Below are 56,616 nucleotides of genomic sequence, written 5' to 3' on the forward strand. Positions count from 1 at the left end.
ACAGTGGGAAAGCAAAGCGAATGATCTAGCCCAGCGCTTTATCAATAACTTTGATAAGTACACAGATAATAACGAAGGTCAGTCTCTGGTTGCCGCAGGTCCACAGCTCGACTAAAAGCAAACCAAGTGGATTAAAGCTGATAACTGTTACTAAAAAACTGACAACTTTGGCTCTTAATCTCACAACTTAGTACAAGCCCCTAACTTTAGGGGCTTTTTCTATTGATGCACACTTCATTTTGTACCAATCTATAGACTCTTATTGATACGATCTCACTCAAATTGGATTACATCTGAAATGAAAAAGCTGCTGGTCATTCCGCTAATCCTAATTGCTCTGCTCATTTCGCTCGTCGCATCGGCTTATGCTATTTCTCAAACTCGCTACGCTTCTGCCGCTGGGAATTATCTATTTGAGCTATTTCTAGACAGCCAAATTCAGGTTGAAAAAATCACCTACAACGCACCACTCCACTTCAGCTTTGAGGGTGTCACTTATCAACGCACACAAAAACAGAGTCAAAAGCTGAAAACGACGTACATTCCTAAAGTCGAACTGTGGATCAATCGAACCCCTTATCAACAAGGGAAATGGGTGCTCGATAGCCTGCTCATTGATGGTTTAAGCCTACAACAGTCGCAACTCTCTTTTGAATGGCAAAATAATCTCACACTGCATCAACTCGCTTTGAATAATTTCGATCTCTCCTATCAAGACAGCATCGCTCGTGGGATCAACATTCAGATTAAAAAACCACTCTGGCATGACGATAAGCAACGGATCCCCTTTGGAGAGATTCAACTCAGTGCCGAGCAGTTTTACTATCATGGCGAAGCACTCAATCAGCTATTGATCGACGCTGACTACAAGCCAAATAACAGCACCATTTTTGGTCTTTCATTTGAATGGCGCGACGCTGAAATATCTGGTCAAGCCGAGCAGTATGATCACGGTTGGTCACTGGTTAATATGACGCTTAATAAGCTCAATTTAACTGAACTTGAAAAACTAACCGCACTTTCATCAGGCCAAACTACGATATTCAATAACATCTCTCACATTAATAGCCTTGATGTACTTAACAGTCATTTCTCCTCCGGTGATGTTCAAATCGTAAATTTGGATGCATCGGTCGAAAATATAACGCTGCCTTCATTGTCCACACAATCTCTATTTCAATCCTTATCATGGTGGCAGCAAGAGAGTGCGTACCTTTCGTTTAATGCCGAGAGCATCGCCTACCAAGATCAGCTTTTAATCTCTCCGATGGCAAAATTAGAGCTATCACCGAATCAGGTTTCTATCGCTGAATTTGATAGTGACTATCTTCAAGGTCGGATTCAGCTTTCAGGAAAACTTACCCCAACAACAACAAAACTTGATTGGCTAAAAGCCACCGGCCTGAAGTTAGTTGAGGACACACAGCAGAGTTTATCGTTACTGACTGACTACTTAGATCAACAAGATGCAGTGGCCATTGATCAACTCGACATCCTACGTAGTCAGGTAATTCAGATTAAACACGCACCATTTTGGCAAGTGTCAGGGCTGAATGTCTCAGGAAGTAACCTAGAGCTGAAACGAAACCAAACGTTGGGCCTATGGAATGGAGAGATCGAACTCTCCGCAAATAGTCTAAGTTACGATGATGCAATAGCAACACAAGCGGTGATCAACAGTAATTCAAATGACGGGGCTTGGGAGCTAGAGCGGCTCTTCATTCCACTAGAAAAAGGCTATTTTGATGCATCGGGTTATTGGGAACTCAATAGCCTCAGCCGTCCATGGCAGCTGATCGCTCATGGTGATGGGCTACCACTAAAAATGATTCATACCGTGGCTAACCTACCTATTCAACTTGATGGTGAGCTGGAGTTTGAGCTAAACGCGCATGGATTATCAGGCAATAAAGAGATGCTAGATCATTCACTGACGGGCACTATTCTCGCCAGCGTACGTGATGCTGAGTTAACTTATACCAAAGCTCAAGGTTATGGCAGCGCGCAGCCACAAAGCTTACTGATACCCTTTTACATGCGAGATCTAGAGGTGAATTCCAATAGAGGTCGCGTATCAATGAGTGACAGTAAAGTGGAAGGTGAAAATCTAGTGGGTTCACTGCATGGCAACATCGATTTGGTGATGCCAAAAGTAGGCAATATTGAGCTGTTAATTGAACAAGAGTGCCAGCAACTGAGCTTTGATCTACTCAATAACAAAACGACTTCCCATCATAATTGCTCTTAACGCATTTGGGGCAATAACTTATTCGAGCTAAGTAATTCGGTGTAATCACGAAGACCTAATTACACCGATAGTATATTGAGGTTAAACAGAAAGGGTCGACTGGTAATTTGGTAGCAGCATATAAGTGCCAATAAACTCAACCGCTGCTTTGTCACCACTGTAAATAGTGACGTTAATGACAATACGCGCTTTTCGCCCAGACGCCAATCTATCTAAGTCACCACTGATACCATCCAAAGAGGTACTCGCCACAGGGTTATGCTCCACAGGGTGACGATATCGAATTCGGCTATCAGCCAAAACAATATCACCTTGTAAGCCGCGCTCTTTAAGCAATAACCACGTCATTCCCCAACCCGTTAAGGTTGCGAGTGTAAATGCAGAGCCTGCAAACATGGTGTTGTGTGGGTTAAGATTCGGATTTAACTGCGCGCTACACTCAAATTGATAACCGGTATATTGGTTAATTTTAATGCCCATCTTGTCACTGATTGGGATCTGATTTTCCCAACGCTCTTGTAACTCAGTACACCATTCCGGCTTTCGAAGTACATTGGCCATTGGATCCAGTGTCTTCACCATCTGTTGGTGACGCATAGGCCCACGCTGATCAGTTAGCTCACCACGACGCTCAAAATGGTTTTTTTCATAAAATGAGATGGCATCTTCACGAGCATTACATACTAACCGCTTTACACCTTCTTGGCGGGCTAACGACTCAAGAGCCACCAACAGCAGCGAACCCATGCCTTTGTTACGACGGTTACTTTTCACCGCCATATAACGTACTTGGCCTTCATCGTCAGGCGTAATATACAGACGCCCAATCGCCATTGGTCGCCCTCTTCCATCCACGATCATGCGGTGATGGCTAGTTGAATCATATTCATCACGCTCTGAACCTAGCGGCATTTGCCACGGCTCACGCAACATCTGCCAGCGAAAGTGATAATACTTATTCAGCTGGTTATCTGTTTTTGGTGTAATCAGTTTGAACATTGAACTCTTCCTAGCGTTTTACGTCTGTCTGTTAAAATTAGCCGCGGTCGATTTTTATTAATTATAGATCCGCTGACTGTCGTTCTCATTTTCTCGCTTTGTTTTTACTCGATTAATCTTTACTCAATACGTATTAACTACACTTGTAGCCAAAAAGTCACGGGGCCATCGTTCACAAGCGATACTTTCATATCAGCAGCGAATCGTCCTCGCTCCGTTGGTAGCACGGCTTCACACTGATCTGAAAAGTAGTCATACAAACGCTCTGCATCAGCTGGATGTGCACCACGTGAAAAGCCTGCTCTGGTTCCTTTTTTAGTGTCTGCCGGTAAGGTGAACTGAGAAACGACCAGCACTTTACCACTAACTTGTTTCACATTGAGGTTCATCTTGCCTTCATCATCACTGAAAACTCGATATGTGGTAACGCGCTCCATTAAGCGTTTTGCTTTGGCTTCATCGTCATCTTTCTCAACACCGAGCAGTACCAGTAGACCTTGCTCGATTTCTCCAACCACTTCACCATCAACCTTTACCGCAGCTTCACTTACTCTCTGAATCAGCGCAATCACACTCTTTTCCTTTCTCTTGCTCAATACTTTGAACATTCTGACTATCTTGAACGCTCGATTGTAGCATCTCTGAATCTTGTGACCACTGAGTCTCTTCGCCCAATGCTGCGGTGACTTCCGCGCCAATCAAAACAATTAACCAACACAAGTAGACCCAAACAAACAAAATAGGGATCGCCGCCAGTGCGCCATAAATAAGCTGATAAGAAGGGAAATGAGTAATATAAGCCGCGAAGCCTTTTTTGCTCAGTTCAAACAAGATAGCAGCAACGATCGCACCAACCACTGCGTGCTTAAAAAGCACCTTTTTGTTGGGAACAAGCAGGTAAAGTACGATAAAAGCAAAGAAAGAGAGTAAAAACGGCAACCAGCGAAGCAGCAAATTATAGACACCCGTAATGGCTTCACTGTCGATGATCTTCAAAGAGGTGATATAAGAGGTGGCAGCAATACTTGCCCCAACAAGGATAGGTCCTAAAGTCAGTACCATCCAATACATTGAAAAGGAAAAAACGGGGCGGCGCTTCTCTGTGACTCGCCAAATAAAGTTAAGATTCTTATCAATATTGGAAATCAGCATCAGTGCGGCAACAAACAAAAACAAGCCACCAACGGCGGTCATTTTTCCGGTATTCGCAATAAACTCAGCTAACGCGCCTTTAACAGCATCGCCCGCCGCCGGAACAAAGTGCGTAATAACAAAGTCTTGTATGACATCGCCAGCAGTAGCAAAGATTGAAAACGACGAGAGCACAGACAGCAATACCGTTAGCATCGGCACGATTGAGAGCAAAGTAATGTAGGTGAGATACCCAGCGTTTACATTGATTCTATCGTGCTTCATCCGAGTCAAAAGATAGCGACAATAGGCTAGCCCATGCTTTAACGCGGTATTTAGAGTAATCGCATCCAACTTCAACCTGTTTCTCCCTGATACAGTGTAATTAAATTAAGCTTATCAGTTAACAGGCTCTACTCGCTACCAATCTAGATTATTTTCTAACAGAGGCCAATATCTCATCAACTCTTTGTTCCACATTCCCCCAAGGCACATCAACAACTTCAAAACCTAATTCTCGATAGGTGCTCTCAAGCTGATCATGGATAGCGAGAGCCTCTTCAAATGGGTACGGCCTCACATCATCTTGAACATAAATCGATGCTTCAGGTCGACAAAAAAACACCTGAGGATGATAGCCCTTGCTGCCTTCTACATACTTGTTGTCAACCTCAATCGCACCCTGTTTTAGGTAGGCGCAAATATCAGGAATGGCGCGATCCATAAATGAGAGTCGTCGGCTCGCTATGGCCGCCTGTTTCTGCTCACCCATGACGTCCAAACAAAGCTCTGCAAAGCCCGTTAAGTTCGTCCACGGCAGTATTCCATGCTCTAGTTGGCTTTGCTGCTCAATCAATTGGCGAGAGCTTTCAGCAAAGGTTTGATGACCTCGTGCAGCCAGCGCATTAATCAAGGTTGTTTTTCCAGCCCCTGGTCCACCCGAAATAATAATTGGTTTCATTTCTGCTTTATTCATCATAAACCTTCTAACTTCATAACCTTCAGACACAAAAAAGGGCAAGAAGAAATCTTCTCACCCTTTTTATTGTTTGTCTGTTACAGCATTAAGCCGTTAAGCAAACAAGTAATTAAGCGTCTTTCGCTGGACGTGCAGCACGCTTACGCTCGTTTTCAGTAAGAAGTTTCTTACGAATACGAACGCTTTCTGGCGTTACTTCTACTAGCTCATCTTCGTCGATAAACTCAAGAGCTTGCTCAAGTGTGTGACGGATAGGCGGAGAAAGAACCTGCGCTTCATCAGTACCAGATGCACGAACGTTAGTTAGCTGCTTACCTTTCAAACAGTTAACTGTTAGGTCGTTAGAACGGTTGTGAATACCGATTACTTGGCCTTCATATACTTCGTCTGCGTGCTCTGCAAATAGGCGACCACGGTTTTGAAGGAAGAACAGTGCGTAAGTTAGTGCTTTACCTGTGCCGTTTGAAACAAGTACGCCGTTGTTACGTTGACCGATTACGCCGCCTTTGTGTGGCCCGTAGTGATCGTATGAGTGGTAAATAAGACCAGAACCAGACGTCATTGTTAAGAATTCAGTTTGGAAACCGATAAGACCACGAGAAGGCATCATGAAGTCCATGCGAACACGGCCTTTACCATCTGGAGCCATATCTGTTAGCTCACCTTTACGTAGACCGATGCTTTCCATGATTGCACCTTGGTGCTCTTCAACAACATCGATAGTTACCGTCTCAAACGGTTCCATTAGTTGACCATCTTCTTCTTTGATGATTACTTCTGGACGAGATACTGCTAGCTCGAAACCTTCACGACGCATGTTCTCGATAAGGATCGATAGGTGAAGTTCACCACGACCTGATACACGGAAACGGTCTGGGCTGTCAGTCTCTTCAACGCGTAGTGCAACGTTGTGTACTAGCTCTTTTTGTAGACGCTCAAGGATGTTACGTGACGTTACAAACTTACCTTCTTTACCCGCGAACGGAGAAGTGTTTACTTGGAATGTCATTGTTACCGTTGGTTCGTCAACAGAAAGTGGTTCCATTGCTTCAACGTTGTTTTGGTCACAGATAGTGTCTGAAATTTTCAGCTCACCAAGACCTGTGATTGCAATGATGTCACCAGCGTTAGCTTGTTCAACTTCGTGACGCTCAAGACCTAGGTAACCTAGAACTGTGCCCACTTTACCATTACGTTTCTTACCGTCTGCACCAACAATAGTTACTTGTTGGTTTGGCTTGATGCTACCGCGAGTTACACGACATACGCCGATAACGCCAACGTAAGAGCTGTAATCAAGCTGAGATACTTGCATTTGAAGTGAACCATCAAGATCAACTTGCGGCGCTTCTACTGTGTCTACAACGGCTTGGAACAGTGGTTCCATGTCTTCGCCAACAGTACCTTCTTCCATTGTTGCCCAGCCGTTTAGTGCTGAAGCGTAAACAACAGTGAAGTCTAGTTGCTCATCAGTTGCGCCTAGGTTGTCGAAAAGATCGAAAACTTGATCCATAACCCAATCAGGGCGAGCACCAGGACGGTCAATCTTGTTGATAACAACGATTGGCTTAAGGCCGTGTGCGAATGCTTTTTGAGTAACGAAACGAGTTTGAGGCATTGGGCCATCAACAGCGTCAACGATAAGTAGAACTGAATCTACCATTGACATGATACGCTCAACTTCACCACCGAAGTCCGCGTGTCCAGGAGTATCTACGATGTTGATGCGGTAGTCATTCCAGTTAATTGCTGTGTTCTTAGCAAGAATGGTAATGCCACGCTCTTTTTCGATGTCGTTCGAGTCCATGACTCGCTCTTCAGCTTCACCGCGAGACTCAAGCGTACCTGATTGCAGTAGCAGTTTATCAACCAGCGTTGTTTTGCCGTGGTCAACGTGCGCGATGATCGCGATATTTCTTAACTTATCAATCTGTGGAGTAGCCATGGATTTTGATTCACTTTTAAAGAAGCAACCCTCTTAAATAATCGATTATTTAATGAGCATTACTTTATTTGATTAAAAAAACGTCCGTAATGTACCAGATTCTGGGAAAAAACCCAGAAATATGTGATCCATCACAGCGATTTCCTTCCATATAAGACTAGATGATGAGTTGATTTGGGACAAATTAGAATCAGGTACGCATTATTGCCATTGACATTTTCGGCAAATATTGGCTGAATAACATCTGTTGTTTGTTTCATATTGGTGCAATTGCACCGCAATGCACCAATACAGTGCCATTGCGGATCATTTTGGTGCAATCGTATTGGTTGATTCCAACAGCTTTTATATAATGCATTGAAATTAATGGATTAATTTTTTTGGCACGATAATAGCTTTATTGTAATCAGCATCGATTAATACTAATGAAACGAAATTAATCAATGCTGGGTTTCTTACTTTTATTATAAGTTCATCACTTTTATAGAAGACTATTTTATCGAGCTAATACCGCTTTAATTACACTGGAGGTTATCCAAGATGTCAGTAGAAAATGTCCTATCGCTAATCCAAGAAAACGAAGTTAAGTTTATTGACCTGCGCTTTACAGATACAAAAGGTAAAGAGCAACATATCTCAATTCCGTCTCACCAAGTTGACGCAGACTTCTTCGAAGAAGGTAAGATGTTCGATGGTTCTTCAGTTGCTGGCTGGAAAGGTATCAACGAATCAGACATGGTAATGATGCCTGACGCATCTAGCGCTGTTCTTGACCCTTTCACAGAAGACTCAACGCTAAATATCCGTTGTGATATTTTAGAGCCTGCAACAATGCAAGGCTACGACCGTGACCCACGTTCAATCGCTAAGCGTTCTGAAGAGTACCTACGTTCAACAGGTATCGCAGACACAGTTCTGATCGGTCCTGAACCAGAATTCTTCCTATTTGATGATGTTAAGTTTAACACTGACATGTCAGGTTCTTTCTTCAAGATTGACGACGTAGAAGCAGCTTGGAACACAGGTTCTGATTACGAAGGCGGTAACAAAGGTCACCGTCCTGGCGTTAAAGGCGGTTACTTCCCAGTAGCTCCTGTTGATTCATCTCAAGATATCCGTTCTGCTATGTGTTTAATCATGGAAGAGATGGGTCTTGTTGTTGAAGCTCACCACCACGAAGTAGCAACTGCGGGTCAAAACGAAATCGCTACTCGCTTCAACACGCTAACAACAAAAGCTGATGAGACTCAAATCTACAAGTACGTTGTACACAACGTTGCTCACGCATTTGGTAAAACAGCGACATTCATGCCTAAGCCACTTGTTGGTGATAATGGTTCTGGTATGCACGTTCACCAATCTCTAGCGAAAGACGGTGTTAACCTATTCGCTGGTGATAAGTACGGCGGCCTATCTGAGCTAGCTATTCACTACATCGGTGGTGTAATCAAGCACGCTCGCGCTATTAACGCATTCGCTAACCCATCAACTAACTCGTACAAGCGTCTTGTACCAGGCTTCGAAGCACCAGTAATGCTTGCATACTCTGCACGTAACCGTTCTGCTTCTATCCGTATCCCAGTGGTACCAAGCCCTAAAGCACGTCGTATCGAGCTACGTTTTGGTGACCCAGCAGCTAACCCATACCTATGCTACTCAGCAATGCTTATGGCTGGCCTTGACGGAATCAAGAACAAGATTCACCCTGGCGAAGCGATGGACAAAGATCTATACGACCTACCAGCAGAAGAAGCAGCAGAAATCCCAACAGTTGCAGAATCTCTAGAAGTTGCTCTAAAAGCACTTGATGAAGACCGTGAGTTCCTAACTGCCGGCGGCGTATTCTCTGATGACTTTATCGATTCTTACATCGGTCTTAAGTCTCAAGACGTAGAGCGCGTAAACATGACAACTCACCCACTTGAGTTTGAACTTTACTACTCTGTATAACCTCAATTCGTAATTCACAAAGTATTGTGTAATTTATAGTTGAAGTTACTATTTTATTAGGCTCACCTCGCAGGTGGGCCTTTTTTGTATTTGGCCCATGAACATCGACCTTTAACATACTCAATTGATTGATTATTTGAAGGATACTTATGATGAAAAAGCGACTTCCTACCCGCTCTGTGCTGCTCACTCCTAACTTCGCTATTTCTTCTTTAGTCGCTCTCTTAATATTCACTCCCAGCTTACTCTTCGCTCAGACTATCTATACCTGGGAGGATGACCAAGGCGTTCTCCATTTTAGCGACTCTCCAGGTGGCAAGAGTACTAAGGCGCTAACCTTACCCGATCATCAAGCAAATGCCCCTGCACCCTCATTTGAGAACTTACCTAGCGATACCTCTAGCAATAAAACTGTGCCAAATAAAAAAACCAAGACTGCGCTTCAACCTGAGCCGCTGTCACTCTCTTTTCAATCTCCGCAGAGTGACCAAACCATTCGCAGTAACCAAGGCCATATCAACGTGACTTCAAAGCTAAATCGTAAATTGGTCGTGGGTGAGCACCTACAACTGATCTTCAATGACGCGTCATACGCAGCACCCAACACAAATGGAGAGTGGCAACTAAAAAGTATTAATCGCGGCACTCATACTATTTCAATTCAAGCGTTTAGAGACGGCAAGCTTATTGCATCATCCAACACTATAACGGTGCATTTACATCGTGCTTCTATAAAGTAACGCAAAACGGGTCTGAAACTTCATGACACAGCCCCTTTTTACTTTCTCTTGTAGCATCGATGCGCCATACTGGAATTCATATGCACCATAATGGTGCGATGGTGATTTTCCAGAGACATAAGGATGATGCAGTGAGCCGAGATCTGAGCGACTTAGAGTTAAGTAATGCGATACTAAATAATGTCGTCACCGCAACACTGATGTTGGATGAATCTCTGACCGTGAGATACGCCAACCCGGCGGCAGAGCAACTCTTTACTCAAAGCGCCAAACGCATCATCGACCAACCCCTTTCTAACCTCATTCAACATGCCTCTATGGACTTAGCACTGCTGTCTCAACCTCTTCAAAGTGGCCAAAGTATCACGGATAGCGACGTCACTTTCGTGGTGGATGGAAAACCATTGATGCTCGAAGTGACTGTCAGCCCACTATCGTGGAAAAAAGAGCTGATGCTGTTAGTTGAAATGAGAAAAATTGGCCAGCAGCGTCGTTTATCTCAAGAACTGAATCAACATGCACAGCAGCAAGCAGCTAAACTGCTGGTTCGTGGTTTAGCTCATGAGATAAAAAACCCGCTAGGTGGTCTTCGTGGTGCGGCTCAATTACTTGAACGGATGCTGCCCGATCCCAATCTGACGGAATATACGCAAATCATTATTGAACAAGCCGACAGATTAAGAGCTTTGGTAGATCGATTACTTGGCCCACAAAAGCCCGGTAAAAAGCAGCCTGAAAATCTTCACTCAATTATTGAAAAGGCACGTCAACTGGTTGAACTAGAGTCACAGCATACTATCGCTATTGAACGTGACTATGATCCAAGCTTGCCTGAAATTTTGGTCGACGCCGATCAAATAGAACAAGCGCTGCTTAATATCGTCAGTAACGCCGCGCAAATTCTTGCCGAACATAAAACCGAGCATCCAACAATTACCATTCGCACCAGAACAGTGCATCAAGCGAATATTCATGGTCAAAGGCACAAACTCAGTGCACGAATAGAGATCATCGATAATGGACCTGGTATCGCTTCAGAATTACTCGACACACTGTTCTACCCAATGATCACAGGGCGCGAGGGTGGAACAGGACTCGGACTTTCAATATCACAAAACTTAATCGATCAGCACAACGGAAAAATAGACGTTGAAAGCTGGCCCGGTAAAACAACATTTACCATCTATCTACCGATTTAATATTTATCACTTACAACTTTAAGCTTGCAACGTCGTTGCCGTAAGGATTACACACTATGAGTAAAGGATACGTTTGGGTTGTCGACGACGACAGCTCCATCCGCTGGGTAATGGAGAAGACACTCTCATCTGCCAACATTAAATGTGAAACATTTGCCGATGCAGAAAGTGTCTTACTTGCCCTAGAGCGAGAAACACCTGATGTATTGGTATCTGATATTCGCATGCCGGGCATTGATGGGATACAGCTGCTTGAGCAAATCCACGCGCGCTCTCCAGAGCTGCCAGTGATCATCATGACAGCGCACTCAGACCTTGATGCTGCGGTTAATGCATACCAAAAAGGCGCATTTGAATACCTACCCAAACCTTTTGATGTCGATGAAACGCTCACTTTAGTCGAGCGAGCAATCACGCATAATCAAGAGCAGCGCAAAGCACAAAACGTCGAAGAGGTCTCATCAGACGAAACGCCAGAAATTATAGGTGAAGCTCCCGCTATGCAAGAGGTCTTTCGTGCGATTGGCCGTTTGTCTCGCTCATCAATATCAGTACTGATTAACGGGGAATCAGGAACTGGTAAAGAGCTGGTCGCACACGCACTGCATCGCCATAGTCCGCGCGCCAAGAAACCTTTCATTGCACTCAATATGGCTGCAATTCCAAAAGATTTAATTGAATCAGAACTGTTTGGTCATGAAAAAGGCGCCTTTACTGGAGCCAATAGTGTTCGACAAGGTCGATTTGAACAAGCGAATGGCGGCACCCTGTTTCTAGATGAAATTGGTGATATGCCACTCGATATTCAAACTCGATTACTACGAGTGCTTTCGGATGGGCAGTTCTACCGTGTTGGCGGACACTCCGCGATTCAAGTTGATGTTCGTATTGTGGCTGCAACCCATCAAAATCTTGAAAACCTCGTTCATCAAGGCGATTTTCGTGAAGACTTGTTTCACCGACTTAATGTAATTCGAATTCATATTCCCGCGCTTCGCGAACGTAAGCAGGATATTGAAAAGCTCACGCTACATTTCTTATCACTGGCCGCAGAAGAGCTTAAAGTTGATATCAAGACATTAAACCCAGCAACCGTTGAAGTACTCAATAACCTCGAATGGCCGGGTAATGTTCGTCAGTTAGAAAACATTTGTCGCTGGTTAACCGTGATGGCGAGTGGTAATGAGATTCTACCTAGCGATCTTCCTACAGAACTTATCAATGAAAAACCTGCCGTAGCATTAAGTGAAGGAGAGAACTGGCAAGCACTGCTCGCCTATTGGGCTAAGCAAGCGCTTTCATCGGGAGAAACCGAGTTGCTTACCTTTGCTCAACCAGAGTTTGAACGCATTCTCCTTGAAGCAGCACTCAATCATACTAATGGTCATAAACAAGATGCTGCAAAGGTTCTAGGCTGGGGAAGAAATACACTGACGAGGAAACTAAAAGAGCTATACTGAGTGAAATAAGGAAATACGCCGCATGAATGAGACAGAGCACCTATATAATACTTATATGGTATACCATTCGGCCCACGTTTAGGGCATGCTTAAAAAGTAACCCCTCGATATAAATGCGCGTATATAACATATTCACGGAAGTAAATGACTCAGATAACATTAAGAACAGCGGTCGTCGTACCCTTCATCTTGATATTTTTGATCGCGATGAGCAGTATCATTTTCGTTCAGAAATACAGCTATGAAGAGATGGTTGAGCAGGTCAGTGATAAACATCTCACATCACTGACCACCAACGTTGTTCAAAAACTCAACTACTACCTTGAAGAACCGTTTCAGGCCACCCTATCCATCAGTCATAATATTGGCCAAAACCAGCTATACACTAAAGGCAGTTTAGAATCTATTGAGCGGTATATTCTAAGCAGCTTTGAGTCATTGTATAAGCCAGTTTCTCAACTTGGTGTCATCAGCTTTGGTAGCGAAGCCAGTGAATATATTGGCTTTAGAAAAGAAACCAATAATGACTTTAGCTTAATGTTAAAAGACAGTCGATCTAATGGAAAGTTGACCATTTATCAAGGCAGAGAAATCAGCGAGCAAACTCGAGCGGTGATCGATAACTATGACCCAAAGGTCCGCCCTTGGTACACGCCTGTTTCAAGCAGTAAAAAGCCAGCTTGGTCAACGATATACACCGATGCAGATGAAAGGCAAGCGATCACTATTTCTGCACTAGCTCCCGTATTTGAAGATGAAACGTTTATCGGTGTTGTTGCCAATGATATCAAACTGCACACTTTCAATGCCTTTCTAAACGAGCTTAAACAACAAACCAAAGCGACCATCTACATTTTTGATAATGACCACCAACTGGTCACACACTCTAGCAGCAAAAGTGTCGTCTCTTGGGGAACACCCATTACCGACAAAGGCGATCGCTTACTCGCAATAGAGAGTGCTAACCCGATAATTCAAGCGATGGCGGTGTACATCCAACCGCTTGCTTTTCCCATTCAGTCTCGCTTATACAAATTCGATTCCATCATTGGTGGCGAACGCTACTTTAGCCAAGTTACGCCTTACACAGATCAACATGGGCTTGAGTGGTATATCGGTGTTTCGATTTCAGAGCCAGACCTCCTTGGTGCACTGCCGAACAACCAACGTTTAAGTTGGAGTGTAGGGATTGTGGTCAGCATTATAGGTATTGCCATTGGTCTAGTGGCATTCAACCGAGTAACCAAGCCCATTTCAGCAACCGCTCAGTCCGCTCGAAATCTTGCCAAAGGTAACTGGAATAGCAGCATGCCAAACCTTGGGTACATTTATGAAATCAACATGTTAGTCAAAGCCTTTAATGAGATGACGAATAATCTAAAATCATCATTTGATGCACTACGTCACCAGTTAACTTATGACTCTTTGACACAGCTTTACAGCAGAGGGGGCTTGCTAGAGGCTAGTGAAAAATTAAATGCGAAGCAAACCGGAAGCCTTTACTTGGTTGGGATTGACCGGTTTAGAGAAATTAACGACAGCCTTGGTCATCAACAAGCAGATAAACTATTAGTCGTTGCAGCAACGCGATTACGGGACACATTACCAAACCATTATCTTATCGCTCGTGGTAGTGACGAGTTTGCAATTTACGCTCCTGGGGTCGCAGAGCACGAGGAGGTCTCCTTATTAACCAATCGCTTACTTCAAGCGTTCGCTTCTCCCTTTAGCATGAAATCAGACAAGCTCATCGTTAATGTTTCTATTGGCGTGGTCAACACATCTCCAGATAAAGAGATGACCGTATGGTTACGCAATAGCAGCATTGCGCTAAGTAAAGCGAAACAAGACAAAACTCGAACTAGTGTGTATAGCCCCGAAATGGCCGAAGTCTCACGCAATCGCACCAAGATGCTCGCGAACATTAGCGCTGCAATTGAAAAACAAGAGTTTGTACCTTTCTATCAGCCGATCATTGATTTAGAAACGGGCAAAATACTTGGGGCAGAAGCTTTGGCTCGCTGGGTGAACAAACACGGTCTCATCTCTCCCCTTGAGTTTATTCCATTAGCCGAAGATAACGGCTTCATTAGTGATATCGGTCATCAGATTTTATTGAAAGCGTGTACCGATACAGCATCTGCAATTCACTCTGGTCAGTGGGCAGAGGATTTTGTCCTTCACGTTAACTTATCCGTCGAGCAGTTGGCTAAAGATGAGTTTATCGATGATGTTAAAGATATCTTAGCAAGCACCCAACTCAACGCTAATAACCTGACGCTAGAAATCACCGAATCACGCATCGTCGACAATGATCCGATGATCATGAAAAATATGTTCGCCCTTAAAGATCTGGGTATTTCCATTGCTATTGATGACTTTGGGACGGGTTACTCTTCATTGGCCTATTTACACAAACTGCCTTTCGACTGCCTAAAAATCGACCGCAGTTTTGTCTGTGAGTTAGAACCAGAAAATCTCGATAATTCAATCGTGGCGGCTATTGTCAATATAACCAAAGGCTTCAAGGTGAATCTTGTGGCAGAAGGGGTCGAAACTCAACAGCAAGCAGAATTACTCCGCAAACTGCAATGCCCACAAGCCCAAGGATTCTTATACAGCCGCCCAGTTCCGTTTGAAGAGTGGCCAACACATTTAGTTAACATGAAATAACAAATAGGGGATTTAACCCGTTTTACGCACTTTCACTACTGACAGTGCAGTGAATGGTTTTTATACTTAGCATCTGTTGCCCTAATAAAACCCCACTATTAATTGGAATGAATACAATGATTAATAAAAATATCCCTTTGACTGACCTACATCGTCACCTTGACGGTAACATTCGTACTCAGACCATATTAGATCTAGGCAAAAAATTTGGCATTGCACTTCCAGCTTACGATATTGAAGGCCTAACGCCTCACGTGCAGATTGTTGAAGCCGAGCCATCATTAGTCGCCTTCTTATCAAAGTTAGATTGGGGGGTTGCGGTATTGGGCGATCTCGACGCATGTCGCCGAGTGGCCTATGAGAATGTTGAAGATGTTCTTAACGCACAAATTGACTATGCAGAACTGCGCTTTTCACCTTACTACATGGCAATGAAACACAAACTTCCGGTTGCAGGTGTGGTTGAAGCCGTGGTTGATGGAGTACAAGCCGGTGTACGTGATTTTGGCGTTAAAGCAAACCTGATTGGTATCATGAGCCGCACTTTTGGCATTGATGCTTGTCAGCAAGAACTTGATGCAATTTTGACCCAAAAGGATCACATTGTTGCTGTTGATTTAGCCGGTGATGAACTTGGTCAACCGGGCGATCGCTTTGTGACTCATTTTAATCAAGTTCGCGATGCGGGTTTGAATGTAACCGTTCACGCTGGAGAAGCGGCTGGTGCAGAGAGTATGTGGCAGGCCATTCAAGAGCTTGGCGCAACTCGTATTGGTCACGGTGTTAAAGCGATACACGATCCTAAACTGATGGATTACCTTGCAGAGCATCGAATTGGTATTGAATCATGCCTAACGTCGAACATTCAAACCAGTACCGTTGAATCGTTAGAAAATCACCCAATTAAACAGTTTTTAGATCATGGTGTACTCGCATGTCTTAATACTGATGACCCAGCGGTTGAAGGGATTGAGCTTCCTTATGAATATGAAGTCGCAGCACCTCAAGCAGGATTAAGCCAAGCGCAAATTAAACAAGCTCAGCTTAACGGCTTAGAACTTGCCTTCCTTTCTGCTCAAGAGAAACAAGAGCTGACGGATAAAGTAAGCCAACGCTAAGCAAACCACCACATAAAGTTAACACTAAAAAGCCTCTAGTCTGCGAAGATTAGAGGCCTTTATTTATATTCCAGAGAACTACATACACAACACTTAATCACTACCACTCAACAGGCTGATTATCTTGCGCTGTTTTATGCGCCTTTCCAAGAGCACTGCTGCTCTTACGACCGAACAGTTCATTAAGCATCTCTTCACTATCGGCTGTCAGTATTAAGATTTCAATTCTTCGGTTAACGGCACTATTAGGATTGTCCTCATCAAGCAGCATTTTGTCTGACATCGCTGTCACTTGAGAAACTCGATCCGCAGGCATACCGCCAAACTCAAGAACCTCTCGTGCACGCTGTGCTCGTTGCCCTGACAAGTTCCAGTTATTATTTCTAGAACGCTGATTAAACGCTGTTGCATCCGCATGACCTGAAATCATAATGGCATTTTCAACGGTAGTGAACACAGGAGCCAATGCGAGCAGCAAGTCTTCAAAATAGTCGGTTAAGCTTGAACCACCTAAGCGGAACATCGGTCGCTGCTTATCATCATTGACCAAGATTCGGAGGCCTTGTGGCACGATTTCAATCTGTACATGCTCACCTATTGATAAGTGATCACTATACGCATTCATAAACTCGCCCAATACCACCATCTGCTCTTGGCTATCATAACGACCAGCAACCAAAGACAGACTCTCGCTGCCTATACCACCGAAGTTATCACCGTCTCCATCCTTGACGTTAATGGTTAAGCTATTGCCCATATTTCGAGGATTACTTGGATTTACACTAAGTAAATCAGGTAATGCGCTACCACCAAAATCAATAGCAAATAAACTATTATCAACAAATTGCTCCTCTATCGGAATCATTTGCGGCTGGCCTGCTAACTTGCCAACGATTCGTTCTTTTTCATCCGATGTGGTCACTTGCAGTATCCACATCACCATAAAAAAGGCCATCATGGCTAAGGTAAAATCCGCAAACGCGACTTTCCATGCCCCGCCTTTAAATATAGGTGTATTTCTACGACGTGCGCGCCGAATAATGATCTGCTCTGATTGACTACGCATTATTGAAATACTCGCTGAGTTACCCAAGTCTCCATTTCAGAGAAGGTTGGTTTAACATCCAATAAGATTAACTTACGCCCTGCATCAACCGAAACTAATGACCCTTTACCTGAGGTATGAGAAACCAATATGGCACGTACACATTCAAACGCTGAAATCTCACGTCTTACACGCTTTTCCATCGCAGCACTGATTGGGTCAAAAACACAGTAACAAAAGAAAATACCTAGGAAAGTACCCACCAACGCTGCTGCAACACTAACGCCAATCTCAGCCATATCAGCATTAATATTGGTCATGGTAATCACGATACCCATAACCGCCGCTAAGATACCAAAACCCGGCATAGCCTCTGCTAAACGGTGCATACTCTTTGAAGGGGTTAGCATGTCATCTTCGATAGCAGCAATTTCTTGTTCAAGCAGGTTCTCTAATTCGTGGCCACTGATTTTACCCATCGCGAGTAAACGGAAGTTATCGCAAATGAAGGTAACCAGTTTCGGGTGCTCCATGATCTCAGGATAAGCCAAAAACATGCTGCTTTGGTACGGTTCTTCAATATGCTCGTCCAATGCACGCATGCCACCAACACGTACTTGTTCAAGCAAGTGGTGCATCATTGAAAGTAGCTCGCGGTAAAGCTTACGCTCATCTTTTTTGACCATGATGGCTTTGGTCTGCTGCCACATTTCAACAATCACATATTGTGGATTACCTAAAATGACAGCACCTGCGCCTGCACCCAAAATAATAATCAATTCAGCCGGTTGCCACATGGTTCCTAAATAGCCTCCAGCCATTAAGTAACCGCCAAACACACCAAATATGATGACGATAACGCCGATAAGTTTTTGCATGATTGTTCCTTTATAGTTGACTCTTAATCATCGTCTGAAGATTATTTAATGCTTGTTTATGCAGCTGACAAATTCTGGCTTCAGTGAGCCCAACTACCATTGCAATCTCTTTTAAGCTCAGCTCTTTTAAGTAGTACAAACTCAAAATTAACCGTTCACGTTCAGGTAACCGACCCAATGCGTACTTCAATAAATCTTGATCAATCAGGTTCTGAACCGCGCTATCATTTGGTTCTAAATGAAAGTGTTCACTGCCTTGTTCAAATAGTTGCTCAAGGCTTTGTAGCTCTTCAGCTTGGCTCACATAGAGCAAACGATGGTACTCATTCGATGTCAGCCCAAGCTCTTGTAAAATCTCTTGCTCAGAAGGCTGACGCGATAACTTTTTAGTTAGAAGTTTGATCTTATTGGTTAGGTCATGTGCTTGCTGACGGAGTTGTCTTGGTCGCCAATCTCGACGTCTTAACTCATCTAAAATCGCGCCACGAATACGTCTTGACGCAAAATACGGGAAGTTTTCATCCATATCCCCATAACGCCTAGCGGCTTCTAACAAGCCAAGCAAACCAAGCTGTTCCATATCATCCAGCCCAACCGTTGCCGAAGCATGTGGACGCAGTTGATTTACAATTCGCTTAACCAACTTCAGGTGTTGGCGCAGTATTGCACCTTCATCAACCGCGGAAGGTGCCGGCTGCATTTCCATATATTCATGTTGAGAACAATCTTGGGCTTCTAGCATGAGGTCACCTGTCTGTTATTGAAGAACCAGCTTGGTGAACAACACATCATCAATGTTGTACATAAAGCCATTTTCCAGAAGCGTTTTTGCAAGGTTCATCTGCACTTGCTTCTGCATGTAGTCAATGTCGTTAATTGAACGCATCTCTTCGTAGCTGTATTGACTAAACATTTTTAGCAGCACGTTATTCACGACCGGGCGAAAACGAATCAGTTCTTCATGCGCAGTGAGACTCGACGTTTTCAAGTCCAGCTCTAGCAACAAGTAATGAGTACGCTCTTCACCATTAAGGGAAATGACGAATTTATCCAAAGACATAAAGTGAGTTTGTTCATCTTTAGCGCTCGAGCCAAAGATAGAAGAGACATCTTTCGTATCATCATTGATAAAATGAAGCGTGCCAAAAGCAGTCCCTGCAATCAGAGCTGAGGCGGTAACACCTGCCAAGACTAACTTGACCAGAGGGTGACTGAAGTTAAACATAAAAATTCCTTAGACTAAGCGGGTGATGCGGTGGTCTTCGAGACCTGACGACTGAAAAGTTGAAGCGTGCCAGTCGGATTCCGCAACCATAATATTTTCGAGTGTTTCAGCTTGTGTATCTTGGTACTGGGATTCACCATGATCACCCACGTCAACGCTGACTTGGCTACCCATTAGCTCTTTAGATTCCAGTTCAAGACGCAATCGTTCGGCACTTTGTTGGATCGCTTCTCTTAATGCAGGGTCGTTAGCCAGTACTTGGATCTGCACTTTGCTGCCATCGACTCTGACACTTAATTCCAATGCACCTAAATGCGGCGGATCAAGACGGATTCGAGCGTGTGAAATATCCTGGCTCATCTGCATTTGCACGCGATCTTTTAGCACTGACATCATCTGCTGCCCCCACTGCTGCTTGTTCTCATCAACCTTAACCGCTGACCATTCAACAAGGTGGGAAGCATTCGCAGCAGCTTCCGTCGGAGCAATAGGTGCAATACCAGCTTGCAGGTTTTGCATCGTCATAAACGACTGAGGTGATTGCGCGCCACGCTGCATCTGCGCTAATAATTCAGGGTTGTGCATCTCTGGTCGAACGGGAACCATCGCATTAGAAATGATGCGTTCCATTGCCTGAGAAAAGTTAAGCGTATCCTGCGGGAGCTGTGATTGAGCTAATACTTGAGGGCGATGCTGTTGACCAAGCTGAACATCCACACTTTGAAGGCCATCAGCACGACGCATCATAGCCAATAACTGTTCACGAATTTCGCCACCAAAGTGATTAGTCAATTCCACAACACGGAACTGCCCATCAGGGGGAAGCTGAGACATCAGTGACTGGTCACTGTCAAACTGCCAATCTTCCATATCTGCGAGCTCTTTGAGTTGGTCATAGAGATCAAACCAATACTGACCAGACTGAGCACCTTCGGCTGTAGTGACATCAGATATTCCCAATAGCGCTGCAAAACCCGCTGACGAGCCGCTATTCTCCGATCGAATTGGCGTTGCAGTTACTTGAGATTGGCTAGACGCTGACGCGGCGTGAACAGCACTCATGCCATTGCCCTCTCTACTTGAGAATATTCCGACATACCTTCACGCTGACTTTGCAGACTCGCTAACATACGGCCAATGCGCTGCTTCTCTTCATCACACAAATTGATCGCCACAGTGTGCGACTCTTTAAGCGCGACAAGGTCATGCTTTAAACGTTGCGCGGCTGCCGGTTGCTCATTAATGGCCGTTAATATCTTGCGAATTTTCAGGTCTAGCTCACGCAGCTCTTTCCACTCTTTGTGCTTACAGTTGTGCTGTAATCTCTGATTAACCGTACGTAACAAAGCGCTATTAATTTCCATGTGCCGCTCCAAAGTTTTGCCATCCTTCCTGAATGTTGGTCATCACAGAGCGCACTTCATGAAGCTTCTCTACTTCATTTTGTGTACTCGCTTCAAACAAGCGCAGGCTACAAAAGTCATACAGATTATTCATCTGTTCGGCCATTTCGCCACCACGCTTCATGTCGAGCGCACTGTTCAAACCACCGATGATGTCGAGACAACGTGCAATCGCTTCGCCTTTCTCTTTAAAGCGCTTGGCCTCCATGTGAGCTTCCGCTCGGGTCAAGGTATCGAGAAATCCGCCAATCAGCATCAGCACCAGTTGATATGGGCTAGATGCGGCAGCTTGTGCTTCTACATCAACTTGTTGATAGGCATCGAAGCCCGACTCATCATTAAACATTTACTACTCCTTAAAACATGAACATGCCTGCGGTCGATTGCATCTGTGACATGGCTTGCGCCATTGCAGAGTATTCACGTAGGTAACGGTTATAGGTTTTTTCCATTCGGTAATCGAGGGTCTCTTTTTTATCGTCCACTCGATCGATATTGCCTTGTATAGTGCTTTGACGCGTCTTAAGCAGGTTGTCGCTGCTGTTGCTCCCTGTGTACGGACCGATCGCTTTTTCAAGCGAGGCTAGCGCGCCATTGTCACCCAAGAAGATCGCGTCAATTTTCTCTGGGTTTTCGCTCAGTGCTTTTTCAAAGCGAGCGTTATCAATTTTTAGTGTGCCGTCACGATTCGCTTCGATGCCGATGCTGTACAACGTGCCTTCATCAAACATGCCTCGAGTAGCGTTATTAAGCGCTCCCTTGATGCCACGAGCGGTTGAATCGCCCGCCAATGCGCCAGCAACGCTGATCGAGATACTATTATCATCATCGTCATCGTCGTCATCGCTATCTTTATCCAGCTGATAATCGGTTTTTGTGTGCTTTAAAATCGTTCGCATCAAATCGTTATATGCGTCAACGAACTCCGTCACCGCCTCTTTCGACGCTTCATTATCGGCGCCAACGGTTAACGTTAGCGGGGAGTCTCCTGCTTCATGAGCCTTGGTCACTTCAAAACTAACGTCATAGATAGCGTCATCGAAGGTATTGCTGCTGCTAGTCATTTCAAGGCCATCTTGGCCACCTAGCATCACGATGGCATCGGCCGCTGCATTGAGTTCACGATGGCTATGAGTGGCGCCAGTGACGCTTACATCAAACTTATTCTCGACACCGGTTTCGTCAGAGCCCAATACCAAGTGTTTCTCACCACCGGAGCTAACCACACTGGCATTGATGCCAACATCGAGTTCGTTGATGTGATCCGTTAACTCACCCAAGTCGGCAAAATCTGCAAAATTAAGCTCTATCGCTTCGCCATCCGCGGTGGTCAATGTCATCGAACCTTCATCAGGCAGTTCGCCACCATCAAAACTAAAAGAGTCTTGCTGCGCTTTCGCCAGTTGCTTCACAAACAAATCATAAGAACCCGCTCGGGCTTGGCTACCAGCCGACGCATTGATGTAACCATCTTGGCTCTGTGTTACTGAGTTTTTAATAAAGCTGTTATCAGCTTTATTCATGCCATCTAGCGCCGTCTTGAAGCTGCTGAACGCACTGTCGATATCTTTCCAAGCATCAAGTTGGTTTTTATACATCGCCTGCTGGTTTGCGTATTGAATATCAAACGGTTGACGCTGAATCATCACCATTTGCATTGCCATTTGAGCCGGATCAATCATGTCTCTCTTCCTATCGTCTATACCGCCACCACGGGCAGTTTTATCATTATTAGGGAGTGTTGCTTTGGTTGACTCTGCTCAAGTAGATTCACTCAGCCTACTGGCTTAGAGCAAAAAGCATTCCAACACCTAACTATTTGTTTAATGATGAATAAACAGCCAAAAACATCTATTTTTGTGGTTTTATTCATCACAGAAGTATTCAAAAAAACTTAAACGGAAATCGTAATTCCGATGACGGAAATGATGCGGAACCATTAATGTTATAAAGTTCCGACTCTCTCAAGTCCCAGTCGTATCTGCGTTTCTCATAGGTAACAAACGACAAATCGATGAAATCTCTTAACTGAAACGAAAGTTGAAAATGGGATCTTGTGACCAGAAAGCGTGGTTAAAAATTGAAGAGAAAAAGTAAATAAGAATAAGGAGTAGAAGCGTTTTAGTGTAAAAAAGCCGCAGAGAGGGCTGCGGCTTTGACGAGCTGTAAGCGGTAATTATCTCTTAGATTAGGCTCATTACCATGCCTGACATGCCGTTTGCTTGAGAAAGCATCGACATCGACATCTGCGTTAGCATTTGATTCTTCATCATATTTGAAGATTCAACGGCGTAGTCTGTATCCATGATACGGCCTTTCGCCATTTCAGTGTTCTCACGCATGTTACCAAGGTTAACTACAGTGTGGTCAAGGCGGTTAATCGTTGCACCGAACTGAGCGCGCAGTGCGCCAATACCTAAGCTTTCCATTGCAAAGGCACCACTTGGGCCTGGTTCACTAGGACCTTCATCATCACTGCCCGCAACACCATTAAGTAGCGCATCAACGGCATTCATACCCAGTTGAGCACCACTTAATGTATCGTCGTCACCATCTTCAAAAGGTGCACCGCCTGCAGGAGCCGATAGATCGATGTTGGCTAAATCAGCAATCGCATTACGTACATCGCCTAGGCCTGCACTAACATCAATTGTTAGCGTTTCTGCCGTTGATGAACCGATTTGAAAAGTAATCTCACCGTCAAAGATGCCAACATCTTCAGCAAATAGATTATTACCAGAGCCATACTGCGTATTATCAATAATACTCACTAACTCTTCTTGCAGCTCATCCCACTCAGCTTGCATTGCCGCATGCTCAGAGGTTGAGTTCGTTCCATTTGCCGCTTGAGTCGCCAAATCTTTCATACGGTGAGAGATATTCGTCATCTCATCAAATGCACCTTCAGCCGTTTGAAGCATAGATGTTGCATCTTGAGCATTACGAGAAGCAACAGATAGGCCATTAACTTGAGATTGAAGGCGAGTCGCGATTTGCAAACCAGCAGCATCATCTGCCGCAGAGTTGATACGGAAACCAGTAGAGATGCGCTGCATCGCTTGGTCCATTGCACCTGACGTTTTGTTTAAGTTGTTTTGAGTAAGTAAAGACGTGTAGTTTGTGTGTATCGAAAGCATGGATAAATCCTCTTAAATAATAGTAAGTGTGCTATCTCGAGGGAGACAAAACGCCTTAACAAAAAAAGAACTTAAGCTGATTTATATCTAATTTTAAGTTTAATATTTAACATTAAAAACTGAAACAAAAGTGCAATACAACCATAAAAAACATCACGATTTAACCAGTTTCAACCAGAAATATCACAAAAAGTCATTAAATCAACGAAAGGGAACCCCTTGTAAAACCAGCAAACAATCCGGTTTTACGATTTTTAGGTTAGATTTATCTTCATAGATGAAATATCCCCCATCAAAAGAGAAATATTGAGAATGTTTTCGACAATTACTCGTGCTTGGCAACAATAAGGCAGTGAGGAAAAGGCATTTCTTTCAATTGACAGCTGAAATTGGCTTGGTCACTTAAACGTATGAGTGCGTAAATAAAAAAAGCCGCAGAGAGGGCTGCGGCTTTAAAGAGTTGTAAGCAGTAATTATCTCTTAGATTAGGCTCATTACCATGCCTGACATGCCGTTTGCTTGAGAAAGCATAGACATCGACATTTGCGTTAGCATTTGGTTCTTCATCATGTTTGAAGATTCAACTGCGTAATCAGTATCCATGATACGGCCTTTAGCCATTTCAGTATTCTCACGCATGTTACCAAGGTTAACTACAGTGTGGTCTAAGCGGTTGATTGTTGCACCGAACTCACCACGGATAGAACCGATATCACCTAATAGGCCATCAACTCGGTCCATGCCGTTTGCAGCGCCGCCGCCAGCAACATCTGCTAGGTCAACACTAAATAACCCCGTACCTGGGTTTGGATTTCCGTCAGTATCAACACCTACACCGGCTTCACCGATAGCTAGTCGAACTGCTGCTACACCATCTGAAACATCCATCGTCAGCGTTTCAGCAGTAGAAGAACCGATTTGGAAGGTGATTGCGTCAGTAAATATGCCACCTGGAAGTATAGCATCAGGGTTTGATGCATCCGGTGCTCCAAATAGGCTGTTGCCCGCGCCATACTGGGTGTTGTCAATAACGCTGAGTAGTTCTTCCGCCAGTTGATCCCACTCAGCCTGCATTGCTGCGTGCTCATCAGTAGAGTTAGTGCCGTTGGCTGCTTGTGTAGCAAGATCTTTCATGCGGTGAGAGATGTTGGTCATCTCATCGAAAGCGCCTTCCGCCGTTTGTAGCATAGACGTTGCGTCTTGAGCGTTACGAGAAGCAACAGACAGACCGTTAACTTGAGATTGAAGACGAGTAGCGATTTGCAGGCCAGCTGCATCATCTGCCGCAGAGTTGATACGAAAACCCGTAGAGATGCGTTGCATTGCTTGGTCCATCGCACCTGATGTTTTGTTCAAGTTATTCTGTGTTAATAGAGACGTATAGTTTGTGTGTATCGAAAGCATGGGTAAATCCTCTTAAATAGTGGTGAATGTGTATCCACACTGAAGAGAAAACGCCTATTAAAAAAAGGAACTTAAAAAATGAAATACACTAACCAAAAACCAACAAGATAAAAATTTAATACATAAAAAACAATCAGTTAAGAAATAATAAATAGATGGGGTATCGAATAAAAACATCGAGATATCACTCCTTTTCACTCTATTTCATAGCGCTTTACTAGATTTCATCAAAGTAGTTCTCACTGACCCTCTGATTACAACAAGAACGTAATGATTGGAGCTAGTAATTATGAGCTGCAAAGGAATAGGTTCTGCCAAGTATTCTTTCAACCAAGCATTTGGTTAACGAGGAATATGTCATAGGTATGGGTAGCGGTTAGAAGTACCACGATTAGCCATCAGATTTAGCCAAGTGCGACCCAAAGAAAACTTGATATGCAGCCAGTGGTACCATTAATAGTTTATAACATTCGTTTCTATTTTCTCCGTTAATCCCCCCTTCATTATTCTAAAATTACAAACGCTTAGACGGGCAGAATTACAAATAGCACGCATAAAAAAACCGCAGCGGGGGCTGCGGTTTAACAAGATAGAATTTGGTAGATTTACAATTAGCTTGGGCTAATTAGATTAGGCTCATTACCATGCCTGACATGCCATTCGCTTGAGAAAGCATAGACATAGACATTTGCGTTAGCATTTGGTTCTTCATCATATTTGAAGATTCAACTGCATAATCAGTATCCATGATACGGCCTTTCGCCATTTCAGTGTTCTCACGCATGTTGCCAAGGTTAGTGACTGTGTGGTCAAGGCGGTTAATTGTTGCGCCGAATTGAGCACGAACCTCACCGATACCTGCATCAGTTCCATCACCACTTAGCAACAGGTCAATAGCATCCATTGCATCTTGAGCAGACGAGTTAGCACCACCACCTGGGTTAGTGTTATCTAGGCTGTGGCCTTGTAGCGCGCCAATATTGGTAACAACATTAGCAATTTCACCAGACGCATCAAAATCTAAAGTTTCACCCGTAGTTGCACCAATTTGGAATGTCATTGCACTAGTGAAAAGACCGCCATTGTTCGCATCAAAAAGGTTATTACCAGAGCCATATTGAGTATTATCAACGATGCTTTCTAGTTCTAGTTGTAGCTCATCCCACTCAGCTTCCATAGCCGCAATTTCTGAACCAGAGTTTGTACCATTTGACGCCTGTGTTGCCAAATCTTTCATACGGTGAGCGATGTTAGTCATCTCATCGAAAGCGCCTTCCGCAGTTTGTAGCATAGACGTTGCGTCTTGAGCATTACGAGAAGCAACAGACAGACCGTTTACTTGAGATTGAAGGCGTGTTGCGATTTGCAGGCCAGCAGCGTCATCAGCAGCAGAATTGATACGGAAGCCAGTAGAGATGCGCTGCATCGCTTGGTCCATTGCGCCAGATGTTTTATTTAGGTTGTTCTGTGTCATTAAAGACGTGTAGTTCGTATGAATCGATAGCATGATTAAATCCTCTTTTGATTATGCTGTACCGCTTACATAGCTATAAAACGTCGACTGGTTACCAGCGCTTAAACCACCATTTTCACTTTTTAGTTTCCACGACTGGAAAATAAATAAATTAAATGAAAAAAGCTCATATTTTGCCAAATCGGTCAATCTTCTGGCTAAAAGACAACCACTACCATTACGATTGAAATGATACCAATCCATATTGCGCGCTTCACCCATAATTTCTGCTCTCTATTGGCGAAAGTTGAATATCCATCACTACCAATCGGAGACCAAAGCAGTTGCATCGGCTGAGATAACTCCAAACCATTGGTAACCAATCGCCAACCACCGCCTACCGACGGCAACAATTTTATCATTTGATCATTCGCCAACGTTGAAGCCACTAATACCGCTTCACCCTGGGAAACCTGCCAGCGAACTTGATGCATTTGGCCATCAAGTTCAAATTGAGTCATCAGTACTCCGCGACCACTCGGCAGCTGCAGTACTGGGCTAGCCTGTTGCCCTTGTTGATAGACCATATCGTGGCGACTTGGCGTTACTTGTTGTGCCGAGTAAAGCATTCTCACCACCTGCCATTGTGCCAATGGCATGACCAAGCTAGGCATCTGCTGCTGTTGATGTTGAGTTGGAAGATGGCTTGGTTGCTTGGATGGCTGCGACATCTGCTGCTCAGATTTAAGTTGCGCAGGCTCTACGCGAACCAACTTATCAATGCCGGGAGGGAGTTGTGACTGCATACTAACCTCAGAAAAGTGACTGCCTCAAGAAATGAGTAAGCTAAAAAATTAGGTATAAAAAAAGCCAGTCAGTAACTGGCTCTTTTTCGTGTAATGAATACAACATTGAGGTGTTGCTTGGGGCTCGATTATGATCTCGTCAACAGAGCCACTACGGTATGCCGGTGAACATTCGCTTGGGTTTGGATGTTTTGATACACCTGAGTAAAGCTCGCTTCTTTTGGTAAAACACGCTCTAAATCTCGTTCAACCGTTGATAAACTTATTTCAGCGCTATTAACGTTTTTCTCGTTAATCGCAGAAATTTTCTCGTTCACCAAACGTCTATGTGCACGAAGCTCTTGAACACTGGCTTTGACCTGCTGCATCAACTGTTTGGTTTCTGCTTGAGACTCTCGCAAATGCTGGTTATCTGCTTTAAGTTTTAACGGCTCAAATCTTGGCTCGGTCGTATCAACTTTGGCGCGATTGGCTTTGCCCGCAGGAAAGCGCTCACCTTGACCCGTCACTTTCATGTGAGTTGATACGCGTTGCCAATCTTGTTCGCTGGCGTTAAATACTAATTGACGCTGTTTATCTAGGCCAACACCGATTCCGTGTTCATTGAACGCTTGGCGAAATTGCATCGCCTGTTTCTCTGGCGTTGCTTGACTATCTAACTTAACGGGAACCGCATTGGCGCCGCCTTTGCCTAAGTTAAACACCAGTGTTTCATCTCGCCCTACAGCGCGGTTGGTATCCAACCCTTTAATGCGAAAGGTAGTGCGATCATCACCGTGATAAATCGGCTTTAGTTGCCTGCTCACGACAGGCTGATTCTGAAACTCAGCTTGCTGAATAGAACGTTCCATACTGGTATTGATTCTATCGATCTCAGCAGTAATTTTCGCAGATGCACCACCAGATTTCAGAGCAAAGCTTAAGCGTTTATTCAATTCTCCTAAACCATTGCCAATCTCCATGAGGCTGCGTTCCGCCACTTGCGCAGAAGCGAGTTGTTGTTGCGCTCGCTGAAGTAGACTTTGGCGGCGAGTATGTTCTGGCGTTAATGTTTGCGATAGGCGAATCGGGTCACGCTGCTTACTTTCAGCAATACGTGGGCTCTCGACCACCTGCGTATTATGCCCCGCTCGTTTAGCAATAACAGCCGGCTGTCGATTCACACCAGAAGTTGTTGCTCTTAAATCACTAACTTGAGAAACCATACTCTATTTCAATTCCTGCTTTAAACTATCAACACTCGCTTTGAAAGCGACACTCACTTGGAAACGATGTACGCCTATAAAACAATTACATTATCGCAAACAGCGACATACTCGCCGTTTTCACGTACGTTGCTTGAGTTGCCTGCAGTGCCAATAAGTAGTTATTAAACTCCACCATGGCATCGGCATAATCAAGGTCTTCTAGTTGACCAATCAATTGATTATTAAACAATTCAACCTCTGCGTGGCCGCTGTCTAATGTACCTAATGAGTTCTGTCTTGTACCCAAATCAGTGATAGAACCGGATACTGAGCCCAAAGTTGCATCAAGAACATCCAAGCTTCGATCTAATACATCATTACTCGCTGCGTTAAAATCAGGATCACGCAGCTCATTAATTGCTTCATCAAGCTGATTAAAAATGTCCATGTCACCCGAGAAGAACATGTCACCCAAGTTAACGTTCACCTTCATAGTCACGCCATCACCGACCACGACTTCACGCACACCCATGTCACCGTTGTAAACCCAGTTACCATCTGCATCTTTATCCAGCGGCTTGGTATTGACGTCATTACCGGCAAACAGGTATTTACCGTTTTCATCTTTCGCATTCACCAGAGACTCTAAAGTGTCTTGCAACTGTTCCAATTCTGCCGCAATTGCCTCACGCTCTGCTGGACCATTACTATCATTAGCGGCCCAAAGGAGTTTGTCGCGTACCTCATGCAGGATATCGACACCATTGCTTAGATAAACCTCCTGATTTTTGAGAAGAATATCCGCTTGCTCGATATTACTTTGATATTGAGCTAATGAAGCTTGCTGACGACCCAAACTCATTACACGCGTTGATGCCATGGGGTCATCAGAGGGAACTAAAATGCGTTTACCCGTAGCCATCTGCTGCATTAGTTTGTTAATGCCAAGCGAGTTATTATTCAAACTCGATGACATCATTTGGCTATATTGATTGGTACTAACTCTCATGGGGATTCCTCAATTAAAATAGCTGCATAACAGATGCAAAGGTTTGGTTGGCGGCGTTAATAACCTGAAGATTAGCTTGGTACGCTTGCTGATATTTCATCAAGCTCACCGCTTCTTCATCTAGGTTCACGCCACTGGTGCCCGATTTTTCAATCGTCGCTTGCACGTAGATATTGCTCGCAGCGTGGTGATCAGACTGCGCTTGGCGCGTCTTCACTGCGATATCACCCAGCATTGAAGTGTAAGCACCGCCTAAAGTTTGAGAACCCAAATGAGCAATATCAAACTCTTGGTCTTTGATTTCGATAAGCTTAAGCAAGTTACCATTACTGCCCGGCTTACCGTCGTCAGAAAGTGCTAAATCTTCTGGTTTAAAGTCTGGGTCGATTTTTAAAGTCGACGCTGGGTTATCAGGGTCAAAGATAAACAGGGCTTTACCTGCATTACCGTTTAAATCAAAACCTTGTCCAAGCTGGTCGTTAAAGGCTGTGGCAAACTCAAGCGCAATATCATTGATGATCTCTTGAGATGGAATCAGTACATCTTTCTCGTAAGCATCTAGTGCGCCCAACTTGCCGCCAATATCAGAACCAATCGGGAAGTCTTGGCCGTTAAAGCTCAGTGATAGAACTTGGCTCTGTGGGTTGTTCGGATCAACCGAGACAGCAAACTGCGCGGTTTGGTTACCACTGATCAATGGCTGACCATTCGGCAACGCCAGTTCTAGCGTGCCATCACCTGGATCAGTAATGCGAATTTCGACTACTTCAGAAAGTTCGTTAATCAACACGTCACGCTCATCACGAAGGGCAGCGGTATTTTCACCACTCACTTCGCCTTTGCGAATCTCTTCATTGAGCTTACTGATGTTAGTAAGTAAGCTATTACCGTGCGCTACCGCAGAGGTACGCTGTTGGTTCAAATCAGAAAACTGACCATCAACCGAGCTGCTTAATTGATTAACACGGTTGGCCAATGCTTCCGCTTCACTGATCACTTGCTGGCGATTCGCCGAGCTATACGGCGACACACTGGCACCATTAAGTGATGAGAAGAAGTTATTGAAGCCTTGATCTAGATTCATTGAATCAGCAGAAAGTAACGTCTCTAAACGTTGCAGCTGCTGATGCGCCGTTGACGTTTGGCCAAGCATTGAGCTCGCACGAAACATTTGATTGGTTTGATACTGATCCGTTACTCGACGAATACTGGTGACGCTCACGCCGTTTCCTGCATCGTTCACGCCCATCGCGCCTACAGCACCAAACACCGCCTGCTGACGGCTGTAGCCAACCGTATTGATATTCGCAACGTTTTGGGAAGTAACGTTCATCCCTATTTGGCTAGCTTGTACGCCTGAAAGGCCTATGTTCATCAAGCTCATACTGAAGACTCCTTAAGATTGACATGCAACAGTGGTTGGCTAAAGGCTCGACTTGATTGGGTAACGTTCAAATCTTGCGACGGTAGAATTTGCTGCTCTTGTGTAGGTAAAGCGACCTCAGGGCTGGCGTTCTTAAATTCGCTCTCGACAAATGTGCCTTGAGATTGCGTCGGGAAAGGGGAAATGGAAGACGCTTCAATGGCCGCGCCTTGCATTTCACTTCCTGTTGCTTGTTCTCGACCCAATTGAGCCACAATCGACTCTGCTAAACCCATGCGGCCTTTGGACATTTCTATTGAGATCTGACCATCAAAAAACTCTTGATAAGTCTTATGTTCACGGCTGCTAAACAAAGGGTTTTCTTCATCACTTTGCAGAGCTTCACTTGCTTGACGCATCTGTTTCAGCACCATTTGTAAAAACAGCGATTCAAACTGCTCAGCGACGCCTTGAAGTGCTTGTTCGGTGTCGCCTGAGACCTTGAGATCATTTAAGTTTCGGCTATCAAAACTGGTAACAACCCCCACGTTGGCAGGCTGATGATTCGAGCGCATGATGTTTGACGGCATGTGCTGCAGGGCAAACGGATTGACAGGAAGTGTGGTGACAGTCATTACAATTCCCCCTTAAATCACAACAAGTTCAGCGTTAAGCGCACCTGAGGTGTGCAGCGCTTGCAGTATGGCCATTAAGTCATCTGGTGAGGCACCAAGGCTATTCACCGCAGTCACGATGGTTTCAAGCTCGACACCTTCAGGCCAGATAAACATAGGATTACGCTCTTGGTTAATGTCTATTTCAGACTCAGGAACAACCACAGTTTGACCGCCACCAAAGGCATTCGGTTGGCTGACATTGAACGACTCACCAATGGTCACGGTTAAGTTGCCATGGCTCACTGCAGCGCGCCCAATTTGAACCCCTTGGCCAACCACGACGGTTCCAGTTCGGGTGTTAAAGACCACTCGAGCACGTTGACGACCAATATCGACTTTCATCTCTTCCAAAATCGACATAAACACCACGCGCTGCTCGAAATCTTCCGGCGCCTGAATCTCGATACGCGCATAACTCACCGCTGTTGCTGTCTCTGGGCCAAACGTCTCATCGATAGTGCGTGAGATATTTCTAGCGGTGGTAAAATTAGGCTTTAAGAGGTTTAGGGTTACCATAGGTCGAGAGCTAAAGTCCGATGGAATTTCACTTTCAATGATCGCCCCATTAGGGATTCGTCCGGCGGTCGGCACGTTCACCGTAATGCTTGAGCCTGTACGTCCTTCCGCTTTAATACCACCAACCACAAGGTTGCCTTGAGCAACCGCATAAACTTGGCCATCAATAGCACGTAGCGGTGTCATGATTAGTGAACCACCACGTAAACTTTTCGCGTCACCAATCGAAGAGACAGTCACATCTATCGCTTGGCCTTTACCAGACAACGGCGGAATAGAAGCGTGCACACTCACCGCAGCAACGTTACGCAGTTTTGGATCGATATTGTCATCTAGCTGCAAACCAAATTGACGAAGCATGTTGGTCACAGATTGACTGGTAAATTTCACTTGATTACGGTCGCCTGTGCCATCAAGGCCAACCACCAATCCGTAACCAATCAATTGGTTTTCTCTCAGACCTTGAATATCGACCAGATCGATAAGATGTCTTTCGCTGGCGGAAGCATAGACAGGAGTAGCCGCAATAACGGGAATAGCGGCAATGCAGCCAATAAATAGAACATTTATGACCAATGTATAAAGAAACGAGCGAACTTTGGATTTCGCTCTCATTTTAAATCTCATAGCCACCTCTTAAAATGGGAATAGTGGACTAACAAACAGCTTGGTTAACCAACCTGCTTCGTTGGCATCGGCCAACACACCACTTTGTGAATAGGTGATCCGAGCATCAGCAACGCGCTGGGACGAGATCTGGTTACCATTGTTGATATCATCGACACGAACTAAACCATTGAGGCGAATAAATTCATCGCCTTGGTTAAGACGAATCCATTTCTCGCCTTTTATGCGTACAACGCCATTGGGCATCACTTCATGGACCATCACGGTAATGGAACCACTTAAAGAGTTACGCTGAGAGCTAGCTGAGTTGCCGCGAAAATCACGGTCACCTGATAAGTTCCCACTTAATCCACCAGCACTAGTTCCTGTGTCATAATCCGCAGATAATCCACCTGACGAGGTTTTACCGAAATTGGTGTTAGCTTGTTTACTCGAGCGGGTATCTTCATCCAAAGAGACCGTTAAGATATCGCCGACACGATACGCACGTCTGTCTTGAAATAGCGTCCAAATATAGCCATCACGATAAACTGAACCTGCACCTGCATCAGGCAAAGAGTAGTCCAGCGCCGGTGGTGCATAGACATCGTCATCAGGCGAAGGGCGATCATCAATCAATGAGGATGAATCGAACGAGCTACACCCAACAAGCAACAGTGCACTGAAAATCAGTGCGAATAATCTCAACATTGGTTTACCTTTATAGGTTTAGGCTTGCACTCAGTTTTAGATGCAATAGATAGTGATGAGGGCCTAAACGCATCAATCCATGAATATATCGCTGCGCATAAGACCGATAAGGTGTGGAGCTAAGCTCAAAATTGAGCACCTTATCGACCAAATACACCCTTACCGATCAAGCGTCACTTAGTTTTTAACAACTGAAGTTTTTAAGAACTGCGATTACAGAACTTGGTTTACGTATTGCAGCATTTCATCTGAAGACGACAGTGCTTTCGCGTTCATTTCGTAGCCACGTTGAGTCGTGATCATGTCGACCATCTCTTCAACAACTTGTACGTTTGAACCCTCGAGAACACCTTGCTTTAACTGACCAAAAGCACCTTCGCCGCCTACACCATCAATCGCATCTCCACTTGATGCGGTTTGGCGGAACATGTTGCCACCAAGCGCTTCAAGGCCAGCTGGATTGATAAAGTTAGACAAGGTGATTTGCCCGATTTCTTGTGGGAAGTCGCTGTTCGCTACTTTGGCTGAAACAGTACCATCGTGACCAATCGTGATCGTTTCAGCATCTTCTGGTACTTGAATGTTCTGAGCTAATGGCAGACCTTGCGCAGTGACCATCATCCCTTCTGAGTTCAAGTGGAATTGACCGTTACGCGTATAAGCTGCTTCACCGTCGGCGGTTTCAAGCTCAAAAAAGCCTTGTCCATCAATTGCCACGTCTAGGGTCTGACTCGTGGTTTGGTACATGCCTTCAGTGAACACTTTCTGTGTGCCGACAACGCGCACACCAGAACCAAGCTGAATACCACTTGGCAGTTCATTGACCTCATCAACCATGGCACCCGGTTGACGCTGAATTTGATAAAACAGGTCTTCAAACGCCACACGGTCGCGCTTGTAGCCAACAGTGTTTACGTTGGCAAGGTTGTTTGAAATAGTGGCCATTTTCGCATCTTGTGCGGCTAAGCCTGTTTTACTGATCCATAACGCTGCGTTCATTTTTGTTTCCTTTAAGCTCTTAGTAGGCGATTACCCGCTTCGGCGATTTTTTCTGCGGTTTGCATCATTTTCAGCTGCATTTCAAAGTTACGGCTGAGGTTCATTGAACTCACCATCTCTTCTACCGCTACAACATTGCTCTGCTCTAAGAAGCCTGAAACCATAGCGACTTCCCCTTCAAGGGCAGGAGCAAATGGGTCTTGGCCACGAAATAGGCCATTCTCGAGCTTGCGCAGATCCGCGGTCTCAGGGTTAACCAGTTTTACCTGACCCACCTCGATCGCTAGGATTTCCCCTTCAGGAACAATGTTAATCGTGCCGTTATCACCAAATTCGATACTGGTATACAGAGGAACATTGATTTGTTGACCATCATTACCAATCAGCGGTAAGCCGTTAATCGTTAGGTCACCATCTTGGCTTCGTTCAACGTTACCCGCTCGGGTATACGCCTCGTCACCATCTTCCATCTGTACAGCAAAGAAGCCTTCAGTACGCAGTGCTAAATCCAGCGGTCTGTCCGTCTGTTGAAGAGCTGCGGTATCAAAGCGTGTTCCGCTTGTTTCCGCCTTCACAAGTGCTCGTGTGTCATACGCAGCGCCTTTTACAGCGAACGCTTCCGCGCGTTCCATATCGGCACGAAAACCGTGAGTATTAATGTTTGCTAGGTTATTGGCTGCGACTTGCTGAGCGGTAAAAACTCGCCCTGCACCACTCGCTGCCGTGTAAATCATACGATCCATCAGAATCAGCCTTACATGTTAAATAGGACTTGAGTCAGCTGCTGCTGAGTCGATAGAGATTGAGCATTCGCTTGGTAGTTACGTTGAGCCGTCATTAGACCGACTAGCTCACCCGTTAGGTCAACGTTTGACTCTTCTAGGTAACCCGTGCTCAACGCACCCAATGTTCCTGTGCCCGGTGCGCCGGTTAGTGGCTGACCAGACGCTTGCGTTGCCGCCCAACCGGTATTACCCATTTGAACTAAGCCACCGTTATTCGGGAAGTCAGCCAAAATCACTTGGCCTTGAATCATCTGCTCACCGTTGCTGTAGTTAGCAAATAGGTAACCATCTTCATCAATCGTGATACCCGTAAGCTCACCTGCTGTGTGACCATCTGAACGGTTTGTCGATACTGCAAAGTCACTGCCGTATTGCGTTGTCCCTGTCATAGAAAGGTCGAATGCCATTGCTGATGCGCCATTTTGAGGATCATAAGCAATCGCAATATCACCCGTTGGATCGGTTAGGTTACCGTCGGTATCAAATTCCACTGAGGTTGGCGAAGCTAAGTCTTCACCGTTCATGCAGTAATGAACATCCCACTCGTTCTCGCCAGTTTTAACAAAGTACTGAGTTAACGTGTGCTCGTTGCCCAGTGAGTCATAAACCGTTGTGGTGTACGACGAGTTGTAGCTATCGCTGTCTTCAGGGTCAAAGGGGTTGTTTACGGTATCGATGTCTGTTGCGCCCGCATCAAAGTTGCTAGCAAAATCGACGCGGCTGGTCGCTTGAGCAGGCACTGAACCGGTTTTCACTTGAAGATCCGTTACTGAACCCGTTTGTACGTTGCCAAATGAATCGGCACTGTAGCCTTGCAAACGGTGACCCGAGTTATTCACAATAAAATTGTCTTTATCTTGGTTGAACATACCCGCACGTGAGTAAGAAGTAGAACCGTCTGGCGCTTCTAATACGAAGAAACCATTGCCGCCAATCGCAAGATCGGTTGGGCGTCCAGTCATCGACATGTTCGAGCCGTTGAAGCTTTGTGAAACGTTCGACATCTCTACACCGCCGCCCATTCCGCCATTCATAACCGCAGCAAATTCAGCACGAGATGACTTAAAGCCAACTGTAGATACGTTCGCAATGTTGTTACTGATTGTGTTTAGCTCTTGTGAAGTGGTGTTCAAGCCACTCATTGCAATATTAAAACTCATTTTTACTCTTCCTAAATATTAAATGGGGTGTCTAAAATTACAGGCAAAATCGCTATCCACGTGCCAGTAGGTTGAAAGGAGAAATAGTCGGGGTGTCATCGCCACCACCTGCTTTGTCGCCGTATTGAGTAACATGGAAGAAAGGCACGTAGCCCACACCACCAATAAGAAACTCAGGAGATCCGCCACCAGGTGGAATGCGCATCTTCTCAATCGTGCCAGATAGCATTAGCTCAGGCGTGTAGTTGGAATCATCGGTCACAACATTAAGGTCGTACTGACCATCTTTTAGACCTAATGATTTTGGATCAATATTGAAGGCCACTTCGCCTTCACTGTTTGAGCCAAGCTCGATGGTATGAACCACTTTGCCAGCGTCATCTTTAATCTCGATTTTCAGATCTTCAACAGACGTCGACAGGTCAATAACACCTGAATGTTTAGTGCCATCAAGTTCAATCGTATCGGTTGATACGCGAACGTCTTGACCAACCATGCCTGCGGTAGTCAACACTTGAATATTATCCAGCAACACCATCTGATTTGAGATGGTATTACTCATGCCTTGCATGGTTTCCACTTGCGTCATCTGCGCTAACTGAGTCATAAACTGAGTCGTGTCGAGCGGATCAAGTGGAGTTTGGGTTTGAATCTGAGCGATCATCAAGGTGAGAAAGGTATTATCCTGTCCACCGTTACCAGCAATCTGACCATCACTGGTTTGCTGGGTCCCTGAATCACTCGACATTACTCCGGCTAAGCTCATAAGAATTCCTTTAGTACCAAGACTGTATGGTTAAAATTAAAGCCATTACTGACCCAGTTTAAGCAGCCCTTGCTGCATGCTGCGAGTACGTGTCAGAACATCGACACTTGTTTCAAAGCTGCGTGACGCTGACATCATGTCGGCCATTTCATGCACCACGTCGACGTTCGGGTAGTAAACGTACCCTTCTTCATCTGATATCGGGTTGCCCGGCTCATAGCGGCGATCAAGCTCACCTTCGGTATTCACCACATCAAGAACCTGTACACGCGCACCGGCTGACGCCATGTTGTCGCTGAACAGCTGCTGTTGATTTTGCTGATACACAGTAGCGAAAACAGGTTTACGAGCACGGTAAGTATCCGCTTCGGTTGTCGCTCCAGAGTTGGCGTTAGCAAGGTTACTTGCGATTGTGTTCAAACGTGTGGTTTGCGCGGTCATAGACGACCCCGCTATCTGATAAATATCACCAAATGACATAACGATTACTGCCCCATAATGGCTGTCGATAGCCCTTTAAATTTCATGTTCAAGAAAGTTAAGCTGGTTTCAAAATCCACAGAATTTTGTGCAAACTGTGCTTGCTCAACTCCTAATTCAACCGTGTTGCCATCGATTGAGTTGTTGTATGGATTGCGATACATCAGCTCTTGAGGGTGAAGCCTCGTTTGAGATGATGATTGCCCTTGCTGCAGACGATGTTCCACTTGTGAAATCGCATTTTGGAAGTCAAAATCACGTGCTTTGAAGCCAGGGGTATCGACATTTGCCAAGTTTCCTGCGATAACTTTTGAGCGTTCTGCACGAAGTTCTAACGTGTGGGTATGAACGCCAAGTGCTTTGTCAAAACTGATTCCCATTTGATTTTCCTTGCAAACAAATACGGTGGTTAGTGGCTGTATATAACAAGATACGTGCCAATAATTAACCGATTGTTTTTAAAGGATTTAATCAACTAAGCATTTAAAATAGGAAGAGTCATTTCCGCTCATGGGAAGTAAAGAATTAAGAAGAGGAAGTGCCTAATGAAAAGTGACAACAGTGATGAATAGAGCGCAATGGAGTGTGGTATTTGTTAGCCTAGTAACGGCATTTTCTGTGCACGCTAAAGATACAATATCGACAAGAGATAACCCTGAAATTCAACGAGTGTTGAACCAACATATTGAACAACTGTTAAGCCAAGTCATTGTCCAAAACAGATGGCAAGCTAGCTCTAAAAGTGTCACGATTACGCTCCCTAAGGGAAGCCACCGACTCACATCGTGCTCTCAACCGCTTGAGATTACACGTCGTGACAACAGGCTATATCCTGCAGGTCGATTGCGCTTTAATGTTCAATGCCAAGGTAGCAAAGATTGGTCTGTAAACGCTCAAGCAACGGTCGACTTGGTCGTCCCAATGATCTATGTCAGCCGCACCGTTGCCAAAGACACCTTGCTAGTCAGTGACGATTTATTCACTAAGCCCACCAACTTAGCCACTATAAATCGTGATTTCATTTCTCATCCAAATACGGTCATTGGTCAACGGGCATTAAGACAGGTGCGTAGTGGTCAGTTACTCTCACCAGAACGAGTCAGTCACCCTTACATCATTAATAAAGGTGATAGCCTCATGATTGAAGCCGTTGGTGACAACTTTTCCACATCTATGCTAGGAACCGCCCTCGATAGTGGCTACTTACAACAACAGATTAGAGTGCGAAATAACAGCTCAGGAAAGACGATTCGAGCCGTGGTGATCGAGAGTGGAAAAGTACACACGCTTTTTTGAAAATATCGCTTCATTTAATTTCAAATAGACGCCTAGTTTGCTTTAAGAGAATGAAAAAGGCGGTCGTTTTAAAAAGATAACAGAACCAGACTCAAGGAATGCCCGATGATTAATATTGGCAACAACGGTAATCACACCGTTTTCAACCAAACTGTAAAGCCTTCTACTCAGACAGAAAGCAAAGTGGGCGACGTAAAAACGAACAAAGAAACGACGCTTGAGCAAAAGGTTAGCCAAGAAGCGCGTACGTTGGAGTCGCTGCAACAAGAATTACATCAGCTTCCTGAAGTTGACTTGGCTCGTGTGAATGAAATTCGCGCTCAATTATTAAAGGGTGATTATAATATCGACCTTGATGAGTTGGCTGGTGCAATCAAAACAACCCATCAACGCGACTGAGAAAACCCATTATGAGTGTGACGCCAATCAATACCTCTCGTTCAACCGCAATTAAGCAGTTTATTGTCGAGGTTAAAGCCGACCTGAATGATTATCAGCGGCTTTTTGAATTGATGGTGGTTCAACATAAGTTGCTTACAAAAAGAGAGACAGAAAAACTCTCTCAGATTTCAGGTAAGCATAAGAGTTTTCTAAGCTATTTAGAAACTCGTGCCCAACACCGCTCTCAATTACTCATTCAGATCGGTGTTTCAGCAGATGCCAGTGGCGTGGCTAAACTCGTCGCAGCACTGCCGAATAAGCTGGCTAAACCATTGGCGGCTGATTGGAATGATTTACATCGTCTAATCGAACAATGTAAAGCGCAGAACGAACGCAATAACGCTCTGCTCGACATGCAGCAAAGTATCTTAAGTCGCTTAACACAAAAAAACGATTCTCAGCTCTATTCGCCTGAATAGCTCTTAATAACAATAGTTTTCAATATCAATAGCTTTCAAAAAAACAATAGCGCTCATTAACATCAGCGAAAGCCACGATTCCCGCTTTCGCTTATCCCCCTCTACCGATTAAACACCCCTCAAAACCTTGCGCTAGCAGTCCAAACTTACGTTCATAAAAATACGCTCATAAAAAAGCGCTTAAACCGAAGTCTAAACGCTTATTTCTACGTAATTAATTTCTAATCGCTGTTATTTATTGATCGCTTGTCGGCTCGCATTCAACTTGTTAATCGTATAACGCTGTGCCCCAATCTCATCATTCATCGCTTGCTCGATACGGCTCTCTTTCTGTAGAGCTTCTCTACGACGTTTCTCTAGAACGGTGTCTAACGACTTCACTTTGATGTTTTGATTGAGTACATGCTGCTGGATACGTCTGTGTTCTGCTTTTGCTAGGGCGAGTTGCTGTTGCTGAAGAGACTGCAAATGTTGCAAGTTTCCTCGCAGTTGATCGCGATTACACCACGCCATTGCGCTCTCTCCACCATTGACCTGAACCGAGTCATATATTTCCATCAACTGGTTCACATGGCTTTGGTGCTGTTCACTTTGGCTTTGCTGCTTTTGAAGTTGCTGGCTCAAACGTTCTAATTGGTCTTGATTAATATCACGAAATTTCGCCAATCCAGATCCTTTTGTTGAACCTGTTTGTCTTGGCGAGCCATTCGCTGTTAATGAATTATTCAGTCTTGATGAACCAAAGGATCTAGCCATTACTTACCTCTTCAATCAATGTTTTTAACTGCAAGGTCGAGTCATCAAGTGAGGAAGCCTCTTCTTGTGACTGCTGTAGGAAATTCATTAGATTCGGATAAACACGAACAGCGGTGTCCATCAACGGGTCATTACCAGGCTGATAGCCGCCTAGCGGTATCAACTCTTTGACCTCTTGATAGCGACCGTAGCACTGCTTAAATTGCATGATGTCTTGGACTTGCTCTTTACTTACCACCAGCGGCATCGTACGCGAGATGGATTGAGCAATATCAATCGCAGGGTAATGCCCTGTTTCAGCCAGTTGACGGCTAAGGACAATGTGTCCATCTAAGATAGCTCGGGCGCTATCCGCTATCGGATCTTGCTGATCATCACCTTCGGTTAATACCGTATAAATCGCGCTCATGCTGCCGTTTGGATTAGAGCTGTTCCCTGCACGTTCAACAAGCTGAGGTAACATACTGAACACGGATGGCGGATACCCTTTGGTTGCTGGAGGCTCACCCAGAGCAAGACCAATTTCTCGTTGTGCCATGGCGAAACGTGTCAGTGAATCCATCAGTAATAGAACATCTTTACCTTGGTCACGGTAATGCTCTGCGACTCGGTGGCATAACTGTGACGCTCTAAGACGCATTAACGGTGATTCATCAGCAGGAGAGGCAATCACAATCGCTCGCGCTAATCCTTCGGGGCCCAGAGCATGATCAATAAACTCTTTAACCTCTCGCCCTCGCTCACCAATAAGCCCAACCACAACGATGTCTGCTTCTGTTTGACGGGTTATCATGCCAAGCAGCACACTCTTACCTACGCCACTGCCAGCAAATAACCCCATCCGCTGACCTTTACCAATGGTCAACATGCTGTTGATGGCTCGAACCCCAACATCTAAGGGATCACGAATGGGTTGGCGAGACATTGGGTTAACGCTTTTACCTTGCAGGCAAATCGTTTCACCGCCACGAAAGTCAGCTAAGCCATCAATAGGTTCTCCCATGCCATCAACCACGCGGCCAAGCCACTGATCACTAATTTTTAGTTGAGACTCCCCTTCAATAGGCCAAACTCGCGCCCCTGAAAAAAGCCCAGTAGCAGGCCGAATCGGCATTAAGTAGGCGACATCGTGATGAAAACCTACCGTTTGAGCTTCGATTTTTTCCCCACTGCCCGTTTCAACTAGGCAACGCTGCCCCGTCAATAAACGACAGCCAACCGCTTCAAGCATCAATCCAGTGACTTTAACCAAGCGTCCCGTAACTTTTGCAATAGGGACAGCCCCTAACGAGGCCATCGCGTCTTGCAGTCGTTGATCGATGCCGTTATTCATACTTGTGGCTCGAGTTCAGCTTGATAAGCGTGCGCTGCGTCAACAGAGGCTTTTGGCAGCTTCACATCGACACTGTTAGCTTCATCAAGCAGATGCTCTTTAACTGAATTCATGCATGTTTCTAAACGCAATTCACATCCGGCGTCTGCTTCTGCTGTTTTAGTGATAATACGGCAATCACCTTGGCGTAAGCTCGGATCACAGACGATATTCCACTCTGTAATTTTCTCACTGGCTACTTTCTCAATCTGAGCGAACTCTTCTTGAGCCATCAGAACTTTGATTCCTTGCGGCTCACTCGGTAGAGTTTCAAGTGTCTCTTCGACAAGGGCTAATATTTGTTGTGGTTGCAGGGCTAATTCACAGCGAATGACCTGCTGAGCAACCTTTTGCACCAATTCACACACTAACTCTCGTTGACGACGTTCTTGCTCTGCAAACAGGCGCTCGACTTTCTCACTCATGCTTGCAAACGGAACACTGGCAATAAGGAACTCTTTTTTACCTTCAGAGATACCCTGCTCAATGCCCTGCTGCTGACCTTTAACTAGCCCCTGTTCAAAGCCTTGCAGCTGACCTTTTTCAATGCCTTCTTGCAGACCTTCGTCATAACCTTTGGTCATGCCAAGCTGAAAACCTTGGCTGTATTGCTCTTGAATATCGCCACTGCCAGAAGGTTCGTTTCCAATCGCAGTATCCGCTTCCTGATCCATCAGAGGAGAGTCGCCATCTAGCTCAAAGCTAAACTCTCGGTCGAGATCAACGGCCATATCAAAGTCGTCAAAACCAAACTCATCGACAGGCGCAGCTTGCTCAACTGGAGAGGTAACCGATGCCGCCAGCTGAGCTGAATCAACCAAAGGAGGAAAGCGATGGCTTCGATATTCATGAGGCGCTAGGCGCATCACTCGATTTCGTCTAAACATCGTTATTCCACCGTTTTCTCTTGATAAAGTTGTAGATTAATTTGACCTGTTTCATTGAGATCGCGAACATAATCCATGATTTCATCACGCGCTTTCTTCACTTGGCTGACGGACACTTTGCCCAACATTGCGATTTCAGACTCAAACGACTGACGCATACGACGAGGTAAAATAGCCAAAATAGATTTACGTGTTTGTGTATCTGCACCTTTAAGAGCCAGAGCCAGTGTTTCAACTGGGATCTCTTCAATGATTCTCGTACGAACCGCTTCCGATTGACGAGTAAGCACACCAAATTCGTACATTTTATTTTTCAGGCGATCAACCAACTCATGGTCTTGATCACCCAAGGCCTGCATGAGACCGGCTTGGTCACCTTGGTAACGGTTGATGATATCAGCCGCCTGCTGCTCACCTTCTACAACCGAGCTTGAGTTTTCTGCCAAGTACTCGATACAACGTTCAACGAGATCTTTCAGCTCTTGAGCCACCTCTTTGTTCACTTCGGTTAAGTTGGCAATGCGGTACAGCAAATCGTGCTGTGTCTCTTTGTCATACTCAACCAAGGTTGCGGAAGCGATGTCTGCAGGCAAAAAGGCAATGAACAACGCTCGCATTTGAATATGTTCATGGCTTAAGAAACGCGCCAACTGATTAGGCTGAATCCACTGTAAGCGCTGCATAATAGTTCGGACTTCATCGCCGTAAATGCTATCGAGTAAGCTACGAGCTAGTCGACCACCAAGCGCTTTATCTAGCGTGCGTTGTAAGAAGGTACGTGATGCACCACTGATCCCAGATTGAGCTCTGAATTCATTGAAAAAACACTGCAATACGTATTGAGCTTCAATGCTGCGAATCGCTGATTGATGCGCCATGGCATGGCTCACTTTAAGGAGCTCATCACGAGACATATGTCCCATGACTTTCGCTGCAGAATCTTCACCCATACTCAGCAACAAAATGGCTGCTTGCTCTACGGGATCGAGTAAAACTTCATCTGGAAAAGACATATTATTAAGACTCATTGTTGCTCACCCATTTTTTAACCACATCCGCGACACGTTCTGATTCTGCATCAGTGAGCTTTTGTAAATGTTCAACCTGAACTTCAAGGTTCGAGCCTGATGGAGGAAGATCGTAGAGGTCGGTCGCGAGTGTACTTCCAGACTCTGCTGCTCCGCCAAATTGAACCGAATTCAGTAAGGCATCAGCAAGATCTTGTTCGTTATCAATATGACTACCGATACTTCCCAGTTCATCTGCGGTATTTGGAGCTTCAATCGCCTCATTACTGGCTTGTGAGCCTAGTGCTGATTGAGCACCACCAGCTGACGCCAGACCCGATGACGCTTGAGTCGATGTTTTAAGTGCATTCACTAATGGGCGTAACACAAACAAAATAAAACTCAGCGCAATCAGTCCGTAAATAGTGTATTGAATCAGCATTAGGTTCTGCGCTTGTTGCCACCACGGTAAAGGCTCAGTGACTACGACAGGTGCTTGTGCAAAATTAAAGGCATGCAAGCTAAATTGATCACCACGTTCATCCATATATCCCACTGAATCCTTTATCATTTGAGCAACTTGTTCAAGCTGCTCAGGTTGCCAGCCTTGCTCATTGGTTGCATCGTTAATTAGTACTGAGACAGAAAGATGATCCACGGAGCCTTGTGCTTGGCGCGTGTGTCGAACCTTACGTCCTACATCATAATGACGGGTGCTTTCAGCGCGTTCATTACGAGATTCATTAGTCGCATCTTCCCCTGCTGGAGCTTGATTACTCAGTGAACCCGGAATACCCAGCGCTAGCTGACCTGACGTATTGTCCTGTTTATTAAACTCAGTACGTACCACAGGGTCGCTGTCGATTGACTCATGCGTCTCTTCGACTTGGTCAAAGTTAAGCGTTGCCGCCACTTGAACTCGGAAATTACCGACACCAAGTAAAGGCGCTAACATGTCGCCTGCTCGGCGAACAATATCTCGCTCGATGCGCTGCTGCATTTCATGATTCTGTACACTTAAACGACCGTTATTGCCGTTTTTCAAATCAGCACTGAGCAGATTGCCAAACTGGTCAATCACAGAGACACCTTCCACTGGCATACCTGAAATACTGCCACTGACTAGGTTTACAATCGCCTCAACTTGCGAAGGGCTTAATTCTTTACCCGGCAGCAGATCTAACATAACCGCTGCAGACGGCTTCTCTTCGTTAATGCCCACAAACAGAGTTCGATTTGGAATGGCTAAATGGACGCGAGCATGATTGACCGAGTTAATGGCAAGAATAGTTCGAGCAAGTTCGCCTTCTAACCCTTGGCGATAGCGAGCACTTTCAATAAATTGACTGGTACCAAGCCCGGTCGCTTTATCTAAAATATCCAAACCTGGCGGTAACTTCGCCGATACACCATGCGCAGCTAAGGTGATACGAGCATCAGCTAGTTTGTTTTCTGGGACTAGGATTTGGCCCGTAACACGATCAATTTGATGAGAAATTTTCGCTTGGCTTAAAACCTCTAAAATTTCTGCACTGTCGTAGCGCTCATTCTCACCATACAACGCCTTATAAGGGCTAGTATGACTCCATAAAATTACGACGATAAACAACGAAATCAGTACCGTAAGCGCTGTGATCTGCGCAACTTTACTGTGTTTTCCGATCTGTTCTTTAGCCGTATCTCGCCATTGTTGCCACTTAGGTGACTCGGAGCTTGGCTGGTTTTCTACAATTGTTGTACTCATTTGATTCTCACTACAATGGCATCTTCAGTACATCGTCATACGCAGCCATTAACTTATTGCGTACTTGTGTCAGTGCTTGAAAAGAAATACTGGCTTTTTGACTGGCAACCATGGCGCCAACCAAATCATCAGAGCGTCCTGCATCTACATCAGCCGTCATTTGACTCGCGTGTTGTTGATGGTTATCAACGCGTCGCACCGCTTGGTGCATCGCACTTTGGAAATTGTCACTTTGAATCGTTTGTTGATTCGGTATCACACTGATGCCTTGGTGGGCATGATCGCGCATTGATGCCATTCGTTGCATCATGTCCTGTTGCATTACCGAAGGAGGGTTTGACATAAACTGCTCTCTAATAATTTACGCGGCTAATAGCCTAAGCGGCTGAATGAGAATAATGCGAAACTGCATCAACGTTGATGCCCTGCTCTCGCATGGCGGCAATCTTGTAGCGCAGAGCACGAGTCGTAATACCGAGTGCGTCTGCGGTTAAGTTTCGACGTCCATTAAATTTCGCTAATGTGTCTAAAATGAACTGATTTTCTGCTTTTTTCTTACTGTCTTTTAGGCCACTTTGGTAACAAACCTGAGTCGGCTGGTTGATTGAATTATCCGAGTGTTCACTAAGTGCTACCGTCATTGAGTCATTCACTGGCAGCATCAAATCCTGTGGTGTAATCCACGTAGAATGACGCATCACCAAGGCTCGTTGAATGGTGTTTTCTAGCTCTCGAATATTTCCTACCCAGTCATAAGCCAACAAGCTATTTTCCGCTTCTGCGGATAAACGGCAGGTTTCAGTACAACCCTGGTTGTATTTGGCGATAAAGTGCTTAGCAAGAGGAAGAACATCCTCTTTACGCTCACGAAGTGGTGGCCATTGAAGTGGCAACACATCAAGACGATAGTACAAGTCTTGTCGGAACAGACGTTGGCTCACGGCCTCTTGTAAATTCACATTAGTAGCCGCAATAATTCGAACGTCCAGAGCAATTGACTTATGGCTACCCAAACGCTCAACTTCTCGCTCTTGAAGAACACGCAATAGCTTCGCTTGCACCGCTAATGGGATTTCACCAATCTCATCGAGCAGTAAGGTTCCGCCATTGGCTTCTTCAAACTTACCCGCTTGAGCCGCTGTTGCACCGGTAAAGGCGCCTTTAACGTGGCCAAATAACACCGCCTCTAACATCGTTTCTGGGATGGCTGCGCAGTTAATCGCGACAAATGGCCCTTCACTTCGATGTGAATGCTGGTGTACGTATTGAGCAAGCACTTCTTTACCTGTTCCAGACTCGCCAGTAATTAACACTGTCGCATCTGTTTTTGCAGCGCGATGTGCCAATTGCAGTACTTGCTGACTACGCCAACTTGAGGCAATTAAATTTGGCGAAGAGGAACGCACAGTATTCACTCGCTGAAGTAATTCAACTAACTGCATTGGTTGGTAAGGCGTCAGCAAATAGTCTGACGCACCTGCACGCATGGCACGGCTTGCTAAATCATGCTGTTGATAATCAACGATAGCGATCAGCGCAGAATAAGGATTAAGGTGTTTGGACTTTTCCACCACCTCAATTAAGGACATATCGGGCAACTCTGAAGAAACAATCAATACCGATTCCGGTGATGCATTAAGATGAATTAACGCATCAAAGCCGGTGCTAACGACTCGGCAGCGATAGCCTGACTCTTGTAACATCACTTGCGTCTTTTCTAATTGCTGCACATCGTTATGAGCAACGATGACTTCTGTAGCAGTTATTCGATTCACGCCTGATCACTCCCACTTTTGTCATTACGCACAATACGAACTTGAACACGTCGATTAAGTTCACGGTTGGCCTCGCTATTGTTGGCCTTCAAGGGATAACGATGCCCGTGTGCTCTTAATTGAATCTTCTTAGTATCGACACCGACTTTTTTGAACTCTGCCATGACCGCTTTCGCACGCTCACGGGCCAAACCGAGGTTATTGAGTGAGTTGCCACTGTTGTCAGTATGACCATCCAGCAAAATAGTGGTGATGGAGGAATCGTAATGAATGTAACTCGCAACATCGGCGATATTGAGTTTCTGCTGAAGCGACAGTTCGCTTGAACCCAGTGGGAAATGGAACAAATTGTCTTTTGCTTGTGGGTAATCCATCGGCAGCAGATTCGTCATGCAAACTTTCATTTCTTGTAAACTGTGAGAGAAGTTAACAGACGGCAGATCCCAGGTTTTCACTTGCTGATGCTGGCTATACTGAGCTGAAACTTGCGCCCATGCGCCTTTTTCCATTTTATTCAGCAAACTTTTAATTTTACGCCCATCTTCAAAAATGATTTGTTGCGTCCCACGGGTTCGACCTTCTATCCACGGCTGGCTGTTACTGTTTTCTTTCCATGGCTCATCGTTCACGTTGAGCCAAGTGCTGTCGACAAAGTAAGGTCGTTGAAAGGTACTGAGGGTTAGGTAAGGCTGCTTGCCTGAACGAACAATAACCGTTGCATCACCATCAAATTCCAATGGGGTTTTCATCTGACAATGGAAACGATCGCCACTAAAGTGCCATTGGACTTGATCGAGTGGTTTCTGAATTGATTTAGCGATAGCAGATAAAGGTAAACACCCCATCGTAATCAACATCACCACATTTATCACTTTCATAGCTATCACTCACTCCATTAAGCAAAAATCAAATAGGCTCGAACAAACGACAATTAACAACGAAAAGTTAAACTTTTATTTCACCTAATAATTTGGAATGTGATCTACATGCCAAATTAGATTTATTAATAAAAATGTCATTAATTAATTAATATAACCATCAGGTAACGACTTATTTAAAACACGAATCATGCTATTTAGTGAGGTGGTAAATTACTATAAATATATACTTATTCATTGCATATGATTGCATTAAGATCACAACAAGGTTGTTTTGCAGACTAAAACATAATCTACCCATTAATATCCTGTAACACTGAGACACAAAATAAAACAGCAATACCGCTAAGCTTCACAATTTCAGACAGTTAGTTAACATTTCCATGACGAAAGGCTCAAAAAATCAATTTGGGATCTTGGTTCACTTATATTGATAAATCATTACTATTTTAATTAGGATTAATGCTTAATTAATCCGTTCAAAAAGTTTAGACATTATTAACAAATATATTAAAGAGATAACTTTCATATATATTAACTTTCTAGCCATGGCTAGATCACGAGCTAACCTAGATTAAAATATGAAAAATAATATAAAGACAGATAACGCAAAACTTAAAAAAGAATCGGACAATATTATTGTGCATAATATAGACACAAGAACATTAGGCCGACCATTAAACATGGCTAGACAAAACTTAATTCCATTACTTAATAAATCGGAAGAGCAGTTAAAACTAACCATCAACAGTATGACTCGAAGAAATGATACGGTCGTAAAAATTGCGGAGATTAGCATTGAAATGCAGTCGATACCGCCAATCCATCATGAGCCTATCTACTTTTCTCATAATCGTAATCACGGCATGAGTATGATTGTTGTCAGTGGTGATTTGATTACTCAGATCGCGGATGCGTTTTATGGTGGAGCACCAAGCTTTGTCCATAAAGATGCGACTATCCATCCACCATTGAATTCTAGTGAGAAACGAGTTCAAGCAAGGCTTGGGGCAACGGTTCTTAATCAACTGAGCTCAGAATGGCAAACAGTCACACCGCACTCTCCTCTAGATACAACAACACTACATGTGGTTTTCAATATCACAATTGGTGAAAGTATTGGTCAGCTAAGCATGCAACTTGACGATCACCTGTTGATTCACTTAGGTCAGCCAACGGCTTCCGTGATACGAGATCCACTAGAGATTGAAGAACGACGTAGCAAACAGTTACAGCAAGTGCCTGTTCAGCTGAACGCTATTTTGGCCAGTCAAAGAATCTCACTAAATCAAGTCTCCAAGCTCAAAGTTGGTGACATTATTTCAGCAGATATCAAAGAGTTGGTTGAAGTTAGCTCCGGCGCTCAAAAACTATTCAAAGCTCGAGTAACAGAACAGAACAATCATTTGGTACTGCAAATTACAGATCACATCAACCCATCAGAGAACTTTCAAAAATGAACGACGAAACATTAGACCTAATGCTTGAAGATGACCTCAACTTTGATGCTGAGGTGGCAGATATTTTTAACGCTCCACAGGAGCAAGTCGAGCCTCCGCCACAAATGGCAGAAAGAGAGCTTAGCTTCTTCCGCCAAATTCCTGTAACTGTGACCCTCGAAGTCGCGAGCACTGCGGTGACTTTAGGTGAGCTAATGCAAGTGGGTCCTAACTCAGTTATTGAATTGGATAAGCTAAATGGCGAACCACTGGACGTGAAAGTAAACGGTCACTTACTGGGTCATGCAGAGGTCGTGGTTATCAATGATAAGTATGGTTTACGCATCACTGATATTGCAGAAGATGCGCTAAATGACGTTACTAACTAAGCACGTATCTATGTTAACTCGTGTTTTTATTGTCATTGCTATGTTGGTTTTTTCCAATATAGCTTTGGCTGATCAAGGCATTCCTTTTCTTACTGTCTCTGATGGTGGGAGCAGTGAAGAGTACTCAGTAAAAGTTCAAATCCTGATTTTAATGACGGCATTGAGCTTTTTACCTGCCATGCTCATGATGATGACTAGCTTTACTCGGATCATCATTGTATTGGCTATTTTGCGTCAAGCTCTTGGTCTACAACAAAGCCCACCAAACCGTATTTTAATTGGCATAGCACTCACTATGACAATGCTTCTGATGAAACCTGTTTGGACACCTATTTTTGAAGATGCTTACAAGCCATATGAGGCGGGTGAGATCACCTTGCAGCAAGCGTTTGCTGTTGCTGAACAGCCAGTTCGTCAATTCATGCTCAGTCAAACCTACGAAAATTCGCTTGAACAGATGCTACGAATTGCCGGAGACCCTCTTGATTTAGAGCCAGAAGAGATAAGCTTTGCGGTACTGATGCCTGCGTTCGTTATCAGTGAACTCAAAACCGCATTCCAAATTGGATTTATGTTGTTCATCCCGTTTTTAATCATTGATATTGTTGTCGCCAGTGTTCTGATGGCAATGGGTATGATGATGCTTTCACCATTGATTATCTCATTACCATTTAAGTTGATGGTCTTTGTTATGGTGGATGGTTGGGCCATGACGGTTGGCAGCTTAAGTGCCAGTTTCGGGGGATTGTGATGAACAGCGCCGTAACTGCAAATCTGTATGCCGATGCGATATATATGATCATCACTATGGTGGTGGTCTTAATTGGCCCAAGCCTTTTGGTTGGTTTAGTTGTGGCGATTTTCCAAGCGACCACACAAATCAATGAACAGACGATGAGTTTCTTACCTAGGCTTATCACAACCTTATTGATGCTGATTTTTGCCGGAGGTTGGTTGCTGAGAAACATCTCAGATTTTTTCAATAACCTGTTTTATACCATTCCAATGATTGTCAGTTAGTCTCAATGGTCAATCTTACTTTCGCGGAAATCACTTCAATTATCGGTCAACTTTGGTGGCCGTTCTTTCGTTTTTCTGCCGCTTTTATGGCCATGCCATTTTTTGGTAATGCCTTCATGCCCAATCGGGCCCGAATATTATTGGCGCTTATAATCTCATTCATTGCTGCGCCACTGTTACCGCCAATGCCAGCCGTAGATCCTATCTCAGTTCACGCTGTCGCGATCGCCCTTGAGCAGATCGCGATTGGCACACTACTGGGTATCAGTCTCCACTTTCTATTTGCTGCCATGGCGATGGTGGGGCAAATAATTTCGATGCAGATGGGCCTTGGTATGGCGATGATGAATGATCCTGCCAATGGTATTACTGTTGCCCTCATTGGTAACTACTTCTTGATGTTCACCACTTTGATGTTTCTCTCTTTAGATGGACACTTAGTTGCCCTCGACATCATTGTGCAAAGTTTTGACCGCTTCCCTGTTGGAAGTGGGATTAGCGAAACATCCCTACGTTATTTTATTGGCCTGTTTAGCTGGATGATGACCGCTGCAGTGTCGATTGCTCTACCAACCATCGCGGCAATGCTTACGGTTAACTTAACCTTTGGTGTAATGAACCGCGCGGCACCATCACTGAACGTTTTTGCCCTTGGTTTTCCAATGTCGATGATTCTAGGGCTATGTGCTGTTTTACTTTCTCTTTCTGGCCTGCCAAGCATCTACGCCGAGCTTACCCATCAAATATTGTCTGATATGAAATTAATGGGGGGCAATTAACATGGCAGAGAATCAAACCAGTCAGGATAAAAGTGAAAAACCCAGTCATCAGAAGTTAAAGAAAGCCAAAGGTGAAGGGCAAGCAGCCCGTTCCAAAGAGTTCGTCGTTGGCGTGTTGTTTATCGCCATTGCGTTATTTTTGTGGGCCTATGGGGCGTACTTAGGTGAACAAGCCGTAAAGCTGTTCACCATTAACTACCAGCTTAGCTATGATGATATCCGCCAACCCGATGTGATGTTGAGAAAGCTAGGAGAAAGCGTTCAACTGCTTGGCGGTCTGTTTCTTCCAATGGCTGCCGTACTCATTTTAGTGACTATTTTAAGCTCGATGATCCCAGGTGGCTGGGTCATGTCTCTTAAACTTATCAAACCAAAGCTAAGTAAAATAAGTCCTATCGAAGGGTTTAAACGACTGTTTTCTATTAAATCTTTAGTTGAGCTTGTGAAATCTATTTTGAAAGTCGTGCTGATAGGCGGCGTTATGTATCTGCTACTCAGCACGAATTTGCTCTCACTGATTTCTGCTCAGCGTGCACCTTTGGAGCAAGGTGTGGCTCTCACTCTAAACCATTTAATTTTGGCGATAATTTGTTTTGGTTTTGTCGTTCTCTTCATCGGCCTTCTCGATATGCCTTATCAGCTATGGAACCATATTAAGCAGCTCAAGATGACAAAACAGGAAGTGAAAGAGGAGCATAAGAATACCGAAGGGCGGCCTGAAATTAAGCAGAAAATTAAGCAACTTCAGCAACAGATGTCACAACGCCGCATCGATAATTCGGTACCTGGAGCGGATGTTGTCATTACTAACCCTACTCACTATGCCGTGGCAATTAAATACGACCTAGCTAGGGCGGGTGCACCATTTGTTGTTGCAAAAGGTGAGGATGAGATGGCTCTAAGAATTCAAACAATTGCTAAAAATAATGATATCGAAGTTCTCTGTCTACCACCGCTAACACGTGCGGTGTACTTCAATACTCGCATTGACCAAGAGGTACCGGGCCCGCTATTTGTTGCTATCGCTCATGTACTGACTTATGTCATGCAGCTTAAAGAGTACAAGCAAACCAAACAAGTTCAGCCAACACCATTACCAACTTTAATTATACCTAACGAACTGCGTCACGACTGATGCGACATAACACCTGATTAGGCGATGCTATGTCGCAAAAATATTGAGTAATCACTTATGAAAGAAAAGTTAAACATGCTATTCCCTGCAATTAAGAGCAATTATTTTGGTATTCCAATCTTATTGCTGACCGTGCTCGCAATGGTGATATTGCCATTGCCGCCGTTTCTTCTTGATGCTCTGTTTATTTTTAATATCGTCCTTGCCGTCATCGTACTTTTAGTTGCGGTATCGAGTAAACGACCACTTGAGTTTAGTGTTTTCCCAACCATTTTATTAGTCGCAACCTTAATGCGACTGACATTGAATGTAGCTTCAACACGTATCGTTCTGCTTGAAGGTCACAATGGCGGTGACGCTGCTGGTAAGGTTATTCAAGCCTTTGGTAACGTGGTGATCGGCGGTAACTACTTCGTCGGTATCGTTGTATTCGTCATATTAATGATCATTAACTTTGTCGTAATCACCAAAGGTGGAGAACGTATATCTGAAGTGTCAGCGCGTTTTACCTTAGACTCACTACCCGGTAAACAGATGGCGATTGATGCTGACCTGAATGCAGGTTTGATCGATCAAGAGCAAGCTAAGTCACGTCGTCGAGAGATAGCGCGAGAAGCTGACTTCTATGGTTCAATGGATGGTGCGTCCAAGTTTGTCCGAGGCGATGCAATAGCGGCAATGATGATTCTGATCATCAATATCTTGGGTGGTGTCACTATTGGTATGGTTCAGCACGATCTAAGCGCAGCTGAAGCATTCCAACGATTTGCATTACTTACCATAGGTGATGGCCTTGTTGCTCAAATTCCTTCGTTATTATTGGCAGTAGCAGCAGCAATCATTGTTACTCGTGTCAGTGATTCTGGCGAGCTATCTGATGATGTTCAAGAACAAATGCTGGCCTCACCAACCACCTTAGCAACCGCTTCTGGTGTTATGTTCGTGATTGGTATAGTTCCAGGAATGCCACATCTGGCCTTTTTCAGTTTTGCCGCACTACTTGCCTTTGCGGCATGGCGTCAAGCGAAGCAAACCCTCAATCCCGAGCCATTAGAACAAGCCGAGGCTGTTGCAGAAGCCATTGCCCAAGACAATACCCCAACACTGACTTGGGGAGATGTTCCCGCAGTACATGCCTTGTCACTTGAACTTGGCTACCGACTGGTTAATTTAGTGGATAAAAACCAAGGGGAACCATTAGCATTAAGAGTTCGAGGCGTTCGTAAAACCATTACTGAACAAGCTGGATTTTTAATCCCTGAAATTGCGATTCGAGATAACCTCAAGCTAAAACCAACGCAATACACTCTCTCTCTCTATGGTGAGGTTTTAGGTAAAGGTGAAATCGATCCTGAACGTCTGATGGCGTTAGCTGTCGGGGAAGTATACGGGCAACTTGATGGCGTTCTTGGAAAAGACCCCGCGTACAACTTAGATGCAGTATGGATTGAACCGACCAATAAACCACAAGCACTGAACCTTGGCTACTCTGTTGTTGACGGCGCTACAGTTATCGCAACACACTTAAGTAAAATAGTTAAAGAGCATACTTCAGAGCTATTCGGTCATGATGATGTAGAACGAGTCATGGAGCGGTTATCGCAGCATTCACCTAAACTTGCTGAAGCATTATCAACACAATTAACCCATCAACAGCAAATGCGGGTTTATCGCCAACTGCTTGTTGATCAAGTGCCAATTAAAGACATGGTTAATATTGCTGCCATCATGCTTGAAAGCAGTGAGGTCACTAAAGATCCGATTCTAATTGCTTCAGATGTGCGATGTGGATTGAAGCGAACGCTGACCAGTACTCTGCTTGGCAATAGCAATGACTTTAATATCTTCACGCTCAGTGATGCTCTAGAGAAAATGCTCATGACAGCTCTCACCAAAGCTCAACAAACAGGCGCCGTTGCCTTAGATAGCTTCCCAGTCGAGCCTAATTTATTAGCGCAACTTCAGCAAAACATGCCTAATATTCGTGAACAGTTAAAGCAAAATGGATTCAAACCGGTTTTACTTGTTGCTCCTCAGCTAAGGCCATTACTATCTCGCTACGCTAGAACCTTTGCGAAAGGCTTAGTCGTGCTTTCATACAATGAGATCCCAGAAGACAAAAACATTAATGTATTAGGACACTTAGGCTAAAAACTATTCCTAAGAAGATACCTATCCTTTCCAATGCCATTGATTGTTCAATGGCATTTTTATTACCCGCTACTTTCTTCCTAAGCGTAGATACCCTTCATGCCTCGCCTAAATTATGCCTAGCTTTTTATATATCTATCGTAAGAGTTGAGCATAGATCAACTACTTCATCACACAGAGTACGCTTGGTGTCACTAGAGGAAGTGTTTACTCGCGACTATGCCAACATAGCTAATGTCATTGGTTAACGGTAATACATATTCTAATAACCGATATGAAAAAGCCCCTATCGTTAGATAGGGGCTCGATAAACATATGTCGATATTTGGCTAGGAGTAGTAATAAAGAGTACAGATTATTTTCTTCCAAATAGAAAAAAGCCCAAGTCTTTCGACTTGGGCTTTCTAATGTGGCGGAGAGATAGGGATTTGAACCCTAGAAGGGCTACAAACCCTTGCCGGTTTTCAAGACCGGTGCTTTCGACCACTCAGCCATCTCTCCGTAAATCTTCATCGTCAGATTAGTGCACTGATGATGTTGTTACCTGCTTGAACAAGTAACGATATTTAAAGCCTGGCGATGTCCTACTCTCACATGGGGAAACCCCACACTACCATCGGCGCTACTGCGTTTCACTTCTGAGTTCGGCATGGAATCAGGTGGGTCCGCAACGCTATGGTCGCCAAGCAAATTCTAAAATTCGGAAAACTGATTATAAAAGTTCAAACACGCATTCAATGTTCTTATATTGAGTCCAATCAAAACCCCTTGGGTGTTGTATGGTTAAGCCTCACGGGCAATTAGTACAGGTTAGCTCAATGCCTCGCAGCACTTACACACCCTGCCTATCAACGTTCTAGTCTTGAACAACCCTTAAGGGCACTTAAAGTGCCAGGGAAGACTCATCTCAGGGCTCGCTTCGCGCTTAGATGCTTTCAGCGCTTATCGATTCCGAACTTAGCTACCGGGCAATGCCACTGGCGTGACAACCCGAACACCAGAGGTTCGTCCACTCCGGTCCTCTCGTACTAGGAGCAGCCCCCTTCAATCTTCCAACGCCCACGGCAGATAGGGAC

Annotated in this window: 55 protein-coding genes, 1 tRNA gene and 2 rRNA genes (1 of these 58 cut by a window edge); 18 read left to right on the plus strand and 40 right to left on the minus strand. The window is 44.6% G+C overall.

Annotation, left to right across the window (positions count from 1 at the left end):
• Both pckA and L4C54_RS20815 read left to right on the plus strand, forming a co-directional pair.
• Positions 1-115, plus strand: partial view of a phosphoenolpyruvate carboxykinase (ATP) gene (gene pckA / locus L4C54_RS20810; RefSeq protein ID WP_428802831.1) — the 3' end only. 1,514 nt of this gene lie to the left of the window's left edge; 115 of the gene's 1,629 nt are visible here — the last part of the coding sequence; the start codon falls outside the window, past its left edge; the stop codon is at positions 113-115.
• Positions 116-298: 183 nt separating this feature from the next.
• Entirely contained in the window at positions 299-2,248 is a 1,950-nt protein-coding gene (locus L4C54_RS20815; protein ID WP_428809641.1) for an AsmA family protein, read from the plus strand.
• 81 nt (positions 2,249-2,329) lie between these two features.
• Here the strand turns inward: L4C54_RS20815 and L4C54_RS20820 are convergent, their stop codons facing one another.
• From L4C54_RS20820 to typA, 5 genes are all read right to left on the minus strand, one after another.
• Positions 2,330-3,247 (minus strand): bifunctional GNAT family N-acetyltransferase/hotdog fold thioesterase, encoded by a 918-nt coding sequence (locus tag L4C54_RS20820; protein WP_428802833.1) that lies wholly within the window; start codon positions 3,245-3,247, stop codon positions 2,330-2,332.
• Between the two features lie 137 nt (positions 3,248-3,384).
• Positions 3,385-3,819, minus strand: a complete 435-nt coding sequence (gene dtd, locus L4C54_RS20825) for a D-aminoacyl-tRNA deacylase (protein WP_428809642.1) — start codon at positions 3,817-3,819, stop codon at positions 3,385-3,387.
• Entirely contained in the window at positions 3,791-4,663 is an 873-nt protein-coding gene (locus L4C54_RS20830) for a virulence factor BrkB family protein (protein ID WP_428809688.1), read from the minus strand. Before L4C54_RS20830 ends, dtd begins: the two co-directional genes overlap by 29 nt.
• Positions 4,664-4,811: 148 nt before the next feature.
• Positions 4,812-5,339 (minus strand): AAA family ATPase, encoded by a 528-nt coding sequence (locus tag L4C54_RS20835; RefSeq protein ID WP_428809689.1) that lies wholly within the window; start codon positions 5,337-5,339, stop codon positions 4,812-4,814.
• 127 nt (positions 5,340-5,466) lie between these two features.
• Positions 5,467-7,302 carry a translational GTPase TypA gene (typA, locus tag L4C54_RS20840; protein ID WP_428809643.1) on the minus strand — a complete coding sequence of 612 codons (1,836 nt, stop codon included), beginning with the start codon at positions 7,300-7,302 and terminating at the stop codon, positions 5,467-5,469.
• Positions 7,303-7,842: 540 nt separating this feature from the next.
• Between typA and glnA the strand changes: the two genes are divergently transcribed.
• The 6 genes from glnA (at position 7,843) to add (ending at position 16,442) form a co-directional block, all read left to right on the plus strand.
• Positions 7,843-9,252: a glutamate--ammonia ligase gene (gene glnA / locus L4C54_RS20845; RefSeq protein ID WP_428802836.1), complete on the plus strand. Its 1,410-nt coding sequence runs from the start codon at positions 7,843-7,845 to the stop codon at positions 9,250-9,252.
• Positions 9,253-9,404: 152 nt separating this feature from the next.
• Positions 9,405-9,992, plus strand: a complete 588-nt coding sequence (locus tag L4C54_RS20850) for a DUF4124 domain-containing protein (protein WP_428809690.1) — start codon at positions 9,405-9,407, stop codon at positions 9,990-9,992.
• Positions 9,993-10,090: 98 nt separating this feature from the next.
• Positions 10,091-11,191, plus strand: a complete 1,101-nt coding sequence (gene glnL, locus L4C54_RS20855) for a nitrogen regulation protein NR(II) (RefSeq protein ID WP_428809691.1) — start codon at positions 10,091-10,093, stop codon at positions 11,189-11,191.
• A 56-nt stretch (positions 11,192-11,247) separates the two neighbouring features.
• The gene (gene glnG, locus L4C54_RS20860) at positions 11,248-12,651 is read left to right on the plus strand and encodes a nitrogen regulation protein NR(I) (protein WP_428802837.1); all 1,404 of its coding nucleotides are present in this window, start codon (positions 11,248-11,250) and stop codon (positions 12,649-12,651) included.
• Positions 12,652-12,795: 144 nt separating this feature from the next.
• Positions 12,796-15,324 carry a phosphodiesterase GepA gene (gene gepA / locus L4C54_RS20865; protein WP_428809644.1) on the plus strand — a complete coding sequence of 843 codons (2,529 nt, stop codon included), beginning with the start codon at positions 12,796-12,798 and terminating at the stop codon, positions 15,322-15,324.
• A 116-nt stretch (positions 15,325-15,440) separates the two neighbouring features.
• Positions 15,441-16,442 carry an adenosine deaminase gene (gene add, locus L4C54_RS20870; RefSeq protein WP_428809645.1) on the plus strand — a complete coding sequence of 334 codons (1,002 nt, stop codon included), beginning with the start codon at positions 15,441-15,443 and terminating at the stop codon, positions 16,440-16,442.
• A gap of 100 nt (positions 16,443-16,542) precedes the next feature.
• Here add and L4C54_RS20875 read toward each other — a convergent pair whose 3' ends face one another.
• The 24 genes from L4C54_RS20875 to flgB form a co-directional block, all read right to left on the minus strand.
• Positions 16,543-17,508, minus strand: a complete 966-nt coding sequence (locus L4C54_RS20875) for a flagellar motor protein MotB (protein ID WP_428809646.1) — start codon at positions 17,506-17,508, stop codon at positions 16,543-16,545.
• Positions 17,508-18,365, minus strand: a complete 858-nt coding sequence (motA, locus tag L4C54_RS20880) for a flagellar motor stator protein MotA (RefSeq protein WP_428802841.1) — start codon at positions 18,363-18,365, stop codon at positions 17,508-17,510. The genes L4C54_RS20875 and motA overlap by 1 nt, the downstream gene beginning before the upstream one ends.
• A gap of 10 nt (positions 18,366-18,375) precedes the next feature.
• Entirely contained in the window at positions 18,376-19,107 is a 732-nt protein-coding gene (locus tag L4C54_RS20885; protein ID WP_428809647.1) for a FliA/WhiG family RNA polymerase sigma factor, read from the minus strand.
• A 15-nt stretch (positions 19,108-19,122) separates the two neighbouring features.
• A complete protein-coding gene (locus L4C54_RS20890; protein WP_428809648.1) occupies positions 19,123-19,590 on the minus strand; it encodes a flagellar basal body-associated FliL family protein in 468 nt (155 codons plus the stop codon).
• Between the two features lie 9 nt (positions 19,591-19,599).
• Entirely contained in the window at positions 19,600-20,652 is a 1,053-nt protein-coding gene (locus L4C54_RS20895; RefSeq protein ID WP_428809649.1) for a flagellar hook-length control protein FliK, read from the minus strand.
• Positions 20,649-20,954, minus strand: coding sequence for a hypothetical protein (locus tag L4C54_RS20900; protein WP_428809650.1), 306 nt, complete (start codon positions 20,952-20,954; stop codon positions 20,649-20,651). The genes L4C54_RS20895 and L4C54_RS20900 overlap by 4 nt, the downstream gene beginning before the upstream one ends.
• Positions 20,944-21,339 (minus strand): flagellar export chaperone FliS, encoded by a 396-nt coding sequence (fliS, locus tag L4C54_RS20905; protein ID WP_428809651.1) that lies wholly within the window; start codon positions 21,337-21,339, stop codon positions 20,944-20,946. Before fliS ends, L4C54_RS20900 begins: the two co-directional genes overlap by 11 nt.
• 10 nt (positions 21,340-21,349) lie before the next feature.
• Positions 21,350-22,675, minus strand: a complete 1,326-nt coding sequence (fliD, locus tag L4C54_RS20910) for a flagellar filament capping protein FliD (protein ID WP_428809652.1) — start codon at positions 22,673-22,675, stop codon at positions 21,350-21,352.
• 501 nt (positions 22,676-23,176) lie between these two features.
• Positions 23,177-24,130, minus strand: a complete 954-nt coding sequence (locus L4C54_RS20915; protein ID WP_428809653.1) for a flagellin N-terminal helical domain-containing protein — start codon at positions 24,128-24,130, stop codon at positions 23,177-23,179.
• 480 nt (positions 24,131-24,610) lie between these two features.
• Positions 24,611-25,534: a lateral flagellin LafA gene (gene lafA, locus L4C54_RS20920; RefSeq protein WP_428809654.1), complete on the minus strand. Its 924-nt coding sequence runs from the start codon at positions 25,532-25,534 to the stop codon at positions 24,611-24,613.
• 625 nt (positions 25,535-26,159) lie between these two features.
• Positions 26,160-27,044 (minus strand): lateral flagellin LafA, encoded by an 885-nt coding sequence (gene lafA, locus L4C54_RS20925; protein ID WP_428809692.1) that lies wholly within the window; start codon positions 27,042-27,044, stop codon positions 26,160-26,162.
• A 161-nt stretch (positions 27,045-27,205) separates the two neighbouring features.
• Entirely contained in the window at positions 27,206-27,793 is a 588-nt protein-coding gene (locus L4C54_RS20930; protein WP_428809655.1) for a hypothetical protein, read from the minus strand.
• 128 nt (positions 27,794-27,921) lie between these two features.
• Complete coding sequence (locus tag L4C54_RS20935; protein ID WP_428809656.1) at positions 27,922-28,998, minus strand: hypothetical protein; 1,077 nt, start codon at positions 28,996-28,998, stop codon at positions 27,922-27,924.
• Between the two features lie 85 nt (positions 28,999-29,083).
• A complete protein-coding gene (gene flgL / locus L4C54_RS20940) occupies positions 29,084-29,989 on the minus strand; it encodes a flagellar hook-associated protein FlgL (protein WP_428809657.1) in 906 nt (301 codons plus the stop codon).
• A 13-nt stretch (positions 29,990-30,002) separates the two neighbouring features.
• Positions 30,003-31,373: a flagellar hook-associated protein FlgK gene (gene flgK / locus L4C54_RS20945; protein ID WP_428809658.1), complete on the minus strand. Its 1,371-nt coding sequence runs from the start codon at positions 31,371-31,373 to the stop codon at positions 30,003-30,005.
• A complete protein-coding gene (locus L4C54_RS20950; protein ID WP_428809659.1) occupies positions 31,370-31,987 on the minus strand; it encodes a rod-binding protein in 618 nt (205 codons plus the stop codon). Before L4C54_RS20950 ends, flgK begins: the two co-directional genes overlap by 4 nt.
• 12 nt (positions 31,988-31,999) lie before the next feature.
• Positions 32,000-33,172, minus strand: coding sequence for a flagellar basal body P-ring protein FlgI (locus tag L4C54_RS20955; RefSeq protein ID WP_428809660.1), 1,173 nt, complete (start codon positions 33,170-33,172; stop codon positions 32,000-32,002).
• A gap of 9 nt (positions 33,173-33,181) precedes the next feature.
• Positions 33,182-33,862 carry a flagellar basal body L-ring protein FlgH gene (flgH, locus tag L4C54_RS20960; protein WP_428809661.1) on the minus strand — a complete coding sequence of 227 codons (681 nt, stop codon included), beginning with the start codon at positions 33,860-33,862 and terminating at the stop codon, positions 33,182-33,184.
• 213 nt (positions 33,863-34,075) lie between these two features.
• A complete protein-coding gene (gene flgG, locus L4C54_RS20965) occupies positions 34,076-34,861 on the minus strand; it encodes a flagellar basal-body rod protein FlgG (RefSeq protein ID WP_428809662.1) in 786 nt (261 codons plus the stop codon).
• Positions 34,862-34,872: 11 nt separating this feature from the next.
• Entirely contained in the window at positions 34,873-35,604 is a 732-nt protein-coding gene (locus tag L4C54_RS20970; RefSeq protein WP_428809663.1) for a flagellar basal body rod protein FlgF, read from the minus strand.
• 11 nt (positions 35,605-35,615) lie between these two features.
• Positions 35,616-36,806, minus strand: coding sequence for a flagellar hook protein FlgE (gene flgE, locus L4C54_RS20975; protein WP_428809664.1), 1,191 nt, complete (start codon positions 36,804-36,806; stop codon positions 35,616-35,618).
• A 52-nt stretch (positions 36,807-36,858) separates the two neighbouring features.
• Entirely contained in the window at positions 36,859-37,572 is a 714-nt protein-coding gene (locus L4C54_RS20980) for a flagellar hook capping FlgD N-terminal domain-containing protein (RefSeq protein ID WP_428809665.1), read from the minus strand.
• A gap of 45 nt (positions 37,573-37,617) precedes the next feature.
• The gene (flgC, locus tag L4C54_RS20985) at positions 37,618-38,052 is read right to left on the minus strand and encodes a flagellar basal body rod protein FlgC (protein WP_428809666.1); all 435 of its coding nucleotides are present in this window, start codon (positions 38,050-38,052) and stop codon (positions 37,618-37,620) included.
• 5 nt (positions 38,053-38,057) lie between these two features.
• Positions 38,058-38,432: a flagellar basal body rod protein FlgB gene (gene flgB, locus L4C54_RS20990; protein ID WP_428809667.1), complete on the minus strand. Its 375-nt coding sequence runs from the start codon at positions 38,430-38,432 to the stop codon at positions 38,058-38,060.
• 184 nt (positions 38,433-38,616) lie between these two features.
• Here flgB and flgA point away from each other — a divergent pair, with 184 nt between their 5' ends.
• The 3 genes from flgA to flgN all read left to right on the plus strand — a co-directional run bounded on the left by flgA (position 38,617) and on the right by flgN (position 40,208).
• Positions 38,617-39,348, plus strand: coding sequence for a flagellar basal body P-ring formation chaperone FlgA (gene flgA, locus L4C54_RS20995; RefSeq protein WP_428809668.1), 732 nt, complete (start codon positions 38,617-38,619; stop codon positions 39,346-39,348).
• Positions 39,349-39,453: 105 nt separating this feature from the next.
• Positions 39,454-39,747: a flagellar biosynthesis anti-sigma factor FlgM gene (gene flgM / locus L4C54_RS21000; RefSeq protein WP_428809669.1), complete on the plus strand. Its 294-nt coding sequence runs from the start codon at positions 39,454-39,456 to the stop codon at positions 39,745-39,747.
• Between the two features lie 11 nt (positions 39,748-39,758).
• Positions 39,759-40,208, plus strand: a complete 450-nt coding sequence (gene flgN / locus L4C54_RS21005; RefSeq protein WP_428809670.1) for a flagellar export chaperone FlgN — start codon at positions 39,759-39,761, stop codon at positions 40,206-40,208.
• Between the two features lie 231 nt (positions 40,209-40,439).
• Here the strand turns inward: flgN and L4C54_RS21010 are convergent, their stop codons facing one another.
• From L4C54_RS21010 to L4C54_RS21045, 8 genes are read right to left on the minus strand one after another with little or no spacing between them, the layout of a single operon-like run.
• Positions 40,440-40,964: a flagellar export protein FliJ gene (locus tag L4C54_RS21010; protein ID WP_428809671.1), complete on the minus strand. Its 525-nt coding sequence runs from the start codon at positions 40,962-40,964 to the stop codon at positions 40,440-40,442.
• On the minus strand, positions 40,957-42,297 hold the full coding sequence (gene fliI / locus L4C54_RS21015) for a flagellar protein export ATPase FliI (protein ID WP_428809672.1): 1,341 nt from the start codon (positions 42,295-42,297) through the stop codon (positions 40,957-40,959). The genes L4C54_RS21010 and fliI overlap by 8 nt, the downstream gene beginning before the upstream one ends.
• Complete coding sequence (gene fliH, locus L4C54_RS21020; protein ID WP_428809673.1) at positions 42,294-43,223, minus strand: flagellar assembly protein FliH; 930 nt, start codon at positions 43,221-43,223, stop codon at positions 42,294-42,296. Before fliH ends, fliI begins: the two co-directional genes overlap by 4 nt.
• A 2-nt stretch (positions 43,224-43,225) precedes the next feature.
• A complete protein-coding gene (locus tag L4C54_RS21025; RefSeq protein WP_428809674.1) occupies positions 43,226-44,251 on the minus strand; it encodes a FliG C-terminal domain-containing protein in 1,026 nt (341 codons plus the stop codon).
• Positions 44,241-45,974, minus strand: coding sequence for a flagellar basal-body MS-ring/collar protein FliF (gene fliF, locus L4C54_RS21030; RefSeq protein WP_428809675.1), 1,734 nt, complete (start codon positions 45,972-45,974; stop codon positions 44,241-44,243). The genes L4C54_RS21025 and fliF overlap by 11 nt, the downstream gene beginning before the upstream one ends.
• Before the next feature lie 10 nt (positions 45,975-45,984).
• Entirely contained in the window at positions 45,985-46,317 is a 333-nt protein-coding gene (fliE, locus tag L4C54_RS21035; RefSeq protein WP_428802870.1) for a flagellar hook-basal body complex protein FliE, read from the minus strand.
• Between the two features lie 34 nt (positions 46,318-46,351).
• A complete protein-coding gene (locus L4C54_RS21040) occupies positions 46,352-47,740 on the minus strand; it encodes a sigma-54-dependent transcriptional regulator (RefSeq protein ID WP_428809693.1) in 1,389 nt (462 codons plus the stop codon).
• A gap of 5 nt (positions 47,741-47,745) precedes the next feature.
• Positions 47,746-48,627, minus strand: a complete 882-nt coding sequence (locus tag L4C54_RS21045; protein ID WP_428809676.1) for a MotY family protein — start codon at positions 48,625-48,627, stop codon at positions 47,746-47,748.
• A gap of 581 nt (positions 48,628-49,208) precedes the next feature.
• Here L4C54_RS21045 and L4C54_RS21050 point away from each other — a divergent pair.
• From L4C54_RS21050 to flhA, 7 genes are read left to right on the plus strand one after another with little or no spacing between them, the layout of a single operon-like run.
• Positions 49,209-50,087 (plus strand): FliM/FliN family flagellar motor switch protein, encoded by an 879-nt coding sequence (locus L4C54_RS21050; RefSeq protein WP_428809677.1) that lies wholly within the window; start codon positions 49,209-49,211, stop codon positions 50,085-50,087.
• The gene (fliN, locus tag L4C54_RS21055) at positions 50,084-50,455 is read left to right on the plus strand and encodes a flagellar motor switch protein FliN (RefSeq protein WP_428809678.1); all 372 of its coding nucleotides are present in this window, start codon (positions 50,084-50,086) and stop codon (positions 50,453-50,455) included. Before L4C54_RS21050 ends, fliN begins: the two co-directional genes overlap by 4 nt.
• Positions 50,456-50,495: 40 nt before the next feature.
• Entirely contained in the window at positions 50,496-51,206 is a 711-nt protein-coding gene (gene fliP / locus L4C54_RS21060) for a flagellar type III secretion system pore protein FliP (RefSeq protein ID WP_428802896.1), read from the plus strand.
• Positions 51,206-51,475 (plus strand): flagellar biosynthesis protein FliQ, encoded by a 270-nt coding sequence (gene fliQ / locus L4C54_RS21065; RefSeq protein ID WP_428809679.1) that lies wholly within the window; start codon positions 51,206-51,208, stop codon positions 51,473-51,475. Before fliP ends, fliQ begins: the two co-directional genes overlap by 1 nt.
• 5 nt (positions 51,476-51,480) lie before the next feature.
• Positions 51,481-52,254: a flagellar biosynthetic protein FliR gene (fliR, locus tag L4C54_RS21070; RefSeq protein WP_428802876.1), complete on the plus strand. Its 774-nt coding sequence runs from the start codon at positions 51,481-51,483 to the stop codon at positions 52,252-52,254.
• Between the two features lies 1 nt (position 52,255).
• Positions 52,256-53,389, plus strand: a complete 1,134-nt coding sequence (gene flhB, locus L4C54_RS21075; RefSeq protein WP_428809680.1) for a flagellar biosynthesis protein FlhB — start codon at positions 52,256-52,258, stop codon at positions 53,387-53,389.
• Positions 53,390-53,446: 57 nt separating this feature from the next.
• Positions 53,447-55,540, plus strand: a complete 2,094-nt coding sequence (flhA, locus tag L4C54_RS21080; protein ID WP_428809681.1) for a flagellar biosynthesis protein FlhA — start codon at positions 53,447-53,449, stop codon at positions 55,538-55,540.
• 410 nt (positions 55,541-55,950) lie between these two features.
• Here flhA and L4C54_RS21085 read toward each other — a convergent pair.
• From L4C54_RS21085 to L4C54_RS21095, 3 genes are all read right to left on the minus strand, one after another.
• A tRNA-Ser gene (locus tag L4C54_RS21085) sits at positions 55,951-56,041 on the minus strand.
• 70 nt (positions 56,042-56,111) lie between these two features.
• Positions 56,112-56,227 (minus strand): 5S ribosomal RNA (rrf, locus tag L4C54_RS21090).
• A gap of 92 nt (positions 56,228-56,319) precedes the next feature.
• Positions 56,320-56,616, minus strand: a 23S ribosomal RNA gene (locus L4C54_RS21095); the annotation flags it as partial.

It is taken from the genome of Vibrio lamellibrachiae, assembly GCF_050337265.1.
Taxonomy (GTDB): Bacteria; Pseudomonadota; Gammaproteobacteria; order Enterobacterales; family Vibrionaceae; genus Vibrio; species Vibrio kyushuensis.

Bases quoted from the DNA above. Each gene is read 5' to 3' on its own strand.
- flgC (WP_428809666.1), bottom strand. From the start codon at position 38,052: ATGTCATTTGGTGATATTTATCAGATAGCGGGGTCGTCTATGACCGCG.
- flgE (WP_428809664.1), bottom strand. From the start codon at position 36,806: ATGAGTTTTAATATTGCAATGAGTGGCTTGAACACCACTTCACAAGAG.
- L4C54_RS20980 (WP_428809665.1), bottom strand. From the start codon at position 37,572: ATGAGCTTAGCCGGAGTAATGTCGAGTGATTCAGGGACCCAGCAAACC.
- fliF (WP_428809675.1), bottom strand. From the start codon at position 45,974: ATGAGTACAACAATTGTAGAAAACCAGCCAAGCTCCGAGTCACCTAAG.
- flgN (WP_428809670.1), top strand. From the start codon at position 39,759: ATGAGTGTGACGCCAATCAATACCTCTCGTTCAACCGCAATTAAGCAG.
- flgK (WP_428809658.1), bottom strand. From the start codon at position 31,373: ATGAGCTTGATGAACATAGGCCTTTCAGGCGTACAAGCTAGCCAAATA.
- flgG (WP_428809662.1), bottom strand. From the start codon at position 34,861: ATGAACGCAGCGTTATGGATCAGTAAAACAGGCTTAGCCGCACAAGAT.
- lafA (WP_428809654.1), bottom strand. From the start codon at position 25,534: ATGCTTTCGATACACACAAACTATACGTCTCTATTAACACAGAATAAC.
- fliP (WP_428802896.1), top strand. From the start codon at position 50,496: ATGTTGGTTTTTTCCAATATAGCTTTGGCTGATCAAGGCATTCCTTTT.
- flgA (WP_428809668.1), top strand. From the start codon at position 38,617: ATGAATAGAGCGCAATGGAGTGTGGTATTTGTTAGCCTAGTAACGGCA.
- fliH (WP_428809673.1), bottom strand. From the start codon at position 43,223: ATGTTTAGACGAAATCGAGTGATGCGCCTAGCGCCTCATGAATATCGA.
- flhA (WP_428809681.1), top strand. From the start codon at position 53,447: ATGAAAGAAAAGTTAAACATGCTATTCCCTGCAATTAAGAGCAATTAT.
- add (WP_428809645.1), top strand. From the start codon at position 15,441: ATGATTAATAAAAATATCCCTTTGACTGACCTACATCGTCACCTTGAC.
- L4C54_RS21050 (WP_428809677.1), top strand. From the start codon at position 49,209: ATGAAAAATAATATAAAGACAGATAACGCAAAACTTAAAAAAGAATCG.
- L4C54_RS20820 (WP_428802833.1), bottom strand. From the start codon at position 3,247: ATGTTCAAACTGATTACACCAAAAACAGATAACCAGCTGAATAAGTAT.
- glnG (WP_428802837.1), top strand. From the start codon at position 11,248: ATGAGTAAAGGATACGTTTGGGTTGTCGACGACGACAGCTCCATCCGC.
- L4C54_RS20815 (WP_428809641.1), top strand. From the start codon at position 299: ATGAAAAAGCTGCTGGTCATTCCGCTAATCCTAATTGCTCTGCTCATT.
- fliI (WP_428809672.1), bottom strand. From the start codon at position 42,297: ATGAATAACGGCATCGATCAACGACTGCAAGACGCGATGGCCTCGTTA.
- L4C54_RS20970 (WP_428809663.1), bottom strand. From the start codon at position 35,604: ATGGATCGTATGATTTACACGGCAGCGAGTGGTGCAGGGCGAGTTTTT.
- flgB (WP_428809667.1), bottom strand. From the start codon at position 38,432: ATGGGAATCAGTTTTGACAAAGCACTTGGCGTTCATACCCACACGTTA.
- glnA (WP_428802836.1), top strand. From the start codon at position 7,843: ATGTCAGTAGAAAATGTCCTATCGCTAATCCAAGAAAACGAAGTTAAG.
- L4C54_RS20895 (WP_428809649.1), bottom strand. From the start codon at position 20,652: ATGAGTGCTGTTCACGCCGCGTCAGCGTCTAGCCAATCTCAAGTAACT.
- gepA (WP_428809644.1), top strand. From the start codon at position 12,796: ATGACTCAGATAACATTAAGAACAGCGGTCGTCGTACCCTTCATCTTG.
- L4C54_RS20900 (WP_428809650.1), bottom strand. From the start codon at position 20,954: ATGGAAATTAATAGCGCTTTGTTACGTACGGTTAATCAGAGATTACAG.
- glnL (WP_428809691.1), top strand. From the start codon at position 10,091: ATGGTGATTTTCCAGAGACATAAGGATGATGCAGTGAGCCGAGATCTG.
- L4C54_RS20950 (WP_428809659.1), bottom strand. From the start codon at position 31,987: ATGACTGTCACCACACTTCCTGTCAATCCGTTTGCCCTGCAGCACATG.
- motA (WP_428802841.1), bottom strand. From the start codon at position 18,365: ATGCAAAAACTTATCGGCGTTATCGTCATCATATTTGGTGTGTTTGGC.
- L4C54_RS20915 (WP_428809653.1), bottom strand. From the start codon at position 24,130: ATGCTTTCGATACACACAAACTACACGTCTTTACTTACTCAAAACAAC.
- L4C54_RS20850 (WP_428809690.1), top strand. From the start codon at position 9,405: ATGAAAAAGCGACTTCCTACCCGCTCTGTGCTGCTCACTCCTAACTTC.
- L4C54_RS20890 (WP_428809648.1), bottom strand. From the start codon at position 19,590: ATGTTTAACTTCAGTCACCCTCTGGTCAAGTTAGTCTTGGCAGGTGTT.
- L4C54_RS20935 (WP_428809656.1), bottom strand. From the start codon at position 28,998: ATGGTTTCTCAAGTTAGTGATTTAAGAGCAACAACTTCTGGTGTGAAT.
- L4C54_RS21025 (WP_428809674.1), bottom strand. From the start codon at position 44,251: ATGAGTCTTAATAATATGTCTTTTCCAGATGAAGTTTTACTCGATCCC.
- flhB (WP_428809680.1), top strand. From the start codon at position 52,256: ATGGCAGAGAATCAAACCAGTCAGGATAAAAGTGAAAAACCCAGTCAT.
- flgL (WP_428809657.1), bottom strand. From the start codon at position 29,989: ATGAGAGTTAGTACCAATCAATATAGCCAAATGATGTCATCGAGTTTG.
- flgH (WP_428809661.1), bottom strand. From the start codon at position 33,862: ATGTTGAGATTATTCGCACTGATTTTCAGTGCACTGTTGCTTGTTGGG.
- L4C54_RS20930 (WP_428809655.1), bottom strand. From the start codon at position 27,793: ATGCAGTCACAACTCCCTCCCGGCATTGATAAGTTGGTTCGCGTAGAG.
- L4C54_RS21010 (WP_428809671.1), bottom strand. From the start codon at position 40,964: ATGGCTAGATCCTTTGGTTCATCAAGACTGAATAATTCATTAACAGCG.
- L4C54_RS20835 (WP_428809689.1), bottom strand. From the start codon at position 5,339: ATGAAACCAATTATTATTTCGGGTGGACCAGGGGCTGGAAAAACAACC.
- L4C54_RS21045 (WP_428809676.1), bottom strand. From the start codon at position 48,627: ATGAAAGTGATAAATGTGGTGATGTTGATTACGATGGGGTGTTTACCT.
- fliR (WP_428802876.1), top strand. From the start codon at position 51,481: ATGGTCAATCTTACTTTCGCGGAAATCACTTCAATTATCGGTCAACTT.
- fliN (WP_428809678.1), top strand. From the start codon at position 50,084: ATGAACGACGAAACATTAGACCTAATGCTTGAAGATGACCTCAACTTT.
- fliQ (WP_428809679.1), top strand. From the start codon at position 51,206: ATGAACAGCGCCGTAACTGCAAATCTGTATGCCGATGCGATATATATG.
- L4C54_RS20885 (WP_428809647.1), bottom strand. From the start codon at position 19,107: ATGCTAGAAGCCCAAGATTGTTCTCAACATGAATATATGGAAATGCAG.
- typA (WP_428809643.1), bottom strand. From the start codon at position 7,302: ATGGCTACTCCACAGATTGATAAGTTAAGAAATATCGCGATCATCGCG.
- fliE (WP_428802870.1), bottom strand. From the start codon at position 46,317: ATGTCAAACCCTCCTTCGGTAATGCAACAGGACATGATGCAACGAATG.
- L4C54_RS20875 (WP_428809646.1), bottom strand. From the start codon at position 17,508: ATGCGTAGTCAATCAGAGCAGATCATTATTCGGCGCGCACGTCGTAGA.
- fliS (WP_428809651.1), bottom strand. From the start codon at position 21,339: ATGTTTAATGATGAGTCGGGCTTCGATGCCTATCAACAAGTTGATGTA.
- L4C54_RS20830 (WP_428809688.1), bottom strand. From the start codon at position 4,663: ATGAAGCACGATAGAATCAATGTAAACGCTGGGTATCTCACCTACATT.
- flgM (WP_428809669.1), top strand. From the start codon at position 39,454: ATGATTAATATTGGCAACAACGGTAATCACACCGTTTTCAACCAAACT.
- L4C54_RS20955 (WP_428809660.1), bottom strand. From the start codon at position 33,172: ATGAGATTTAAAATGAGAGCGAAATCCAAAGTTCGCTCGTTTCTTTAT.
- fliD (WP_428809652.1), bottom strand. From the start codon at position 22,675: ATGATTGATCCGGCTCAAATGGCAATGCAAATGGTGATGATTCAGCGT.